The following is a 42,233-nucleotide window of genomic DNA, read 5'->3' as shown; positions in this document are numbered from 1 at the left end:
CCGTATGGACTGGGGGGTTTTGCTTTTGGGGTTTTAGTTTCTGGCGCTTTGCATTATCCGCGTCATACCGGCCAAGCCATCGCGTTCAGTCCAGCGATGGCCGGACAATCCGTACCGCAAGCTTGATCAGGAAGACCGCCGCCGTCACCAGCGCGCCGGCCACGATGCCGGCCACGCCATTGACGAGCAGGGGACCGAGCATGTCAAGACTGCCTTCCGTGCTCAGCAGGGCGCCGGCGCGCTCCGTCACGTGGTGCGCGCCAGGAAAGCCATGTACCAGGATTCCCCCGCCGACCAGGAACATGGCAACCGTGCCGGCCACCGAAAGCGCCCGCATCAGCCAGGGCGCCATGCGCAGAATGGCCCGGCCGGCGGCGCGCGCCGTTGCCGATGGCCGTTGGTGAAGATAAAGCCCGGCATCGTCGAGCCTGACGATGCCGGCCACCAGGCCATAGACGCCCACCGTCATGACCAATGCGACGATCGACAATACGGCAACCTGCGTGCCGAACGTCGCCTCGGAAACCGTGCCGAGCGAGATGACGATGATCTCCGCCGACAAGATGAAATCCGTGCGCACCGCGCCGCGGACCTTCGTTGTTTCGAGCGTGGCCAGATCCGTTGTCGGCGGCTCGCTCCGGATGACAGTCGCCTCCGGTGCCTTCCGCTGATGCAGCAGGCTGTGCGCAATCTTCTCGAATCCCTCATGGCAGAGAAAGGCGCCACCCGCCATCAACAAAGGCGTGATCGCCCACGGAATCGCGGCGCTGATCGCCAGCGCGGACGGCACCAGGATTGCCTTGTTGCGCAGCGATCCCTTTGCCACCGCCCACACCACCGGCAGCTCCCGGTCGGCCTTCATGCCCGTGACTTGCTGCGCGTTGAGAGCGAGATCGTCGCCGAGCACGCCGGCGGTATTCTTGGCGGCGAGCTTGCTCATGGACGCGATGTCGTCAAGGATCGAGGTGATGTCGTCGATCAGCAGCAAGAGGCTCGAGCCAGCCATATCCAGGTCTCCTGGTGTGTAGTGGGTATCGGGACAAACAGCGTCGCCCCGCAATTTCCGCGCGCATGGGGAGTGCGGTGTCAGGATAATGCCTTCCCCATGTGGATGGCATGTCCGCCATGAATCGAGAGGCAGTGGCCGGGGCGTCTTGCATGTCCACTCGATGGCGGTCAGGTCCCGAAGTCCGCAAGACATCGGAACCACGCATCGGCCAAAAAAGAAAACCCCGCCGGACACGAATGCCCGGCGGGGACAGGAAGCCGCACCGTACCCAGCGGAGGATGACGATGCGAGATTGAAGGCTATCAGGATGCGGAGACATGGACTGTCAACAACTGTCACCGCGGCTGCGGCCGCCGTTCCGCCAAAAAAAGCCGCTGGGCCGGGGGAGCGGCGCAGCGGCATCGGGAAGTGTCGAATATGAGCACCAAGGGGATGGTGCCGCGGCCAGCATAAGAAGCAACGTACCGTTTGACTGTCAACAATTGCAAAATAGCCGGCCTCGCATGCGCGACAAGCGGGTCGACTGGCGACGTTGGTTTGAGGAGGGGAGTCCGGGCAATGGCAAATTGGAGCATCGGTGCGATGCTTGCCAGCGGCAGAAAACAAAAACGGCGCCAGAGGCGCCGTTGGGTATATCCGCTTTTATCGGATATCTTGTATCGCGAACGGCTGGTTAATGCTCAAGCCGTCGATACCGAAGAGAATTCTGGGGTGGCTGATGGGACTCGAACCCACGACGACAGGAATCACAATCCTGGACTCTACCAACTGAGCTACAGCCACCGTCGTTGTCTTTCAGCTGAGTGCTGATCGACGAAAAACAAGATTATACAAACTTCATTGGCACATGGCTAGTACTTCGCCTCAAAAAATTTCATGAGGCTGGCGCATGCGGCGAATGGCAACCGTCTCCACGCTGCGCCACCACGCGGAACGCGCCATTACACGGACAGCTTGGGAAGGTCTTCCAGTTCGAGCATGCGGCAGATGGCGGCCATGCTGCCGACCATCGTGCGCCGCTGCGCACCCTGGTAGATGCGCACGCCTTTGGACTGGCGGAACGGAACGGGCTTGACGGGGCGGCGGGTGGAGAAGCGATTGGCTGGGAGCATGGCTACACCTGGTGATTTGCAACAACAGTTGTCGGCATCCGCAGCGCGGATGGCGTTGGCATATCGGGTGCAGCTCGAGGCGGGCGAACCCGCTCCAGCCGCACTTGAGGCTTGGGGCTTTTAGAACGCGCCGGTACGGATCAGGCCGACGGCGATGCCTTCCAGGGAGAATTCTTCCCGGTCCGGCTGGACGATGATGTTGCTGAAGTCGGGGTTCTCCGCGATCAGTTCGATCGTGTCGCCGCGGCGGTTGAGGCGTTTGACGGTGACGTCCTCGCCGAGCCGGGCCACGACGATCTTCCCGTTGGCGGCTTCGCTGGCGCGCTTGACCGCGAGCAGGTCGCCGTCGAGGATGCCGGCGTCGCGCATGCTCAGGCCGCGCACGCGCAGCAGGTAGTCGGGCTGGACTTCGAAGACGGAGGCATCGACCTGGTACTGGCGGTCGATGTGTTCGGCGGCCAGGATCGGGCTGCCGGCGGCGACGCGGCCGACCAGCGGCAGCGTCAGTTGCATGACACCCGCCATCGGCAGCGAGAACTGGTCGGGCAACTCGGAGTCGCTGCGCGATACCTTGAGGCGGATGCCGCGCGACGCGCCGGGGGTGAGTTCGATCACGCCCTTGCGGGCCAGCGCGCGCAGATGCTCTTCCGCGGCATTGGGCGAGGAGAAGCCGAACTTGGCGGCGATCTCGGCACGCGTGGGCGGAAAGCCGGTGTGCTGGAGAGTGCTGCGAATCAGGTCGAAAATCTGCTGCTGCCGCGGTGTCAGGGTCGCCATAGTCGCCGTTGTTCGCTGTTGTTTTCGCTGTTATTGGAAAGCACTGTACGTTTAAACAGTATGCTGTGATTTTATACAGTATCGAGTGAAGTGCAAGCGGAATTTTTAGGACGCGGCGCATCGACGAATAGTTTGCAACACGCCTGCCTGCGGGCGCGCCTTGCGGGTGTCGGGATGCGCAGGGTTACAATCCGCGGCACGCGGTGCCTGTTCCGGGTGCGCGTTTTTTCCGACTCCAGGCTTCCTACACGTCCCCCGCCATGTCCTCACTGCGTCGCGTCGTTGTGCTTGCCACCGGCGGCACCATTGCCGGTTCTTCGTCCAATCCCGCCAGCAGCGCGAAGTACCAGGCCGCCACGGTGCCGGTGTCGGCGCTGCTCGGAGCCGTGCCCGCGCTTGGCGAGGTAGCGCGCATCGAGGCGGAGCAGGTGGCGCAGGTGGACAGCAAGGACATGTCGTTCGCGCTCTGGTCCAGGCTGGTCGAGCGGATCCGCTTCTGGTCGGCGCAGCCCGACGTCGCCGGCATCGTGGTGACGCACGGCACCGATACGCTGGAGGAAACGGCGATGGTGCTGCACCTGGCCTGCGAGGCCACGCTGCCGGTGGTGCTGACCGCGGCCATGCGGCCGTCGACTTCGCTGTCCGCGGACGGCCCGCTGAATCTGCTCGACGCGGTGCGCGTGGCCAGCCATCCGGCGTCGGTGGGGAAGGGTGTGCTGCTGGTCGTCAACCAGGAGATCCACGCCGCGCGCGACGCCGTGAAGGCGCACACGGCGGCGGTGAACGCCTTCGCTTCGCCGGCGGGCGGCCCGGTCGGTTATGTGCAGGACGATTTCGTCTGTTTCACCCGCGCCCCGCTGCGGCTGCCGGCCGCGGCCATGCCGGTGCCGGCGGCGTGGCCGCAGGTGGAGATCCTGGCCAGCTACGCGCAGCCGGGCCGGGTGATGGTCGATGCGCTGGTCGCGGCCGGGGTGAGCGGCCTCGTGGTGGCCGCCGCGGGCAACGGCTCGATCCACCAGTCGCTGGCGGAGGCGCTGGCCGAGGCCGCCGCGGCGGGCGTGGCGGTCGTGCGCAGCTCGCGCACCGGGGCCGGGCATGTGGCGATGCCGGCGCAGCCGCGGCCGACCGCCGGCGTCTTCGTGTCGGCCGGCGACCTGAATCCCTACAAGGCGCGCGTGCTGCTGCTGCTCGCGCTGGCGGCCAGGCCGGCGCTGGCGGCGGATCCGGCGGCGTTGCAGGCGCTCTTTGCCGATAACTGAAGCAGCTTGCCCTATGCGTGGAAAGCGCGCTATACTTTAAGGCTATCCAACCTTGCCACACCGGACATGGCGCCCGGGTGGCTTATCCAAAAGGAGCGTCAATGCGTCATTACGAAATCGTATTTATCGTCCATCCGGACCAGAGCGAACAGGTTCCGGCCATGATCGAGCGTTACAAGACGCTGGTCACCTCGCAGGAAGGCCAGATCCACCGCGTGGAAGACTGGGGCCGCCGTCAGATGGCCTACATGATCCAGAAGCTGGCCAAGGCTCACTACGTTTGCCTGAACATCGAATGCGGCAAGGAAACCCTGGCTGAACTCGAACACGCGTTCAAGTTCAACGACGCGGTGCTGCGCCACCTCATCGTTCAGACCAAGAAGGCCGAAACCGCACCGTCCCCGATGATGAAGGAAGTGCAGCGCGAAGAAGCCCGCAAGGCCGCGCAACAGACCACCGAAGGCCAGGCCGCCTAAGTGCGGGCTCTTGCGGTTGCCGCGGGCGCTGAATATCGCTGGCGCGGCGGCGCGGGCGGGCACGGGTACCGGGAACGGAGGCAGCGTTGAACCAGTTGAGGCTCTGCGCAACCCTCGCCGAACGCGATGCCCTGCGCTATACCCCGGCCGGCGTCCCCGTCGTCAACTGCATCCTGCAGTACGCGGGCGAGACGGTCGAGGCGCAGACGCCCAGGCAGGTGGAATTTGCCATCGCCGCGATGGGGATCGGACAGATCGGACAACGGCTCGAGCGCACGCCGCTCGGCGCGATGCTCGACTGCGAAGGATTCCTGGCCCGCAAGCACCGCAACAGCAAGGCTCTCGTCTTTCACATCACTGGATGTAAAGCATTCGAAAAGGATTGAATCATGGCATTCGTCAAACGTGACAACAAGAACAAGAAGCGCTTCCAACAGCAGAACCCGCTGTTCAAGCGCAAGCGCTTCTGCCGCTTCACCGTGGCCGGCGTGGAACAGATCGACTACAAGGATCTGGACACCCTGAAGGATTTCATCGGCGACAACGGCAAGATCACGCCGGCCCGCCTGACCGGCACCAAGGCGCACTATCAGCGTCAGCTCGATACGGCCATCAAGCGCGCGCGTTTCCTCGCGCTGATGCCCTACACCGACCTGCACAAGAACTGATCGGCCCTAGGTCCGTCAAGGAGAAAACACGATGCAAATCATTCTGCTGGAAAAAGTCATCAACCTGGGCAACCTGGGTGACATCGTTCGCGTGAAGGACGGCTACGCCCGTAACTTCCTGATCCCGAACAAGAAGGCCCGCCGCGCGACCCAGACCGCCATCAGCGAGTTCGAAGTCAAGCGCGCCGAGCTGGAAAAGGCCGCCGCCGAGAAGCTGGCTGCCGCGCAGGGCGAGGGCGAGAAGCTCAACGGCCTGACCGTGCAGATCACCCAGAAGTCGGGTGTGGACGGCCGCCTGTTCGGCTCGGTCACCAACGCCGACATCGCCGCCGCCCTGGAAGGCCAAGGCTTCAAGATCGAGAAGGCGCAAGTGCGCCTGCCGAACGGCCCGCTGAAGATCGTTGGCGATCATCCGGTCAGCGTTTCGCTGCACACGGACGTGGTGGTCGACGTGACGGTCTCCGTCCTGGGCGAACACGTCTAAGGCCGGAACCGGCCGCCGCCGCGGGGCCCGCGAGGGATCTCCGCAGCGGCAGCGGCCGCAGGCAGGAACAAAAAGGCAGGAGCCAGGCGCTCCTGCCTTTTTGTTTTGGCCCGGGGTTCCGGCTTCGGCCCGGCCGGGGTGGTTGTCCTGCCGTCACATCGCGGCACGCGCCGCGATTTCTCCTCCGGCTCGCCTGTGCGCGCCGTTATAATCCCTCCCCATGAACGCGCCTGTCAGCGACCCCCAACTAGATAATCTCAAGGTACCTCCGCACTCCATCGAGGCCGAGCAATCGGTGCTGGGTGGCCTGCTGCTGGACAACGCCGCCTGGGACCGCATCGCCGACTTCCTTTCCGAGTCGGACTTCTACCGCTTCGACCACCGGATGATCTTCCAGAGCATCGCCCGGCTGATCTCGGCGACCAAGCCCGCGGACGTCATCACCGTCTACGAGATGCTGCAGGTGGCCGGCAAGGCGGAGGAGGTGGGCGGGCTGGCCTACCTGAACTCGCTCGCGCAGAACACGCCCAGCGCGGCCAACATCCGCCGCTACGCGGAAATCGTGCGCGAGCGTTCGGTGCTGCGCAAGCTGGTCACGGTGGCCGACGACATCGCCTCGGCGGCCTTCGCGCCCAAGGGGCGCGAGGTGCGCGAGCTGCTCGACGAAGCCGAGTCCAAGGTCTTCGCCATCGCCGAGGAAGGCTCGCGCGGGCAGAAGGGCTTCCAGGAAATCCAGCCGCTGCTCACGCAGGTGGTGGAGCGCATCGACGAGCTGTACCACCGCGACAGCAACACCGACGTGACCGGCGTGCCGACCGGCTTCATCGACCTGGACCGCATGACCAGCGGCATGCAGGCCGGCGACCTGATCATCGTGGCCGGCCGCCCGTCGATGGGCAAGACCGCGTTCTCGCTCAACATCGGCGAGCACGTGGCGGTGGAGCAGGGCCTGCCGGTGGCGGTGTTCTCGATGGAAATGGCGGGCACCCAGCTGGCCATGCGTATGCTGGGCTCGGTCGGCCGGCTGGACCAGCACCGCCTGCGTACCGGCCGCCTGCTCGACGAGGACTGGCCGCGCCTCACGCATGCCATCCAGCGCATGAACGACGCGCAGCTGTTCATCGACGAGACCCCGGCGCTCAACCCGATGGAGCTGCGCGCGCGCTCGCGCCGCCTGGCGCGCCAGTGCGGGCAGCTTGGCCTGATCATCATCGACTACCTGCAACTGATGTCGGGGTCGGGCAGCGGCGAGAACCGCGCCACCGAAATCTCGGAAATCTCCCGTTCGCTCAAGGGGCTGGCCAAGGAACTCAACTGCCCGGTGATCGCGCTGTCGCAGTTGAACCGGAGCCTGGAGCAGCGCCCCAACAAGCGCCCGGTGATGTCCGACCTGCGCGAATCGGGCGCCATCGAGCAGGATGCCGACGTGATCCTGTTCATCTACCGCGACGAGGTCTACAACCCCGACTCGCAGGACAAGGGCACCTCCGAGATCATCATCGGCAAGCAGCGTAACGGTCCCATCGGCACCGTGCGCCTGACATTCCTGGGCCAGTTCACCAAATTCGACAACTTCAGCGGCGGCCCGGCCTTCTTCGACAACGACACCTGAAGCCAGTCCTGGCGCGGCCTGGGCGGTGGCAAAGCGGCCCCGCCGTGGCCGATCGCCCACGCCGGACGTGAAAGAGATTCGGCTGCGACCCGCATACCTGTAAAATATTTCGTTTTGATGACAGCCGCCGCCAGGCGGCTGTCTGCAATGTATGCCTGGCCGATTGAGCCAGTCGCCCAGGCAATAACCCGGGGGCGCTCGCGCGCCCCGACAAGGAACAACCCATGTTCGGCCGATTCATGCCCACGGAGGGCAAGTTCTTCGAATACTTCAACCAGCATGCCGATTGCGCGGTGACCGCCGCCCGCGAGCTGGAAGTGCTGGTCAACGACCTGCCCAATGCCGAGGCGCACGCGCGCCGCGTGCAGGCCACCGAAAAGAAGGCCGACCGCATCACGCACGACACCATCGACCTGCTGCACAAGACCTTCATCACGCCGCTGGACCGCGACGAGATCCACAAGCTCATCACCACGATGGACGACATCCTCGACCTGATGGAGGACGTGGCGGAGACCATCTCGCTGTACGACGTGACCAGCCTGACCGACGAGGCCCGCAAGCTGGCCTCGATCTGCGTGCAATGCTGCGACCAGGTCAAGATCGCGGTCGGCCTGCTCGAGGACATGAGCAACGCCAGCGCCATTCTCAAGACGGCGCAGCAGATCGACCACCTCGAGTCCGAGGCCGACCGCGTGATGCGCTCGGCGATGTCGAAGCTGTTCCGCGACGAGACCGACGTGAAACGGCTGATCAAGCTCAAGGCCATCTACGAGCAGCTCGAGACCATCACCGACAAGTGCGAGGACGTTGCCAACATCATCGAAGGCATCGTCCTGGAAAACGCCTGAGGCACGAATCGGCATGCACACAATACAAATGAGCCTGTGGGTCATCGGCCTGCTGGTGGCGCTCGCCTTGCTGTTCGACTTCATGAACGGCTTCCACGACGCCGCCAATTCGATCGCCACGGTGGTGTCGACGGGCGTGCTCAAGCCGCACCACGCGGTGGCGATGGCGGCCATGTGCAACGTGGTGGCCATCTTCATCTTCCACCTCAAGGTGGCGGCCACGGTGGGCACCGGCACCGTCGACGTCAACATCGTCGACCACCACGTGATCTTCGGCGCGCTGGTCGGCGCCATCGCCTGGAACCTGATCACCTGGTACTACGGCATTCCCTCGTCGTCCTCGCACGCGCTGATCGGCGGGCTGGTGGGCGCCGCGGTGGCCAAGGGCGGCACCGGCGCGCTGGTCGGCGGCGGGCTGGCCAAGACCGTGGCCTTCATCGTGATCTCGCCGCTGCTGGGTTTCGTGCTCGGCTCGCTGATGATGGTGATCGTGGGCTGGACCTTCTTCCGCACGCCGCCGTCGCGCGTGGACCGCTGGTTCCGCCGCCTGCAACTAGTGTCGGCCTCGCTCTACAGCCTGGGCCACGGCGGCAACGACGCGCAGAAGACCATCGGCATCATCTGGATGCTGCTGATCGCCAGCGGCCACGTGGCGCAGGGCGGCGCCGAGCCGCCGGTGTGGGTCATCGTCTGCTGCTACGTGGCGATCGGCATGGGCACCATGTTCGGCGGCTGGCGCATCGTGCGGACGATGGGCCAGAAGATCACCAAGCTCAAGCCGGTCGGCGGCTTCTGCGCGGAGACCGGCGGCGCCATCACGCTGTTCATCGCCTCGGCGCTGGGCGTGCCGGTGTCCACCACCCATACCATCACCGGCGCCATCGTCGGCGTGGGCTCGGCGCAGAAGATGTCGGCGGTGCGCTGGGGCGTGGCCGGCAACATCGTGTGGGCATGGGTGCTGACCATTCCCGCGTCGGCCTTCATGGCGGCGATTGCATGGTGGATCGGTTTGCACGTGCTTTGAGCCGGCGCCCGCGGCGCCGGTGAGGCCGATGTCGGCCATGAAAAAAACCAGGCGCGAAGCCTGGTTTTTTTCATGGCGCGCGCGGGAAGCGCGCCGGCGCCGCGCTAGCGGTTGGCGAAGGCGGCGATCGGGTCGTCGTCCTGCGCCGGCGGCGGGGCGGCGGGGATCGCCGGCGCCGCGGGCTGCTGTGGCTGGGCCGGCGGCGGCACGGCGGCGGAGGCCACGCGCCGCGCGCCGTTGTAGCGCGACACCCAGTATGACTTGCCCATGTCCTCCAGGCGCACCGTGCCGCCGGTGGAGGGCGCGTGCACGAAGCGGTTCTGGCCCACGTAGATGCCCACGTGCGAGTTGGCGCGGCCGGTGGTGTTGAAGAACACCAAGTCGCCCGAGGCCACCTGGCTGCGCTCGAGCGGCACGCCGCGCTCGCCCATCGCCTCGGTGGTGCGCGGCAGGTTGACGTTGGCGGCGCGCAGCACCACGTAGCGCACCAGCCCGCTGCAGTCGAAGCCGGAATCGGGGGTGTTGCCGCCGTAACGGTAGGGCGTGCCGACCAGGGACATGGCCTGGATGGAGACTTCTTCCAGCCCCACGCTCGGATCCACCATCGGCGTGCCGGGCAGGCGCGAGAGGCCGCCTTGGCGCGGCGGCGGCGCGGAGGCGCAGGCGGCGAGCAGCAGGGCGGCCGCGCACAGCGAGGGCAGGCGGGCCCGGCAGGCAGCGCGCGCCAGCGGTGACGATGGCGCGCGTGGTGACGGCTTGGCGGTCTGGCGCGTTGGCATTCTCGTTCTGGTCCGGTCCCGGGCCAGGCGCCAGCCGCCAACCGCGAGCGGGGCCGCCGCGAAGGCAGCCTTCCGGCGGGCGCCTTCCGGCGCAACTACCGACGCAACTACCAGCGCAGCTGCGCGTTGTAGGTGCCCGTGCTCACAGTGACCGACCTGGCCTGACCCTTATAAGTCGCTTCGATATTGTAGCTGCCTTGCGGGGCCTTGATGAGGCACTTCGGCCCGCTGGCGGTAAAGCTGGCGACTTCGTGGCCTTCGCGCATCACGCGCACGGCCACGTCGGCCAGATATTCGCCGCGCTCGCCCTGCGTGAACAGCACGCCCATGCTGAAGTTCTTCTGCTGGGCGGCCAGTGCCAGCTGCTCGTCGGCGGCAATGCCGCCGCAGACGTAGCTGATCGGGCCCATCGTGCGGATCACCATTTCGTCCGCGGCGAGGGCGGGGCCGCACAGCAGGCAGGCGGCCGCCACGGCAAGGCCGCCGGCCGCGCGGCGCCGCGGCGCATGGTGCCGGGCGCATGCTTGGCGAGAATGCTGGGTATCCATTCGATGCCTCCATCGATCCAGAGCCGAAACGAAAAAGCGCCCGCCAGGCGCCGGCACACAGGTGCCGGACTGGCGGGCGCTGCGCTTGCCTTGATGCTAGGCCAGGCCGGCGCGCAATGATGCCGGTCGCGGTCCTACAAAGGCGGCGCTGCGGCCGGCGCCGCGCGGCGGCTACAGGACATCCGCCGCATGGTCCGCCAGGCGCGAGCGCTCGCCGCGCGCCAGCGTGATGTGGCCGCTGTGGCTCCATCCCTTGAAGCGGTCGACCACGTAGGTCAGGCCGGACGAGCCTTCGGTCAAGTAGGGCGTGTCGATCTGCGCGATGTTGCCCAGGCAGATGATCTTGGTGCCGGGGCCCGCGCGCGTCACCAGCGTCTTCATCTGCTTCGGCGTCAGGTTCTGCGCCTCGTCGATGATGACGAACTTGTTGACGAAGGTGCGCCCGCGCATGAAGTTCATGCTCTTGACCTTGATGCGCGAGCGGATCAGCTCCTGGGTGGCGGCGCGGCCCCATTCGCCGGCGCTGTCGTCGCTCTTCTGCAGCACTTCCAGGTTGTCGTCGAACGCGCCCATCCAGGGCTGCATCTTTTCTTCCTCGGTGCCGGGCAGGAAGCCGATGTCCTCGCCCACCGGCACGGTGGCGCGGGTGACGATGATCTCGTTGTAGAGCTTCTGATCGAGCACCTGCTCCAGGCCCGCGGCCAGCGCCAGCAGCGTCTTGCCGGTGCCGGCCTGGCCCAGCAGCGTGACGAAGTCGATCTCCGGGTGCATCAGCAGGTTGAGCGCGAAGTTCTGCTCGCGGTTGCGCGCGGTCACGCTCCACACATTGTTCTTGTGGTGCGTGAAGTCCTTGAGCGTCTGCAGCAGCGCGGTCTTGCCGTTGATCTCCTTGACCTGGGCGTACAGCGGCAGGCTGCCGTCGCTGGGCTCCAGGTAGACGAACTGGTTGACCAGGAACGACGGCACCAGCGGGCCGGTCAGGCGGTAGAACATGGCGCCGGACTTGGGGTCCTGCCAGCTTTCCACGCCCTTGCCGTGCTTGGCCCAGAAATCGTTGGGCAGGACCATCACGCCCGAATAGAGCAGGTCCTTGTCCTCGAGGACCTGGTCGTTGAAGTAGTCCTCGGCGGGCAGGCCCAGCGCGCGCGCCTTGATGCGCATGTTGATGTCTTTCGACACCAGCACCACCTGGCGGTCCGGGAACTGCTGCTGCAGGGCGCTGACCACGCCCAGGATCTGGTTGTCGGCCTTGCCCTGGGGCAGGCCGTCGGGCAGCTTGATCTCGTTGAGCTTGGTCTGCAGGAACAGCTTGCCCTGGGCGTCGCGGTTGCCCAGCTTGGCCAGCGGCATGCCTTCGTCGAGCGAGCCGTCGGTGCCGCCCACCAGCGCGTCCAGCGTGCGGCTGACGGTGCGCGCGTTGCGCGCGACTTCGCTCATGCCCTTCTTGTGGTTGTCCAGCTCCTCGAGCGTCATCATCGGCAGATAGACGTCGTGCTCCTCGAAGCGGAACAGCGAGGACGGATCGTGCATCAGCACGTTGGTGTCCAGCACGAACAGCTTGGCGGGCCCGGTGTGCTTGGGCGCGCGTCGGCCGGTGGCGCCAGCGGCGGTCTTGGCGGGGACCTTGGGCACCGAGGACAGGGTCGGCACGGAGGTCAGCGGCGCCGGCGCGTCCTTGCCGCGCGCGCGCGTGGTGCCGCCCGCGCGGGCCACCACGGCCGGCGCGTCTTCGGTCGTGCCGTTTCCGGTTTCCAGCAAGGCCACGCGCTCCAGCGCCGGCACAGGTTTCTTGCCCTGTGTCGCGGATCTGGCCTTGGGCAGCTTGGTCACCGGGGCGAATTCGCTCGGGTCAAGCAATTGAGCAGGCTTGGCGGGCATGGTCGGCAGCGGCATGCTTGGCTTTCCTTTCAGGGGGAGAAGACGGCTGGAAAACCGCGCAGGACACGGGGGCGGCCGCGCTGGGCCGCGAAGGTGCCGATCGTGTCCTGTGCGTACAAACAAAAAAGCCGCCAGACCTGTGCAGCAGGTTTGACGGCTTTCTTGCGGACCGGAGACACGGCAGGTCCGCTACCGGCCCGGGGCTCGAGGCACCTGGGACGGGACGATGAAACAGCGTGGCATCCGGATTCTGAACTCATTACGGGTCAATGTATCCGAACGATTTCTGTTTTGCAATCGTCGATATGGCACCGGCGCGCGGGTGTTGCTGCGGCGATTCAGCGGCCGCCCCGCGGGCCGGCGCGCTCAGAGGCTGCGCACGATCTGCAGGACCTCGTCGACGTGGTTGGGCACCTTGATGCCGCGCATGGCGTGGCGCAGGATGCCCTTGCGGTCGATGACGAAGGTGCTGCGCTCGATGCCGCGCACTTCCTTGCCATACATTTTCTTCATCTTGATGACATCGAACAGGGTGCAGACGGCCTCGTCGCCGTCGGAGATGAGCTCGAACGGCAATTCCAGCTTGGCCTTGAAGTTCTCGTGCGACTTCATGCTGTCGCGCGAGATGCCGAACACCACCGCGTCGGCGCCGAGGAAGCCGTCGTACTGGTCGCGGAAGTTCATGGCTTCCGTGGTGCAGCCCGGCGTGTTGTCCTTGGGATAGAAATACAGCACTACCGTCTTGCCACGCTGCTCGGAGAGGCGGAAAGCACCGCCGGTGGCGGGCGCGCTGAAGTCGGGTACGGCCTGGTCGAGACTGATTGTCATTCTTGTGGCTCCTGGGAGAGGCAGGAAGGGAGGCGGCGGCATGCGTGCTGCCACCTTGGTGGCGGCAGATGGGGGCGGCCCGGCAAACTTCAAGCGTGGCGCGCGCTTAACTTGCCGCGCCGTGCCCGCGGGCGCCCCGGACGGCCGCGGCGCAACCGCGGCCAGGCTCAGGCCGGGTCTTCCAGCAGCAGCACCGCCGCCACCTTGCGGCCTTCGGCCATCAGGATGTTGTAGGTGCGGCAGGCGGCCTGCAGGTCCATCGCGTCCACGCCCACGTGCCGGCGCGCCAGCGAGTCGGTCAGGCGCGGGTGCGGGAAGCGCAGGCGGTTGCCGGTGCCGAGCAGCACCACCTCGGGCGCGTGCGGCAGCAGGCCCTCGAAATGGGCCGGCTCCAGGTCTTCGAAGCGCCGCACCGGCCACGGCCGGATCTCGCCCTCGGGCATGACCAGCACGGACTCGGTGTAGCGCACCATGTTGATTTCGATATAGCCGGGCCCGTAGGCGGTCACCGTATTGAGGGCATTGGGCTGGTCAGCGTGGAGTTTCAATGGGGAACCTTTGGCGGCGCGGCCCCGCGGCGGGTGCCCGGCGAGCGGGCGGCCGCCCGGGGCGGGTTTGGGGGCGGGTTGAAAGCGGAACGGCGACAGAACGGCAAGCGCCCGGCGGCGCACGCTGCAATGCAAGAATCCCTGCCGAAGTCTGTCATAATCCGATAAATTATAGCTTTTGCCTCCCTGCCTGCCACGTTTCGCGTCGCACCGCAGCGGACAGGCGCCCGCGGACCACTCCTTCCCACCCGGATTCCCTAGCCAGCCGCCGCTTGCCCGGCGGCCCTTGCCTCCTGCCGACATCGCCGTGAAACCGATCCAGAAATCCAACAAGCTCAACAATGTTTGCTACGACATCCGCGGCCCGGTGCTGGAGAAGGCCAAGCAGATGGAAGAAGAAGGCCACAAGATCATCAAGCTGAACATCGGCAACCTCGCCGTGTTCGGTTTCGACGCCCCGGAAGAGATCCAGCAGGACATGATGCGCAACCTGCCCAACTCGGCGGGCTACTCGGACTCCAAGGGCATCTTCGCCGCGCGCAAGGCGATCATGCACTACACCCAGCAGAAGAACATCGAAGGCGTGGGGCTGGACGACATCTACGTGGGCAACGGCGCCTCGGAACTGATCGTGATGTCGATGAACGCGCTGCTCAACGGCGGTGACGAAGTGCTGGTGCCGGCGCCGGACTACCCGCTGTGGACCGCCGCGGTGAGCCTGTCGGGCGGCACCCCGGTGCACTACGTGTGCGACGAGGCCAACGAGTGGATGCCCGACCTCGACGACATCCGCGCCAAGATCACGCCCAATACCAAGGCCATCGTCGTCATCAACCCCAACAACCCGACCGGCGCGCTGTATTCGGACGAGCTGCTCGAGGCCATCGTGGCGATCGCGCGCGAGCACGGCCTGATCATCTTCGCCGACGAGATCTACGACAAGGTGCTGTACGACGGCCACACCCACACCTCGATCGCCGCGCTGTCGACCGACGTGCTGACCGTGACCTTCAACGGCCTGTCCAAGAACTACCGCTCGTGCGGCTACCGCGCCGGCTGGATGGTGGTGTCGGGGGACAAGCGCCCGGCGCTGGACTACATCGAGGGCCTCAACATGCTGTCCTCGATGCGCCTGTGCGCCAACGTGCCGGGCCAGTGGGCCATCCAGACCGCGCTGGGCGGCTACCAGAGCATCAACGACCTGGTGGGCGAGGGCGGCCGCCTGCGCCGCCAGCGCGACCTCGCGCACGAACTGATCACGCAGATCCCGGGCGTGACCTGCGTCAAGCCCAAGGCCGCGCTGTACCTGTTCCCCAAACTCGACCTGTCGATGTACCCGATCCAGGACGACCAGGAATTCATCTACGAGCTGCTGCAGGAATCCAAGGTGCTGCTGGTGCAGGGCACCGGCTTCAACTGGGGCAAGCCGGACCATTTCCGGATCGTGTTCCTGCCGCACGAGGAAGACCTGCGCGAGGCCATCGGCCGCGTGGGCCGCTTCCTCGATGCCTACCGCAGGCGCCACCAGGGCCTCGCGGCCTGAGCCGGCGCCGCGGCGCAATCCATTTTTCAGCAACCCAGAGTCAGATTGTCCATGAACCCCATCAAAGTAGGCCTGCTTGGCATCGGTACCGTCGGTAGCGGCACGTTCAACGTGCTGCAACGCAACCAGGAAGAGATCCGCCGCCGCGCCGGCCGCGGCATCGAGATTGCCGTGGTCGCCGACCTCAACACCGAACGCGCCCGCGAGCTGACCGGTGGGCAGGTCGAGGTGGTGGCCGACGCCAACGAGGTCGTCACCCGCGCCGGGATCGACATCGTCGTCGAGCTGATCGGCGGCTACGGCATCGCGCGCGAGCTGGTGCTCAAGGCCATCGAGAACGGCAAGCACGTCGTCACCGCCAACAAGGCGCTGCTGGCCGTGCACGGCAACGAGATCTTCGAGGCCGCGCGCCGCAAGGGCGTGATCGTGGCCTTCGAAGCCGCGGTGGCCGGCGGCATCCCCATCATCAAGGCGCTGCGCGAAGGCCTGACCGCCAACCGCATCGAGTGGATCGCCGGCATCATCAACGGCACCACCAACTTCATCCTGTCGGAGATGCGCGACAAGGGCCTGGACTTCGACACCGTGCTCAAGGAAGCGCAGGCGCTCGGTTATGCCGAGGCCGACCCGACCTTCGACATCGAAGGCATCGACGCGGCCCACAAGGTCACGCTGATGAGCTCGATCGCGTTCGGCATGCCGGTGCAGTTCGACAAGGCTTACGTGGAAGGCATCACCAGGCTGTCGGCCGTGGACATCCGCTACGCCGAGGAGCTCGGCTACCGCATCAAGCTGCTGGGCCTGACGCGCCGCCGCGAGAACGGCATCGAGCTGCGCGTGCACCCGACCCTGGTGCCCACCAAGCGCCTGATCGCCAACGTGGAAGGCGCCATGAACGCAGTGCTGGTGCAGGGCGACGCCGTGGGCGCCACGCTGTACTACGGCAAGGGCGCCGGCGCCGAGCCGACCGCCTCGGCGGTGATCGCCGACCTCGTCGACGTGACCCGCCTGCACACCGCCGACCCCGAGCACCGCGTGCCGCACCTGGCCTTCCAGCCGGACGAGCTGTCCAGCGTGCCGGTGCTGCCGATCGAGGAAGTCACCAGCTCGTACTACCTGCGCATGCGCGTGGCCGACGAGACCGGCGTGCTGGCCGACATCACCCGCATCCTCGCCGACGCCGGCATCTCCATCGATGCCATGCTGCAGAAGGAATCGCGCGAAGGCGAGCCGCAGACCGACATCATCATGCTGTCGCACCTCACGCGCGAGAAGCAGGTCAACGCCGCCATCGTCAAGATCGAGGCGCTGCCGACCGTGCTGTCCGCGGTCACGCGCCTGCGCATGGAAGAACTGAACTGAGCGAGCGATGAAATACCTGTCGACGCGCGGCCACGAGGCGCCGCAAACCTTCTCCGAGATCCTGCTGGGCGGCCTGGCGCCGGACGGCGGACTGTACCTGCCGCAGGCATACCCGCAAGTCACCGCCGACGAGCTGGAGGCCTGGCGCAAGCTGTCCTACGCCGATCTCGCCTTCGAAGTGCTGTCCCGCTTCTGCGACGACATCCCGGCCGCGGACCTGCGCGCGCTCACGCGCAAGACCTATACCGCCGAGGTGTACTGCAACGCCCGCCCCGGCGACAACACCGCCGACATCACCCCGCTGCGCACGCTGGGCGAGGAGGGCGGGGCGCCGCTGCAACTGCTGGGCCTGTCCAACGGCCCCACGCTGGCGTTCAAGGACATGGCCATGCAGCTGCTCGGCAACCTGTTCGAGTACGCGCTGGCGCGCGCCGGGCAGGAGCTGAACATCCTCGGCGCCACCTCGGGCGACACCGGCAGTGCCGCCGAATACGCGATGCGCGGCAAGCGCGGCATCCGCGTGTTCATGCTCAGCCCGCACCGCAAGATGAGCGCGTTCCAGACCGCGCAGATGTTCAGCCTGCAGGACCCGAACATCTTCAACCTGGCGGTCGAAGGCGTGTTCGACGACTGCCAGGACATCGTCAAGGCGGTGTCGAACGACCTCGGCTACAAGGCCCGCCAGAAGATCGGCACGGTCAACTCGATCAACTGGGCGCGCGTGGTGGCCCAGGTGGTGTACTACTTCAAGGGCTGGCTGCTGGCGACCAGCGGCCCGGGCCAGAAGGTCTCGTTCTGCGTGCCGTCGGGCAATTTCGGCAACGTCTGCGCCGGCCACATCGCGCGCATGATGGGCCTGCCGATCGACAAGCTGGTGGTGGCCACCAACGAGAACGACGTGCTCGACGAATTCTTCCGCACCGGCACCTACCGCGTGCGCAAGTCGGCCGAGACGTACCACACCTCCAGCCCGAGCATGGACATCTCCAAGGCCTCGAACTTCGAGCGCTTCGTGTTCGACCTGCTCGGCCGCGATGCCGCCAAGCTGGCGCGGATGTTCCGCGACGTCGACACCGCGGGCGGCTTCGACCTCGCCGGCACGGCGGAATTCGAGCGCATCCGCGCGTTCGGCTTCGTCTCCGGGCGCAGCACGCACGAGGACCGCCTCGCCACCATCCGCGACCTGTCCTCGCGCTACGGCATCACCATCGACACGCACACCGCCGACGGCGTCAAGGTCGCGCGCGAGCACCTCGCCCCCGGCGTGCCGATGGTGGTGCTGGAAACCGCGCTGCCGGCCAAGTTCGCCGACACCATCCGCGAGGCGCTCGGCCACGAGCCGGAGCGGCCGGCCAGCTTCGACGGCATCGAGAAGCTGCCGCAGCGTTTCGAGGTCATGCCCGCCGACGCCGGCCGGATCAAGGCCTTCATCGCCGGCCACACCGGCCTGTAGGCCGCGCCCGCCTTCCTGGCACTGGCGGCACCGGCGGCATCCGCGGCCGGCCGTTGGCCGGGTTGGCGCCAACTCGCTACAATCGGACTTGCCGAGCTGAACCGCACGGCCCGCGCATCGCCCCCGCAGGTACCGGGGACGGTACGTGGGCCGTTTCCCTTGGGCGACCGCGGGTTTGCGTCTCAGCCTGCCGTCCCCACCTACCTGCTTTCGTCATGACCCAAGCCGCCGCGCCCGCCCGTTCCCCCATGCTGACCACGGCCCAGGCGCTCGAAGCCCTGCTGGCCGGCGCCACGCCGCTGGCCGAGAGCGAGCGCATCGCCACGCTCGATGCCAACGGCCGCGTGCTGGCCGCGCCCGTGGCCAGCACGCTGGACGTGCCGCCCGCGGACAATACCGCGATGGACGGCTACGCCGTGCGCCATGCCGACGTGCCCGCGCCCGGCGCGCGCCTGCGCGTGGCGCAGCGCATTCCCGCCGGCCACGTGGGCACGGCGCTGGCCGCCGGCACCGCGGCGCGCATCTTCACCGGCGGCCTGATCCCGCCCGGCGCCGATGCGGTGGTCATGCAGGAGCAATGCGTGGCCGAAGGCGACGAGGTGGTGGTCAACCACGCGCCGCAGGCCGGCGAGTGGATCCGCCGCGCGGGCGAGGACATCCGCGCCGGCAGCGTGATCCTGCCCGCCGGCACGCGCCTGACGCCGCAGGCGCTCGGGCTGGCCGCCTCGGTGGGGCAGGCCGCGCTCGACGTGGTGCGCCGCGTCAAGGTGGCGGTGTTCTTCACCGGCGACGAGCTCGCCATGCCGGGCGAGCCGCTCAAGCCGGGCGCCATCTACAACTCCAACCGCTTCACGCTGCGCGGCCTGCTCGACCGGCTCGGCTGCGAGGTCAGCGACTTCGGCATCGTGCCGGACTCGCTGGCCGCCACGCGCGACACGCTGCGCCGCGCCGCCGCCGGGCATGACCTGATCATCACCTCGGGCGGCGTCTCGGTCGGCGAGGAAGACCATATCAAGCCGGCGGTCCAGGCCGAAGGGCGCCTGAACCTGTGGCAGATCGCGATGAAGCCGGGCAAGCCGCTGGCCTTCGGCGAGGTCGCGCGCGGCGGGCAGGCGCCGGCCTATTTCCTCGGCCTGCCGGGCAACCCGGTGTCCAGCTTCGTGACCTTCCTGCTGTTCGTGCGGCCCTTCATCCTGCGCTTGCAGGGCGTGCAGGACGTGATGCCGCGCCGCCTGCTGCTGCGCGCCGATTTCGACCTGCCCAAGGGCGACCGCCGCAACGAATTCCTGCGCGTGCGCACCAACCAGGCCGGCGGGCTCGAGCTGTTTCCCAACCAGAGCTCGGGCGTGCTGACTTCCACCGTGTGGGGCGACGGCCTGGTCGACAACCCGCCGGGCCAGGCGATCGCGCGCGGCGACATCGTGCAGTACATCGCCTTCGACGGGCTGCTGGGCTGAGGAGAGTGACTGCGATGAACATCGAACTGCGTTTTTTTGCCAGCGTGCGCGAGCAACTGGGCCTGGGGCAGGAGCGCGTCGCGGTGCCGGCCACGGTGGCCACCGTGGGCGAGCTGCGCCAGTGGCTGGGCGCGCGCGGCGGCGCCTGGGCCGAAGTGCTGGCCGAAGGCCGCGCCCTGCGCATGGCGGTGGACCACGAGGTGGCGGGCGCCGGCAGCGCGCTGGCCGAAGGCTGCGAGGTGGCCTTCTTCCCGCCGGTCACGGGAGGCTGAGATGAGCGTCAGGGTGCAGCGCGAGGATTTCGACCTGGGCGCCGAGGTGGCCGCGCTGCGCGCGGACCAGCCGGGCGTGGGCGCGGTGGCCAGCTTCATCGGCACGGTGCGCGACGTCAGCGACGGCAGCGCCGTCAGCGCGATGGAGCTGGAGCACTACCCGGGCATGACCGAGAAGGCGCTGGCCCGCATCGAGGCGGTGGCGCGGGAGCGCTGGGCGCTGCTCGGCGTGACCATCGTGCACCGGGTCGGGCCGCTGCTGCCGCTGGACCAGATCGTGCTGGTGGCGGTGGCCTCGGCCCATCGCGGCAACGCGTTCGCCGCCTGCGAATTCATCATGGACTATCTCAAGTCCGAGGCGCCGTTCTGGAAGAAAGAGCAGACCCCGGCAGGCGCGCGCTGGGTCGACGCGCGCGTCGCCGACGAGGCCGCGCTGCAGCGCTGGGGCGTGCGCTCGCTCAACGCCAGCGGCGACGCCCCCGCGGCGCCCCCGCAGGACGCGGAAGCCGCGCGCTGATGGGCCCGCTCGGGTTTGTCGCGGTGGGCGTGGGCGCCGCGATGGGCGCGTGGCTGCGCTGGCTGTTCTCGGTGCTGTGGAACGCCGCCAACCCGGCGCTGCCCTACGGCACGCTGGCCGCCAACCTGGTGGGCGGCTACCTGGTCGGCCTCGCCGTCGGCTATTTCGACTCGCACGTGGAACTGCCGTCCGAATGGCGCCTGCTGGCGGTGACCGGCTTTCTCGGCGGGCTCACCACCTTCTCCACCTTCTCCAGCGAAGTCGTGGCCAACCTGATGGCCGGCGACTACGGCTGGGCCGCGGCGCACCTGCTGCTGCACCTGGGCGGCTCGCTGGCGCTGACCGTGCTCGGCCTGTGGACCTACCGGCTGCTGGCCTGAGCGCCGCGCCCGGCGCCGGTCTACGGGATGCGATCTATTGACATGCCGAGCACCGGGTTTATACGATGAAACATGATAGCTGATTCATGTTTCACGATCCCGGAGCCGCGATGCCGCTGACCGATCCCGGCGCGAGCCAGCCCAAGACCGCGCGCGGCCAAAAGACCCGCGCGGCGCTGCTGCGCGCCGCCGAGAAGGTGTTCGGCGAGAAGGGCTACCACGTGGCGTCGATCTCCGAGATCACCCAGGAGGCCCAGGTGGCGATGGGCACCTTCTATCTCTACTTCAAGGACAAGGAAGACATCTTCCGCGCGCTGATGCAGCGTATGCTGGAACTGGTGCGCGCCCACCTGCGCAAGCACGCCGGCCCGGCGCACACGCGGATCGAGGCCGAGCGGCTCGGCCTCAGGGCCTTCCTCTCGTTCGTCTCGCGCCACAAGAACCTGTATCGCATCGTGCTCGATTCGTATTCGGTGGACGAGGCCATCTACAGCAGCTACTTCCAGGCCTTCGCCGACGTCTACCGCCGCCGCCTGGACGAGGCTGAAGAACAGGGCCAGATCTCGCCCGGCGACGCCGAGGTGCGGGCCTGGTGCCTGATCGGCATCAGCAATTTCCTCGGCATGCGCTACGCGCTGTGGGAGCGCCCGGCGTCGATGGCCAAGGTGGTCGACACCGCGTTCGACATGATCTCGCACGGACTGGAGGCGCGCCGAACGCAGCGCGACGGCAAGCCGGCGCCGGGCACGCACTGAACGGCCGCACTGAACGGCCGCGCGGAAGGGCGCGGCAAGCAGGAAACGACGGCAGGGCCAGCAACGGAAGGAGCCAGCAACGGAAGCACAGGCAGCAACGGCGGGCAATATCGATCGGCAGCCCGATCCGCACCGGCAACAAGAAGAAGGCATCCCACGAGGAGACGAGCATGCAACGCAAGCACCTTGCGGCCAGTCCGGCGCGCCATGCCGGCGGCGCCGCGCACGCCGTGCATCTGTTCCCGATCGGACCGGCAGGCAACGGGGGGTACGGCATGTCGCGCGAATCCGCGGCGAGTCTCGGTGGCGTGGCCCGGCTGGCGCTGGCGGGCCTGGCCTGCCTGGCGCTGGCCGCCTGCGGCGGTGGCGGCAACGGCAATGGCAACAACGGCGGCAACGCCAGTCCCAACGTCAAGCCGTCCAATATCGGCACGGTGACGATCAAGTCCTACGACGGCAACACCGACGACCTGCTCACCGCCGGCCTCGGCAAGGACGGGCTGGCGTCGGCCACCGCGCCGCTGCCGCTGAACCCGGCCGCGCCCACCGCGGCCGAGCTGCGCCGCTACGCCATCTATACCAACTACCGCGCGCTGGTCGACACCACCGCCGGCGGCGGCTACGGCACGCTGTTCGGCCCCAACGTGGACGCCCAGGGCAACGTCACCGGCGGGCAGGGCAAGGTGGCCGGGCGCGAGTACCTGGCCTTCTCCGACGACGGCAGCGGCCGCCAGAACGTGACCATGCTGGTGCAGATCCCGGACAGCTTCGACGTGACGCGGCCGTGCCTGATCACCGCGACCTCGTCGGGCTCGCGCGGCGTCTACGGCGGCATCTCCACCGGCGAGTGGGCGCTCAAGCGCGGCTGCGCCGTGGCCTACACCGACAAGGGCACCGGCGCCGCGCCGCACGACCTCGATGCCGACACCGTGCCGCTGATCGACGGCACGCGCGCCGCGCGCGGCGCGGCTGGCGCCAACGCGCAGTTCGCCGCGCCGTTTCCGGGCACCAGCCTGCCGGCCTTCAACGCGCTCGCGCCGCACCGCCTGGCCTTCAAGCACGCGCACTCGCAGCGCAACCCCGAGAAGGACTGGGGCAGCTTCACGCTGCAGGCCGCGCAGTTCGCGCTGTGGGCGCTCAACGACCGCTTCGGCACGGTGGCGCCGGACGGCACGCGCCAGCGCACCTTCAGCCCGCAGACGGTGGTGGTGATCGCCTCCAGCGTCTCCAACGGCGGCGGCGCGGCCATCGCCGCGGCCGAGCAGGACACCGAGGGCCTGATCGACGGCGTGGCCGTGGGCGAGCCCAACCTCAATCTTCCGGCGGGCACCGGCGTGACGGTCACGCGCGGCGGCACGCCGGTGGCGGCGTCCGGGCGCACGCTGTACGACTACATCACCACCGCGAACCTGCTGCAACTGTGCACCTCGCAGGCGGCGGCGCTGGTCAACGCGCCGGCCGTCAATCTCTACGCGCAGCCCGCCGTGGCGCTGGCGCAGCCGGCGCTCAACCGCTGCCAGTCGCTGGCGGACGCCGGCATCATCACCGGCGCCGACACCGCGGCGCAGGCCGCCAACGCGCTGCAGGCGCTGCACGACGCGGGCTGGGAGCCGGAGTCGGACGAGATCCATCCGTCGCTGGCGCTGTTCGAGGTGGCCAGCGCGGTCTCGGTGACATTCGCCAACGCGCTCGCGCGCGCCGCCGTGGCCGACCGCCTGTGCGGCTACAGCTTCGCCGCCACCGGCGCCGCGGTGCTCGCGCCGGCGGCCATCGCGCCGGACGTGCTCAACGTGCTGTACGCCACCGGCAACGGCGTGCCGCCGGCGGCCGGCGTGCAACTGATCAACGACAACAATCCGGGCGGCCCGCTGCGCGATGTCTATTCGAAGTCGCCGGGCAACAATGTGGCGGATGCCAATCTCGACGGCGCGCGCTGCCTGCGCGCGCTGCTGGGCGGCACCGGCGGCGCGTCGCCGGCGCTGCAGGCCGGCCAGGCGCAGACGCTGCGCTCGGGCAACCTGCACGGCAAGCCGGCCATCATCGTGCATGGCCGCAGCGACGCGCTGCTGCCGGTCAACCACACGTCGCGCCCGTATCTCGGCTACAACCGCCTGCAGGAGGGCAGCGCCAGCAGGCTGTCGTATATCGAAGTGACCAACGGGCAGCATTTCGACAGCTTCATCGGCGCGGTGGCCGGTTATGACAACCGTTTCATCCCGCTGCACGTCTACCTGAACCGCGCGCTCGACGCGGTCTACGCCAACCTGACCGCCGGCACCGCGCTGCCGCCTTCGCAGGTCGTGCGCACCGTCGCGCGCGGCGGCACGCTGTCGCTGGCGCCGGCGCTCCTGTCCACCAATCTGCCGCCGTTCGCCGCCGTGCCGGCCAGCGCGGACCGCATCGCGGTCAACGGCAGCACCGTAGAGGTACCCAACTGATGAAGGCATCCCGCCCGCGCGTCCTGACGCAGGAAGACTTCGACCGCTTCGCCTCGCTCTCGCGCGACGATAACCCGATCCACTGCGACCCGGCCTTCGCCCGTACCACGCCCTTCGGCGCCACGGTGGCGCACGGCATGCTGCTGTTCTCGCTGCTGTGCGCGCAGATGCGGCGCAGCAACCCGCTGCCGGTGCTGCCGATCGGGCAGACGCTGATGTTCCCGCGGCCGGCCTTCGTCGGCGACGGCGTGGCGGCCGTGCTGGTCCTCAACGACACGCCGGGCCGCGGCCGCATCGCGCTGGACACCGCGATCCGCTGCGTGCGGCGCGGCGGCGCGCGCATGCCGGCGGGCGACGAGCAGGTGACGGCGCAGGGCGACGCGGTCCTGCTGGTCGACGCCAGCGCCGGCGCGCTGGCCGAAGCGCGCCTGCGCGAGCCGGACGACGCCCTGCCGGCCGCGCCCGGCGGCGAGCGCGTGCTCTATCACCTGAGCGTGGGCCAGGAGGCATCGGCGGTGCGCAGCTTCAGCGCCGGCGACATCGACGAGTACGTCGCGCTGACCGACGACGGCAATCCGTTCTACACCGATCCGGTGTTCGCCCGCAGCCGGGGCTTCGACGGCGCGATGGTGCCGCTGCCGCTGCTGGCCGGGATGTTCTCCGACCTGCTCGGCACGCGCCTGCCCGGGCGCGGCGCCGGCTGGATGCAGCAGTCGCTGCGGCTGCGCTCGCCGGCGCGGCTGGGCGAGCTGCTGACCGCCTCGGTGCGCATCGTGCGCCTGCGCGGCGACAAGGACCTGGTCAACCTGGCCACCGTGGTGACCGGCGACGACGGCCGCGCGGTGCTGTCCGGCGAGGCGCTGGTGCTGGTGCGCAACCTGGAAAACAAGCGGGCCCTGGCGGCGGCCTGAGCGCGCCCGCCGGCGGGTATCGCCGCCGCCACTTCGGGCGGCCTCCAAATACCGGCCGCGCGGCCTTGAAATGTCGTCGCAAAGCCTTATCTTTCGAAAAGACCAACCAGTGTCCGGAACGCACAGGGAAGGGCCAGGCGGAGGTACGCCGGGCCGCGCCTCCCGTCTCAGGACACTCATCCAGGACAGAGAGAGAGGGATCCTTAATGCGACTAGACAAACTGACTACCCGATTCCAGGAAGCGCTTGCCGACGCCCAGAGCCTGGCCATCGGCAACGACAACCAATACATCGACCCGCTGCACGTGCTGCGCGCGCTGCTGTCGCAGAACGACGGCGCCGCGCGCGGGCTGCTGGCGCGCGCCGGCGTCAACGTGGGCGGCCTGACCGGCGCGCTCGACGCGGCCATCAAGCGCCTGCCGCAGATCCAGGGCAACAGCGAGGTCCAGGTCGGGCGCGAGCTGAACGCGCTGTTCAACGCCACCGAGAAGGAAGCGATCAAGCGCGGCGACCAGTTCATCGCCAGCGAGCTGTTCCTGCTCGCCGTGGCCGACGACAAGGGCGAGGCCGGCCGCATCGCGCGCGAGCACGGGCTGGGGCGCAAGTCGCTGGAGTCCGCCATCGAAGCCGTGCGCGGCGGCGATGCGGTCAACAGCGCCGACGCCGAGACCCAGCGCGAAGCGCTCAAGAAGTACACCGTGGACCTCACCGAGCGCGCCCGCATCGGCAAGCTCGACCCGGTCATCGGCCGCGACGACGAGATCCGCCGCGCCATCCAGATCCTGCAGCGCCGCACCAAGAACAATCCCGTGCTGATCGGCGAGCCGGGCGTGGGCAAGACCGCCATCGTGGAAGGCCTGGCCCAGCGCATCGTCAACGGCGAGGTGCCCGAGACCCTGAAGAACAAGCGCGTGCTGGTGCTCGACATGGCCGGCCTGCTGGCCGGCGCCAAGTACCGCGGCGAGTTCGAGGAACGCCTCAAGGCCGTGCTGTCGGACATCGCCAAGGACGAGGGCCAGACCATCGTCTTCATCGACGAGATCCACACGATGGTGGGCGCGGGCAAGGCCGAGGGCGCCATCGACGCCGGCAACATGCTCAAGCCCGCGCTGGCGCGCGGCGAGCTGCACTGCATCGGCGCCACCACGCTGGACGAATACCGCAAGTACATCGAGAAGGACGCCGCGCTCGAGCGCCGCTTCCAGAAGGTGCTGGTGGACGAGCCGAGCGTGGAGGCCACCATCGCCATCCTGCGCGGCCTGCAGGAGAAGTACGAGCTGCACCACGGCGTGGAGATCACCGACCCGGCCATCGTCGCCGCGGCGGAGCTGTCGCACCGCTACATCACCGACCGCTTCCTGCCCGACAAGGCCATCGACCTGATCGACGAGGCCGGCGCGCGCATCAAGATGGAGATCGACTCCAAGCCCGAGGTGATGGACAAGCTCGAGCGCCGCACCATCCAGCTCAAGATCGAGCGCGAAGCCGTCAAGCGCGAGACCGACGAGGCCTCGAAGAAGCGGCTCGAGCTGATCGAGCAGGAGATCGAGCGCCTGGAGAAGGAGTACGCCGACCTCGAGGAAATCTGGAAGGCCGAGAAGGGCGCCGCCCAGGGCGCGGCCGCGCTCAAGGAGGAGATCGACAAGATCCGCCTGGAGATCACGCGCCTGCAGCGCGAAGGCAAGCTCGACAAGGTGGCCGAGTTGCAGTACGGCAAGCTGCCCGAGCTCGAAGGCAAGCTCAAGGCCGCCACCGCGGCCGAGGCCAGCGAGCAGAAGCACCAGAACAAGCTGCTGCGCACGCAGGTCGGCGCCGAGGAAATCGCCGAGGTGGTCAGCCGCGCGACCGGCATCCCGGTCTCGCGCATGATGCAGGGCGAGCGCGAGAAGCTGATCCAGATGGAAGACTACCTGCACCGCCGCGTGGTGGGGCAGGACGAGGCCGTGCGCCTGGTGTCGGATGCCATCCGCCGCTCGCGCGCCGGGCTGGCCGACGAGAACAAGCCCTATGGCTCGTTCCTGTTCCTCGGCCCCACCGGCGTGGGCAAGACCGAGCTGTGCAAGGCGCTGGCCGAGTTCCTGTTCGATTCGCAGGACCACCTGATCCGCATCGACATGAGCGAGTTCATGGAGAAGCACAGCGTGAGCCGGCTGATCGGCGCGCCGCCCGGATACGTGGGCTACGAGGAAGGCGGCTACCTGACCGAGGCGGTGCGCCGCAAGCCGTACAGCGTGGTGCTGCTCGATGAAGTCGAGAAGGCCCACCCGGACGTCTTCAACGTGCTGCTGCAGGTGCTCGACGACGGCCGCCTGACCGATGGCCAGGGCCGCACGGTGGACTTCAAGAACACCGTGATCGTGATGACCTCGAACCTCGGTTCGCAGATCATCCAGGCCATGTCCGGCGAGCCGCACGAAGCGGTGAAGGGTGCCGTGTGGCAGGAAGTGAAGACGCATTTCCGCCCCGAGTTCCTCAACCGGATCGACGAGGTGGTGGTGTTCCACGCGCTCGACCAGCAACATATCGAGTCGATCGCCCGCATCCAGCTCCAGCGGCTGCAGGCACGGCTGGCACGCATGGACATGACGCTCGAAGTCAGCGAAACGGCGATCGCCAAGATCGCCAGCGCGGGCTACGACCCGGTGTTCGGCGCGCGTCCGCTCAAGCGCGCGATCCAGCAGCAGATCGAGAACCCGGTGGCGCGCGCCATCCTCGAAGGCAAGTTCGCCGCCAAGGACGTGGTGCCGGTGGACTACCGCGACGGCGAGTTCGTACTGGGCGAGGCCAGGGCGGCGGCGTAAGCCGGACGCCGGAAATGAAAACCGCCCCTTCGGGGGCGGTTTTTTTTGTAATAAGAACTAACGATTTTGCCGGCCGCGCGGGGGCGCGCGCGGCTCAGCGGTGGTAGCCGTGCGGATGATGGTACGCATACCAGTCGCGGCGGCCCCACCAGCGGCGGCCGTCCCAGTAGCGGTCGCCATGCCAGCCGATCACCACGGCGGGCGCCATCACCACGGGCGGCGGGCCGTACACCGGGGGCGCGGCGTAGACGGGCGCCGGCGGCGCGTAGACCGGGGCGGGCGGGGCGACGTAGACCGGCGCCGGCGCCACCACCACCGGCACGCCGATGTTCACGCCGACATCCACGCGCGCCAGCGCGGGTTGCGAAACGGCCCAGGCCAGTGCCCCGATGCCCAGGGCGCAGCAGAATCCTTGCTTCATGTTCTTGTCCTCGTCATGCCATCACCATGACGCTACTCTAGCGCTGCCGCGGGCGGACAGGCAGATACAACTGTAACGGTATTTCACCAGAGCGGGCCCGGTGCCACGGGCGCGAACCCGTGGCGCCGGCCGCCTGGCCTCAGAACGAGGACCAGTCGCCGCCCGCCGCGGTGGCGGGGGCGGCGGCCACCGCCGTGGCGGCGGCGCGGGGCGCGCGCGTGGCAGCCGCGCGCGCCGGCACCGCCGCCGGCCGCGTTGCGGCGGGAAGGACCCGACGCGCGGGAAGCGTGGGGCGGGCGGGCACGCCGGTGGCGGCCTGGGCGCCGAGCCGGAACACGGCCACCGTGTCCTTGAGCTTGCCGGCCTGTTCCTCGAGCGACTGCGCGGCCGCGGCCGCTTCCTCGACCAGCGAGGCGTTTTGCTGGGTGACTTCGTCCATCTGGCTCACCGCCCGCGCGACCTGGTCGATGCCGCTGGTCTGTTCGACCGAGGCGGCCGAGATCTCGCCCATGATGTCGGACACGCGCTGGATGTCGCGGATGATCTCGGTCATGGTGGCGCCGGCCTGGTCGACCAGCGTGGTGCCAGTGGTGACGCGCGCCGAGGACTTGTCGATCAGGTCCTTGATCTCCTTGGCCGCGCTCGACGAACGCTGCGCCAGCGTGCGCACTTCGCCGGCCACCACGGCGAAGCCGCGGCCCTGCTCGCCGGCGCGCGCCGCTTCCACGGCGGCGTTGAGCGCCAGGATGTTGGTCTGGAAGGCAATGCCTTCGATGATGCTGATGATGTCGGCGATGCGCGCCGAGCTTTCGTTGATCTCGCTCATGGTCGAGACCACGTTGCGGATCACCTCGCCGCCGTGGTTGGCGGTTCCCGACGCGGTGGCGGCCAGCGAGGCGGCCTGGCGCGCGTTGTCGGCGTTCTGCTTCACGGTGCCGGTGAGTTCTTCCATGCTGGCGGCGGTCTGCTCCAGCGAGGCGGCCTGCTGCTCCGTGCGCGACGACAGGTCGACGTTGCCGGCGGCGATCTGCTTGGTGGCCGCGGCGATGGTCTCGCTGCCGGTGCGCACGGCCAGCACGGTCTGCGCCAGCCCGTCCTGCATGCGCGCGATGCCCGCCAGCAACAGGCCCATTTCGTCCTGGGAGTGCACGTGGACGGTGCGGCTCAGGTCGCCGGCGGTGATGTACTCGAAGTGCTCCAGCGCGGCCTCGAGCGGCCGCGCGATGGCGCGGCGCAGCGCCAGCCAGCTGTAGACGGCAAGCGCGAGGCCGCCGAGCAGCGCGACCACGGTGATGGTGCGGAAGCGCGAGAAGGAAGCCTCGGCATCCTCGTAGCTGGTGCGGGCGCGCTCGGTCTGCAGCTTGCTGAGCGCCTCGGCGCTGGACTGCAGCGCGGCGTAGAACGGCGTGTGCGCGACGCCGGTGGCGATGATCTTCTCATGGTCCCCCGACCTGATCGCGTCGGTGAAGGTATCGAGCGCGCCGTACAGCGCCTTGCGCTTCGCGCTCACTTCCTGGGCCAGGCGGTCTTCCTCCGCGTCGCGCGGCAGCGCCAGGTAGCGCTGCCAGGCGGCATCGGCGTTGCTGAGGAATTTCACGTTGCGCGCCAGCAGCTCGGCGGCGTGGGGCGAGGCCGGGTCCAGGGCGGCGCTGAACAGCGAGGTCCGCACGCGGCCCAGCCAGCTATCGGCCTCGGCGATGGCGATGGCGCTCGGCAGCTGGTTGGCGTAGGTCGCGTGGTTGGCCTCGTTGCTGCGCGTCATGCCGAGCAGGCCGAGCGCCCCGACCACGACCACGAGGAGGGAAAGCACGAACATCGCGATGGCGAGCCGGGCCTTGATGGTGAGCTTCGATAGCATTGCTTGATCCATGTATTGAGGAAAATCTCAATACGTATTTACGGCAGGGGCGATGCCGGCTGAAGCTGTGCCGCCGCGTGCGCGCAGCGGCGGCACGCGCCCGCGCGCGCCGGCGCTCGCGAACCGGGTCCGCGCGCTGTGCGTATTCCTGAGGCGGCGGCTGGCGGCGCAGGCGGTGGAACCCAGCAGAATCAAGGGATTGGGGCGCGCGCGGCGGCGCCCGCGCGGGAGCGGCGCGGGCATGCGTCGTTGCCGTTGTCCGCCAGGCCGGACAATGATTCCGCCGCCCGGGACAATAATCTGGTCCGGGCAGGTGCGTCCGGCGCCTCGCCAGGCGCGGCCGTTCGGGCCTATGCTCACGGCTTGTCAGGCACGAACAGCGAAGGAGCACAAATGACGTGGTCAGCCCAGCAGTATGTGAAATTCGAGAACGAACGCACCCGCCCGGTGCGCGACCTGCTGGCCGCCGTGCCGGGGCGCGCGCCGCGCCTTGCCGTGGACATCGGCTGCGGCCCCGGCAATTCGACCGAGGTGCTGGCGGCCAGCTTCCCGGGCGCCAGCGTCACCGGCCTCGACAGCTCGGCCGACATGATCGCCGCCGCGCGCAAGCGCCTGCCCGCGCTGCAGTTCGAAGTGGCCAGCATCGAGCACTGGCAGGCCCCCGGCCCCTACGACCTCATCCTCGCCAACGCGGTGCTGCAATGGCTGCCCGACCACGAGCGCCTGCTGCCGGCGCTGGCGGCCAAGCTGGCGCCCGGCGGCAGCCTCGCCATCCAGGTACCGGACACGCTCGACACGCCCGCGCACCGCCTGATGCGCGACGTCGCCGCCGACGGCCCGTGGGCGGCCCGGCTCGCCGCCGCCGCGCAGGCGCGCACCACGCTGGCCCGCCCGGACTGGTATTACGCGCTGCTGCGCGCGCACTGCGGCACCGTCGACGTCTGGCAGACCACCTACTACCATGCGCTGGCGGGCGGCCCGGCGGCCATCGTGGAATGGTTCAAGGGCACCGGCCTGCGTCCGTTCCTCGACCCGCTCGACGAAGCCCAGCGCGGCGCCTATCTCGAGCGCTACACGGCGGAAGTGGCGCGCGCCTACCCGCTCCTGGCCGACGGCTCCGTGCTGCTGCCGTTCCCGCGCTTCTTCATCGTGGCGACGCGCTGAGGCGGGCCGGGCCGGCGCGGGAAAGGGTGCCGAACCGGGGCGCCGGGCTGCGCTGGCGCCGGCATCGAAGTAACATTGCGGACATGGCGCCAGCCCGCACCCGGAGACGACCTTCCCCATGAACACGAAAACAGTCAAGATTCCCGGCCCCGATCACCCGATCACGATCGCCGCCAATCCCGGGCGCGTCGTCGTCAGGGCCGGCGGCGCGGTGGTGGCCGATACCCGCGCGGCGCTGACGCTGTGCGAGGCGTCCTACCCGGCGGTGCAGTACGTGCCGCGCGCGGACGTGGACATGGCGCGCCTGGAGCGCACCGACCATGCCACCTATTGCCCGTACAAAGGCGATTGCGCCTACTACAGTATTCCCGCGGGCGGCGCGCGCGCCGCCCGCGCGGTGTGGACCTACGAGCATCCCTACGCGGCCGTGGCGCAGATCGCCGGCTATCTCGCGTTCGACCCGGCCAGGGTCGACAGCATCGAAGTCACCGCCGGCTGAGCGCCGGCCGATCAATCTGCGCAGGACCCGCTGCAAGTGCTTGAATGCATGAATGCGCGTGGCGACAGCCACGCACCGACGAACTGATGACAACATGGATGACCATTTTCGGCACGGGGCAGGTGCGCTGCCCGTCTTGTTCCGGCTGCTTGCCAGGCTGCCGCTGCCACTGCTGCAGGCCACCGGGCGCCTGCTCGGCAAGCTGGCCTACGCGGCGCCGGGCCGCTACCGCGAGCGCCTGCGCGCCAACGCCGCCATCGCCGGCTATGCGGACCCCGCCTTCGCGCGCCACGCCGCCGGCGAAGCCGGCGCCATGATCATGGAACTGCCGCGGGTCTGGTTCCGCACCCAGCAGAGCGTGGGCCAGGTGGTCACCGACGACTGGCAGGTGGTGCAGGACGCCGTCGACGACGGCCGCGGCATCCTGTTCCTGACGCCGCACCTGGGCTGCTTCGAGATCACCGCGCGCTACACCGCCCAGCGCTTGCCGCTGACCGTGATGTTCCGCCCGCCGCGCAAGGACATCATGGCGCCGCTGCTGGATGCCGCGCGCGGCATGTCGGGCCTGCAGGTGGTGCCGGCCACCTCGCAGGGCGTGCGCGCCTTCGTGCGGGCGCTGCGCCAGGGCAACGCGGTCGGGCTGCTGCCGGACCAGGCGCCGAGCTTCGGCGATGGCGTGTGGGTGCCGTTCTTCGGCCGCCTGGCCTACACCATGACGCTGCCGGGCAAGCTCGCCATGCAGACCGGCGTGCCGATCATCCTGGCCGCGGGCGAGCGGCTGCCGCAAGGGCGCGGCTGGCGCATGCACTACGTGCGCCTGCCTGAACTGCCGGCCGCGGCGCCGGCGCAGGCGGCGCTGCTCAACGCCGAGATGGAACGGCTGATCCGGCGCTTTCCGCAGCAATACCTGTGGAGCTACAACCGCTACAAGGTGCCACCGGGCGCACCGCCCGCGCCGGCAGAGGCGGAGCCGGGCGTGCCGGAGGCGCTGTAGGCACTGTAGGCGCCGGGGGAGCCGGAAGTGCCACGGCAAGCACCGCAGGCGGCACAACCGCCGCGCCGACGGAAATTTCCGCTCCCGACATGCGTTTGACGTGGGTCAATGGCCGCCGCGAGCCGTCCCGCTAAGATGGTTTCCGTCATGGAGATGCGGGGGCGCTCTTCATGACTTGTCTACCCGTTTCCAAGTACGGAAACTTAGCCCGCGCCACGCAAGTGGGGCGGGCTTTTTTCTTTGGCGGCGCGCGGCGTAAGATGCGGGACGATATCCGGCCGTGCGGGGAGGGCATGCATGACATCTAGCGGAAATGTGGCGCCCGCGCCGTTCGCGCCGGACCGGCTCTCGGTCGGCCTGACGCTGCCGCTGTTGGGCGCGGGCCGCATCGTCGCGGATTTCGGGGAGCAGTTGAGCCTGGCCGCGCACGCGGACGCGCTCGGCTTTCGCGCGCTGTGGGTGCGCGACGTGCCGCTGAACAGCGCCGCCTATCCCGATCCGGTCGGGCATCTCGATCCCTGGGTCTTCCTCGGCGCGCTGGCCGCGCGGACCGGGCGCATCGCGCTGGTCAGCGGCGCCATCGTACTCACGCTGCGCCACCCGCTGCATGTGGCCAAGGCGGCGGTATCGGTGGCGGCGCTGTCGCAGGGCCGCTTCATCCTCGGCCTGGGTTCCGGGGACCGGCCGGCCGAATATGCCGCCTTCGGGCAGGACACGGCGGCGCGGCGCGATCTGTATCTGCGCCACTGGCAGACCGTCGCGGCGGCGGTGGCCAGGCCCTCCCGCGTGGTGCCGGACCTCGTTGCCGAAGGCGAGGCGGGCGGCGCCGAAGCCTTCTTCCTGCTGCCGGAACTCGCGCAGCCGATTCCGCTGCTCGCGGTCGGCTCCGGCGGGCAGAGCGTCGACTGGATCGCGCGCCATGCCATCGGCTGGATGACGTATCACCGCGAGCCGGCGGTGCAGCGCGAGCGCTACCGCATGTGGCGCGCGGCGGTCGAGCGCGCCGCGCCGGGGCAGTTCCGCGCGTTCGGCGTGGCCATGCAGCTCGACCTCGCCGACGATCCCGGCGCGCCACCCACGGCCATCCCGCTCGGCTACCGCACCGGTCGGCGCGGGCTGGCCGCCGTGCTCGCCGGGATGCGCGACAGCGGCACGCACCACGTCACGCTCAACCTGGGTTCGTCGCAGCGCGCGCCGCGCGAGGTGATGGAGGAAATCGCGGCGGAGGTCCTGCCGGCATTCCACGCCGGCTGAGGGCGAACGGGCGGCGGGGCGGTCGCGAGGCGTCATGGGCGCCATCGGCGGGCACCCCGTATGACGCGCCGGGCATGTCCATATTTCCGCGAAATCTTATGCGGAAAACGTGCAAGGATCGGCGAAACCATTCGTTCCTTTCAGATAGGCCGGTCGGTAGTCTTCTTCCCTGACACAAGCCTTCCCACGAAGGAAGGCCATGAAACGCGGCGCAAAGGCGCCATTTCACGACAGATGACGGGAGCAAGACACATGATTCGCAAGCTGGCCATCGGATTCGCGGCACTGGCCGTGATCGGTTCCACCCAGGTCGCCTGGGCCAACACCACGCTGCTCAATGTTTCGTACGACCCCACGCGCGAGCTGTACGTGGATGTCAACGCCGCTTTCGCCAAGGCCTGGAAGGCCAAGGGCGGCGACGCCGTGACCATCCGCCAGTCGCACGGTGGCTCGGGCAAGCAGGCGCGCTCGGTGATCGACGGGCTGGATGCGGACGTGGTCACGCTGGCGCTGGGCTACGACATCGACGCCATCGCCGAGAAGGGCCTGCTCAAGGCCGACTGGCAAAAGCGCCTGCCGCACAATGCCTCGCCCTATACCTCGACCATCGTGTTCCTGGTGCGCAAGGGCAATCCCAAGGGCATCAAGGACTGGAACGACCTGATCAAGCCGGGCGTGCAGGTGATCACCCCCAACCCGAAGACCTCGGGCGGCGCGCGCTGGAACTACCTGGCCGCGTGGGGCTACGCGCTGCGCCAGCCGGGCGGCAATGAGCAGAAGGCCAAGGAGTTCGTCGGCGCGCTGCTGAAGAACGTGCCGGTGCTCGACTCCGGCGCGCGCGGCGCGACCACCACCTTCGTCGAGCGCGGCCTCGGCGACGTGCTGATCGCGTGGGAAAACGAAGCGATCCTGGCCATCAAGGAACTGGGTCCGGACAAGTTCGACATCGTCGCGCCGTCCATCTCGATCCTGGCCGAGCCGCCGGTGGCGGTGGTCGACAAGGTGGTGGACAAGAAGGGCACGCGCAAGGTGGCCGAGGCCTACCTGCAGTTCCTGTACACCGACGAAGGCCAGGAAATCGCGGCCAAGAACTACTACCGCCCGATCTCCGAGAAGATCGCCGCCAAGTACGCGGCCAACTTCCCGAAGGTCAAGCTGTTCACCATCGACGAAGAGTTCGGCGGCTGGCAGAAGGCGCAGAAGGCGCACTTCGCCGACGGCGGCTCGTTCGACCAGATCTACCAGCCCGGCAAGAAATAAGCGGCGGCGTGAGCGCGGCGCCCACCGAAGAACCCGCCGCGCCCGCTGCGCCAACCAGCCAACAAGGAAAGCCCGATGTCCATCCTGACCCTGTCCGGCAGCCCCTCCGCACCGTCGCGCTCCGGACACCTGCTGACGCATCTGCGCGGCGTGCTCGAAGCCGCCGGCGAGCGTACCAGCCACCTGGCGCTGCGGGAACTGCCGCCCGCCGCGCTGCTGGCGGCCAGGGTGGACGACCCCGAGATCGCCGCCGCCGCCCGCGCGGTGGCCGAGGCCCAGGTGGTGATCCTGGCCACGCCGGTCTACAAGGCGGCCTACAGCGGCCTGCTCAAGACCTTCCTCGACCTGCTGCCCCAGACCGGCCTGCGCGACAAGGTGGTGCTGCCGATCGCCACCGGCGGCAGCCTGGCCCACACGCTGGCCATCGACTACGCCTTGCGCCCGGTGCTGTCCGCGCTCGGCGCGCGCCACATCCTGCCCGGCATCTTCGCCGTGGACCAGCAGATCGCCTATTCCGAGACGCAAGGCCTGAGCCTCGATCCCGCGCTGGATGCGCGCCTGGCCGAAGGCGTGCTGCGCCTGCGCGAGGCGCTGGCCCATGCCCGCATCGCGGTGCCGCTGGACCTGCTGCCCGGCACGGCCGCCAGCGCGGATACGTCCACCGCGCCCGCCGCATTCGCGCGCGCGGCGGCGCGCCCGGCCGCGGCCGGGCGATGTTCCGCCTGAGTTGACGCGGGCGGCGCCTGCCGCCCGCCCGCTTGCCTCGCGCCTTGATTGCCATGCCGCCTGCGGGCCGGCAGGCGGGCATGCGCGCGCCGCATCGCCTTGCTTCGCTTCGCACAGGATCATCTTCGTACAGGACCATTCCACATGACTTCGCCCATCTCCACGCCCGCCGGCCACCACAGCGCGCCCGCCGCCGGCGCCAGCCTCAAGCGCCGCCTGCTGCTGGCCGCGCTGGTGGCCGCCACCGGCCTGGCCTATGCGCTGCTGCCCGGCCGCGCGCAGGCGCAGGACACCAGCAACAAGGTGCTGCGCATCGGCTACCAGAAGTACGGCACGCTGACGCTGCTCAAGGCGCGCGGCACGCTGGAAAAGCGCCTCGCGCCGCTGGGCATCGCGGTCAGGTGGACGGAGTTCCCGGCCGGCCCGCAACTGCTCGAAGGCCTGAACGTGGGCGCCATCGATTTCGGCACCGTGGGCGAAGCCCCGCCGATCTTCGCGCAGGCCGCCGGCGCGCAACTGGCCTACATCGGCAACGAGCCGCCCGCGCCGGCGGCCGAAGCCATCGTGGTGCCCAAGGGTTCGGCGCTCAAGTCGGTGGCGGACCTGCGCGGCAAGCGCGTGGCGCTGAACAAGGGCTCGAACGTGCATTACCTGCTGGTGCGCCTGCTGGAAAAGGCCGGCGTGCCCTACAGCGAGATCCAGCCGGTCTACCTGGCCCCGGCCGACGCGCGCGCGGCCTTCGAGCGCGGCGCGGTGGACGCCTGGGCGATCTGGGACCCGTTCCTGGCCGCCGCCGAGAAGCAGCTCGACGCGCGCGTGCTGGCCGACGGCCGCGGCGCCAACGGCAAGAACGTGGTCAGCAACCACCAGTTCTACCTGGCCTCGCGCCCTTACGCGCAGGCCCGGCCCGACGTGGTCAACCTGATCCTGGACGAGCTCGCCACGCTGGGCACCTGGGCCGAGAAGAACCCCAAGGAAGCCGTGACCGTGCTGGTCCCGCAACTGGGCCTCGACCCGGCCGTGGTGACGCTGGCGGTGTCGCGCTTTTCCTACGGCGCCAAGGCCGTGACGCCGGCCGTGCTGGGCGAGCAGCAGCGCATCGCCGACGTGTTCTACACGCTCAAGCTGATTCCCAAGCCGGTCAAGGTGGCCGACGCCGCCTGGCAGGCGCAGCGCTGAGCGGCGCGCCGGCCGCGCACGATTCCACGAGGCTGTCGCCCAGAACGGCCCTGATCCCATAGCCCCCGACAAGCTCAACAGGTGAAGACATGCAGGTTTTCTGGTTCATCCCCACGCACGGCGACAGCCGCTATCTCGGCACCTCGGATGGGGCGCGCGAAGTCAATTTCGATTACCTGAAGCAGATCGCCACCGCCGCCGACAACCTCGGCTACGAAGGCGTGCTGATTCCCACCGGCCGCTCCTGCGAAGATCCGTGGGTGGCCGCCTCGATGCTGGCCGCGGTCACGCGCCGGCTGCGCTTCCTGGTGGCGGTGCGCCCGGGTCTGATGGCGCCCACGCTGGCCGCGCGCATGGCGGCCACGTTCGACCGCCTGTCCGGCGGGCGGCTGCTGGTCAACCTCGTGACCGGCGGCGACGTGTCGGAGCTCGAAGGTGATGGCCTGTTCCTCGACCATGCCGAGCGCTATGAAGCCTCGGCCGAGTTCATCCGCGTGTGGCGCGACGTGCTGGCCGCCAGCCACGAAGGCGCCGCGGTGGACTTCGACGGCAAGCATCTCAAGGTCAAGGGCGCCAAGGTCCTGTACCCGCCGCTGCAGCGGCCGCATCCGCCGGTGTATTTCGGCGGCTCGTCGGAAGCCGCGCACGAGCTGGCCGCCGAGCAGGTCGAAACCTACCTGACCTGGGGCGAGCCGCTGCAGGACGTGGCGAAGAAGCTGGCCGACGTGCGCGCGCGCGCCGCGCGCCACGGGCGCACCGTGCGCTTCGGCATCCGCCTGCACGTGATCGTGCGCGAGACCGACGCCGAGGCCTGGGCCGCGGCCGACCAGCTGATCAGCCACCTCGACGACGAGACCGTGGCGCGCGCGCAGGCGGTGTTCGCCAAGATGGATTCCGAGGGCCAGCGCCGCATGGCCGCGCTGCACGCCGGCGGCGGCAAGCGCTCGCGCGCGGAGCTGGAGATCAGCCCCAACCTGTGGGCCGGCGTCGGCCTGGTGCGCGGCGGCGCCGGCACCGCGCTGGTGGGCGACGCGCGGACCGTGGCCGCGCGCATGCAGGAATACGCCGAGCTGGGCATCGACACCTTCGTGCTGTCCGGCTACCCGCACCTCGAGGAAGCCTACCGCTTCGCCGAGCTGGTGTTCCCGCTGCTGCCGCGCTCGGTGCAGGACAAGCTGCCGGGCAAGGTGCTGTCCGGCCCGTTCGGCGAAGTGATGGCGACCGGCATCGTGCCGCGCGCGTCGCAGAGCTGAGGAGACACGCCATGAGCGCCCCCTCGACACTCCCGCCGCGCCGCATCGCGTGGCTGCATCAGGCCGCGGCCGCCGCCGCGCCGTGGGCGGTCCCGGTGCTGCTGGTGCTGGGCTGGCAGCTGGCCGCGCAGGCCGGCTGGCTGTCCAGCCGCATCCTGCCGGCGCCGCTCGACGTGGTGAAAGCCGCGTGGGGCCTGGCCGTGACCGGCGAACTGTGGCGCCACGTATGGGTCAGCAGCTGGCGCGCGGCGGCCGGCTTCGCCATCGGCGGCGGCTTCGGGCTCGTGCTGGGGCTGCTGACCGGCACCTTCCGCCCGGCCGCGACGCTGCTCGACAGCACGCTGCAGATGATCCGCAACATTCCCACGCTGGCGCTGATCCCGCTGGTGATCCTGTGGTTCGGCATCGACGAGACCGCCAAGCTGTTCCTGGTCTCGCTGGGCGTGTTTTTCCCGATCTACCTCAACACCTACCACGGCATCCGCGCGGTGGACCCGGGCCTGATCGAGATGGCGCGCAGCTACGGCCTGTCCGGCTGGCGGCTGTACCGCGAGGTGATCCTGCCGGGCGCCTTGCCCAGCATCCTGGTGGGCGTGCGTTTCTCGCTCGGCCTGATGTGGGTGATCCTGATCGTGGCGGAAACCATCTCGGCGCAATCGGGCATCGGCTACATGACCATGAACGCGCGCGAGTTCCTGCAGACCGACGTGGTGCTGGTGGGCATCCTGCTCTACGCGCTGCTGGGCAAGCTGGCCGACCTGCTGTCGCGCGGGCTGGAGCGGTTCTGGCTGCGCTGGCATCCCGGCTACCAGGCGCATTGAGCGCGCGCCAAGGAGAACACGACATGCAGAGCAATCCGATCGAACACGCGGCACTGGCCGAGGTTCCCGCCAGCGAGGTCGTCCCCGGCCTGGCGCTGCGCGTGCAGCAGGTGGTCAAGCAGTACGGCGGGCGCGAGGTGCTGCACGGCATCGACCTGCAGGCCGCGCCCGGCGAGTTCCTCGCCATCGTGGGCCGCAGCGGCTGCGGCAAGAGCACCTTGCTGCGGCTGGTGGCGGGCCTGGAAGACAGCGACGGCGGCACCGTGGCGCTCGACGACGCGCCGGGCCGCGCGCAGCGCGAGGCAGTGCGGGTGATGTTCCAGGACGCGCGCCTGCTGCCCTGGAAGAAGGTGCTGGACAACGTGGCGCTGGGTTTGCCGCGTGCGCGCCGCGCCGACGCGGCCCGCGTGCTGGCGCAGGTCGGCCTGGCCGAGCGCGCCGACGAATGGCCGGCGCGCCTGTCGGGCGGCCAGCGCCAGCGCGTGGCGCTGGCGCGCGCGCTGGTCCACCATCCGCGCCTGCTGCTGCTCGACGAGCCGCTGGGCGCGCTCGACGCGCTCACGCGCATCGAGATGCAGGGCCTGATCGAAGGACTGTGGCAGCGCCTGGGCTTCACCGCGCTGCTGGTCACGCACGATGTCTCGGAAGCGGTGGCGCTGGCCGACCGCGTGGTGCTGATCGAGGACGGGCGCATCGCGCTGGACCAGCGCGTGGCGCTGCCGCGGCCGCGCCAGCGCGGCTCGGCGGCTTTCGCGCAGCTCGAGGACGCGGTGCTGCGCCGGGTCATGCAGCGCGCCGGCGAGGAGCCGGCGCCGCGTGAGGACGGCCAGGCCGACTGGCTGGCCGGGCGGACCGTGGATTCGGTGCGCTGGGCGATCTAGCGCCCGGCGGGAGGCAGGGCAGGGACAACAGAGACAGCAGGGACAACAGCGGCAGCAGCGGCAGCAGGAACGGCAGAAGCGGCAGAAGCGGCAGGCGGCACAGGTGGCACGGCGCACATCCCGCGTCCGTGCCGGGCGCGCCGCGGGCGCCACTCAGCGCCATCTTTTACGCATTCTTCATTTTCACTCGTACAACGGAGCTTCTATCATGAGCATTCAAGCCATCAACGTTCGCAACCAGTTCCGCGGCAAGGTCGCCGCCATCATCGAAGGCCCGGTGGTCTCGGAAGTCGACGTCGAGACGCCGGCCGGCATCGTCACCTCGGTCATCACCACCCGCTCGGTCAAGGATCTCGGCCTCACCATCGGCAGCGAAGTGGTTGCCCTGGTCAAGGCCACCGAGGTTTCGCTGGCCAAGCTCTGAGGCCCCGCCTCGGGCAGCAGGCGCAAAAGGAATTCGTCATGGCAAGCGCGGATGAAGCAGGCGTGGGGCTGGCAGCCCTCACGCATTACCTGGACGGACTGCCGCGGCAACCCGGCAGCGACCGCCAGCTATGGCGGGACGAGCACGGCCAGGTGCAGGGCCAGTTCTACAATTGTTCGCTGACCAGCGCCTTCGAGCCGCTCATCACCCTGTCGAGCCGCGACGTGGTGGCGCACGAAGGCACGCTGCGCACCTATGCCGGCGACGGCGTGGGGCTGGCGGCGTGGAAGCTGTTCGCGATGGCGGCCGACGACGCCTCGCTGGTGTCGCTCGACCGGCTCTCGCGGCTGGTGCACGCGATCAACTATTTCGCCGCGGACGGCGACCGCAAGCTGGTGCTCAACGTGCACAACCGGCTGCTGGCCGCGGTCGCGGACGACCACGGCGCGGCGTTCCGGCGCGCGCTGCAGTCGCTCGGCCTGCCGCTCGACCGCTTCGTGATCCAGGTGCCGGCCAGCGCCAACGACGACCTGCCGCTGCTGCTCCACGTGGTCGGCAACTACCGGCGCAACGGCTTCGCCGTGAGCCTGCAGGCGTCCGACCCGGCCGAGGCCGGCGCGCTGATGGCGCACGCGTTGCCCAATTGGCTCAAGCTCGACATGCGCCGCAACTGGACCGACCGCCAGCTCGCCGGGCTGCAGGCCAGCGCCGACAGCGCCGGCGTGACCCTGATCGGGCGCCGGCTGCAGAACGCCGAGCATGCCGAGCGGCTGCAGGCGGCGGGCATCGTGCTAGGGCAGGGCGTGTTTACCGGAGAGGCGGTAAGCGCACGCCGGCTGCGCGAGACGCGGCCGGACACGGAGGCGCCCGGCGCCGGCGATGCCGGCGGGCAGGCGCGCTCCGGGCCGGGCGGCGCGCCGCTGGAGTACAGCAAGGAGCCGATATGACGCAAAGCAAGGGGATGGCCGCCGCGCCGGCGGCCGAGGTGCGGCTGAAAGTGCCGAAGGGCCTGCAGATCCTCACCGTGCCCGGCCTGCACGGCAGCGGCCCGGGCCACTGGCAGAGCCGCTGGGAGCAGCGCTTTCCCGACTGGCAGCGCGTGGAGCAGCACGACTGGTCGCGCCCGAGCCTGCCGCTGTGGGCCGAGCGCGTCTCGGAGAGCATCATGCGCGCCCAGCGCGTGGCGTCGCGCGGGGCCATCCTGGTGGCGCACAGTTTCGGCTGCCTGGCCACGCTGCGCCAGGCCGCGCTCGACGCCGAGGGCATCGCCGGCGCCTTGCTGGTGGCGCCGGCCGATCCGGACAAGTTCGGCGTGGCCGGCCTGCTGCCGGCGCACCGGCTGCCGTTCCCGACCATCCTCGTGGCCAGCCGCAACGATCCCTGGATGCAGCAGCGCACCGCGTTCAGCTGGGGCACGCTGTGGGGCAGCGAGCTGCACGACGCGGGCACGCTGGGTCACATCAATGCCGATTCCGGCCTGGGCCAGTGGCCGGCGGGGCTGGCCCTGCTCGATACCCTGATCCAGCGCATCGAGGCGCAAGGCAGCGCCGGCCTGGCTGGAGACCGCGCCGGGCCGTGGGATGCCGAGGTGGAAGTGTCCTCGACCATCCCTTATATCTAAAACGTCTAAGAAAATACGCAAATATTCGTTCTGTTTATAAGGACGTATCTGCAGAATTTGTCTCGTAGGCCGGTGCGTTATGCGCCGGCGTCATAAAGAAGCCGCCAGCGGTTTCCCGTTCCGCCCCCCTGCAAGC

42 protein-coding genes and 1 tRNA gene are annotated in these 42,233 nt (G+C 69.0%); 32 read left to right on the top strand and 11 right to left on the bottom strand.

What is annotated here, in order from left to right; all coding sequences use genetic code 11:
* Positions 1-85: 85 nt before the first annotated feature.
* The 4 genes from KF708C_RS18690 to lexA form a co-directional block, all read right to left on the bottom strand.
* Positions 86-1,006 (bottom strand): DUF808 domain-containing protein, encoded by a 921-nt coding sequence (locus KF708C_RS18690; RefSeq protein ID WP_059412898.1) that lies wholly within the window; start codon positions 1,004-1,006, stop codon positions 86-88.
* Between the two features lie 710 nt (positions 1,007-1,716).
* Positions 1,717-1,792: transfer RNA gene (locus tag KF708C_RS18685), tRNA-His, on the bottom strand.
* Positions 1,793-1,950: 158 nt separating this feature from the next.
* Positions 1,951-2,121 (bottom strand): hypothetical protein, encoded by a 171-nt coding sequence (locus tag KF708C_RS36460; protein WP_020205698.1) that lies wholly within the window; start codon positions 2,119-2,121, stop codon positions 1,951-1,953.
* 120 nt (positions 2,122-2,241) lie between these two features.
* The gene (lexA, locus tag KF708C_RS18680; protein ID WP_029044180.1) at positions 2,242-2,898 is read right to left on the bottom strand and encodes a transcriptional repressor LexA; all 657 of its coding nucleotides are present in this window, start codon (positions 2,896-2,898) and stop codon (positions 2,242-2,244) included.
* Positions 2,899-3,158: 260 nt separating this feature from the next.
* Here lexA and KF708C_RS18675 point away from each other — a divergent pair, with 260 nt between their 5' ends.
* The 8 genes from KF708C_RS18675 (at position 3,159) to KF708C_RS18640 (ending at position 9,272) form a co-directional block, all read left to right on the top strand.
* On the top strand, positions 3,159-4,157 hold the full coding sequence (locus KF708C_RS18675) for an asparaginase (protein ID WP_059412897.1): 999 nt from the start codon (positions 3,159-3,161) through the stop codon (positions 4,155-4,157).
* 101 nt (positions 4,158-4,258) lie between these two features.
* Positions 4,259-4,633, top strand: a complete 375-nt coding sequence (gene rpsF / locus KF708C_RS18670) for a 30S ribosomal protein S6 (RefSeq protein WP_020205696.1) — start codon at positions 4,259-4,261, stop codon at positions 4,631-4,633.
* Between the two features lie 86 nt (positions 4,634-4,719).
* The gene (priB, locus tag KF708C_RS18665) at positions 4,720-5,019 is read left to right on the top strand and encodes a primosomal replication protein N (protein ID WP_017228959.1); all 300 of its coding nucleotides are present in this window, start codon (positions 4,720-4,722) and stop codon (positions 5,017-5,019) included.
* 3 nt (positions 5,020-5,022) lie between these two features.
* On the top strand, positions 5,023-5,301 hold the full coding sequence (gene rpsR, locus KF708C_RS18660) for a 30S ribosomal protein S18 (RefSeq protein WP_006163606.1): 279 nt from the start codon (positions 5,023-5,025) through the stop codon (positions 5,299-5,301).
* A 31-nt stretch (positions 5,302-5,332) separates the two neighbouring features.
* Positions 5,333-5,785 (top strand): 50S ribosomal protein L9, encoded by a 453-nt coding sequence (gene rplI / locus KF708C_RS18655; protein WP_020205695.1) that lies wholly within the window; start codon positions 5,333-5,335, stop codon positions 5,783-5,785.
* A gap of 220 nt (positions 5,786-6,005) precedes the next feature.
* On the top strand, positions 6,006-7,397 hold the full coding sequence (locus tag KF708C_RS18650; protein ID WP_020205694.1) for a replicative DNA helicase: 1,392 nt from the start codon (positions 6,006-6,008) through the stop codon (positions 7,395-7,397).
* A 224-nt stretch (positions 7,398-7,621) separates the two neighbouring features.
* On the top strand, positions 7,622-8,248 hold the full coding sequence (locus tag KF708C_RS18645) for a DUF47 domain-containing protein (protein ID WP_020205693.1): 627 nt from the start codon (positions 7,622-7,624) through the stop codon (positions 8,246-8,248).
* Positions 8,249-8,261: 13 nt separating this feature from the next.
* Positions 8,262-9,272 (top strand): inorganic phosphate transporter, encoded by a 1,011-nt coding sequence (locus KF708C_RS18640; protein WP_029044178.1) that lies wholly within the window; start codon positions 8,262-8,264, stop codon positions 9,270-9,272.
* Positions 9,273-9,376: 104 nt separating this feature from the next.
* Here the strand turns inward: KF708C_RS18640 and KF708C_RS18635 are convergent, their stop codons facing one another.
* The 5 genes from KF708C_RS18635 to KF708C_RS18615 form a co-directional block, all read right to left on the bottom strand.
* Positions 9,377-10,051 (bottom strand): C40 family peptidase, encoded by a 675-nt coding sequence (locus tag KF708C_RS18635; RefSeq protein ID WP_059412896.1) that lies wholly within the window; start codon positions 10,049-10,051, stop codon positions 9,377-9,379.
* Between the two features lie 107 nt (positions 10,052-10,158).
* Positions 10,159-10,599 carry a hypothetical protein gene (locus KF708C_RS18630; RefSeq protein ID WP_020205689.1) on the bottom strand — a complete coding sequence of 147 codons (441 nt, stop codon included), beginning with the start codon at positions 10,597-10,599 and terminating at the stop codon, positions 10,159-10,161.
* A gap of 171 nt (positions 10,600-10,770) precedes the next feature.
* Positions 10,771-12,492, bottom strand: a complete 1,722-nt coding sequence (locus KF708C_RS18625; protein ID WP_020205688.1) for a PhoH family protein — start codon at positions 12,490-12,492, stop codon at positions 10,771-10,773.
* 351 nt (positions 12,493-12,843) lie between these two features.
* Positions 12,844-13,305, bottom strand: a complete 462-nt coding sequence (locus KF708C_RS18620) for a peroxiredoxin (RefSeq protein WP_020205687.1) — start codon at positions 13,303-13,305, stop codon at positions 12,844-12,846.
* Between the two features lie 167 nt (positions 13,306-13,472).
* Complete coding sequence (locus tag KF708C_RS18615) at positions 13,473-13,853, bottom strand: Mth938-like domain-containing protein (RefSeq protein ID WP_029044176.1); 381 nt, start codon at positions 13,851-13,853, stop codon at positions 13,473-13,475.
* A 307-nt stretch (positions 13,854-14,160) separates the two neighbouring features.
* On the opposite strand from KF708C_RS18615, the gene KF708C_RS18610 reads away from it, so the two are divergent.
* The 11 genes from KF708C_RS18610 (at position 14,161) to clpB (ending at position 27,742) form a co-directional block, all read left to right on the top strand.
* Positions 14,161-15,396: a pyridoxal phosphate-dependent aminotransferase gene (locus KF708C_RS18610; protein WP_029044175.1), complete on the top strand. Its 1,236-nt coding sequence runs from the start codon at positions 14,161-14,163 to the stop codon at positions 15,394-15,396.
* Positions 15,397-15,447: 51 nt separating this feature from the next.
* The gene (locus KF708C_RS18605; protein WP_059412895.1) at positions 15,448-16,758 is read left to right on the top strand and encodes a homoserine dehydrogenase; all 1,311 of its coding nucleotides are present in this window, start codon (positions 15,448-15,450) and stop codon (positions 16,756-16,758) included.
* 7 nt (positions 16,759-16,765) lie between these two features.
* Entirely contained in the window at positions 16,766-18,211 is a 1,446-nt protein-coding gene (thrC, locus tag KF708C_RS18600) for a threonine synthase (RefSeq protein WP_059412894.1), read from the top strand.
* Between the two features lie 215 nt (positions 18,212-18,426).
* Positions 18,427-19,668, top strand: coding sequence for a molybdopterin molybdotransferase MoeA (locus KF708C_RS18595; protein WP_059412893.1), 1,242 nt, complete (start codon positions 18,427-18,429; stop codon positions 19,666-19,668).
* Between the two features lie 14 nt (positions 19,669-19,682).
* Positions 19,683-19,940, top strand: a complete 258-nt coding sequence (gene moaD, locus KF708C_RS18590; protein WP_020205681.1) for a molybdopterin converting factor subunit 1 — start codon at positions 19,683-19,685, stop codon at positions 19,938-19,940.
* A gap of 1 nt (position 19,941) precedes the next feature.
* Positions 19,942-20,457, top strand: a complete 516-nt coding sequence (moaE, locus tag KF708C_RS18585) for a molybdopterin synthase catalytic subunit MoaE (protein WP_059412892.1) — start codon at positions 19,942-19,944, stop codon at positions 20,455-20,457.
* Complete coding sequence (gene crcB, locus KF708C_RS18580) at positions 20,457-20,837, top strand: fluoride efflux transporter CrcB (RefSeq protein WP_020205679.1); 381 nt, start codon at positions 20,457-20,459, stop codon at positions 20,835-20,837. The genes moaE and crcB overlap by 1 nt, the downstream gene beginning before the upstream one ends.
* Before the next feature lie 110 nt (positions 20,838-20,947).
* Entirely contained in the window at positions 20,948-21,592 is a 645-nt protein-coding gene (locus KF708C_RS18575) for a TetR/AcrR family transcriptional regulator (RefSeq protein WP_059412903.1), read from the top strand.
* A 170-nt stretch (positions 21,593-21,762) separates the two neighbouring features.
* Complete coding sequence (locus tag KF708C_RS18570; protein ID WP_370552847.1) at positions 21,763-24,030, top strand: 3-hydroxybutyrate oligomer hydrolase family protein; 2,268 nt, start codon at positions 21,763-21,765, stop codon at positions 24,028-24,030.
* Entirely contained in the window at positions 24,030-24,941 is a 912-nt protein-coding gene (locus tag KF708C_RS18565) for a MaoC/PaaZ C-terminal domain-containing protein (protein WP_059412891.1), read from the top strand. Before KF708C_RS18570 ends, KF708C_RS18565 begins: the two co-directional genes overlap by 1 nt.
* A gap of 206 nt (positions 24,942-25,147) precedes the next feature.
* Positions 25,148-27,742 (top strand): ATP-dependent chaperone ClpB, encoded by a 2,595-nt coding sequence (clpB, locus tag KF708C_RS18560; protein ID WP_020205675.1) that lies wholly within the window; start codon positions 25,148-25,150, stop codon positions 27,740-27,742.
* Positions 27,743-27,836: 94 nt separating this feature from the next.
* Here the strand turns inward: clpB and KF708C_RS18555 are convergent, their stop codons facing one another.
* Both KF708C_RS18555 and KF708C_RS18550 read right to left on the bottom strand, forming a co-directional pair.
* A complete protein-coding gene (locus KF708C_RS18555; RefSeq protein ID WP_059412890.1) occupies positions 27,837-28,163 on the bottom strand; it encodes a hypothetical protein in 327 nt (108 codons plus the stop codon).
* A gap of 139 nt (positions 28,164-28,302) precedes the next feature.
* Positions 28,303-30,021 carry a methyl-accepting chemotaxis protein gene (locus KF708C_RS18550; RefSeq protein ID WP_059412889.1) on the bottom strand — a complete coding sequence of 573 codons (1,719 nt, stop codon included), beginning with the start codon at positions 30,019-30,021 and terminating at the stop codon, positions 28,303-28,305.
* Positions 30,022-30,414: 393 nt separating this feature from the next.
* Here KF708C_RS18550 and tam point away from each other — a divergent pair, with 393 nt between their 5' ends.
* The 13 genes from tam to KF708C_RS18485 all read left to right on the top strand — a co-directional run bounded on the left by tam (position 30,415) and on the right by KF708C_RS18485 (position 42,097).
* Complete coding sequence (tam, locus tag KF708C_RS18545; protein WP_020202683.1) at positions 30,415-31,185, top strand: trans-aconitate 2-methyltransferase; 771 nt, start codon at positions 30,415-30,417, stop codon at positions 31,183-31,185.
* 118 nt (positions 31,186-31,303) lie between these two features.
* Positions 31,304-31,684, top strand: coding sequence for a DUF427 domain-containing protein (locus tag KF708C_RS18540; RefSeq protein ID WP_020202684.1), 381 nt, complete (start codon positions 31,304-31,306; stop codon positions 31,682-31,684).
* Between the two features lie 94 nt (positions 31,685-31,778).
* Positions 31,779-32,678 carry a lysophospholipid acyltransferase family protein gene (locus tag KF708C_RS18535; RefSeq protein WP_059412888.1) on the top strand — a complete coding sequence of 300 codons (900 nt, stop codon included), beginning with the start codon at positions 31,779-31,781 and terminating at the stop codon, positions 32,676-32,678.
* A 297-nt stretch (positions 32,679-32,975) separates the two neighbouring features.
* The gene (locus KF708C_RS18530; RefSeq protein ID WP_029043537.1) at positions 32,976-33,932 is read left to right on the top strand and encodes a TIGR03571 family LLM class oxidoreductase; all 957 of its coding nucleotides are present in this window, start codon (positions 32,976-32,978) and stop codon (positions 33,930-33,932) included.
* A 252-nt stretch (positions 33,933-34,184) separates the two neighbouring features.
* Positions 34,185-35,192: a sulfate ABC transporter substrate-binding protein gene (locus KF708C_RS18525; protein WP_020202688.1), complete on the top strand. Its 1,008-nt coding sequence runs from the start codon at positions 34,185-34,187 to the stop codon at positions 35,190-35,192.
* Positions 35,193-35,267: 75 nt separating this feature from the next.
* A complete protein-coding gene (gene ssuE / locus KF708C_RS18520; RefSeq protein ID WP_059412887.1) occupies positions 35,268-35,918 on the top strand; it encodes an NADPH-dependent FMN reductase in 651 nt (216 codons plus the stop codon).
* A 144-nt stretch (positions 35,919-36,062) separates the two neighbouring features.
* Entirely contained in the window at positions 36,063-37,097 is a 1,035-nt protein-coding gene (locus KF708C_RS18515; RefSeq protein ID WP_059412886.1) for a sulfonate ABC transporter substrate-binding protein, read from the top strand.
* Positions 37,098-37,186: 89 nt separating this feature from the next.
* On the top strand, positions 37,187-38,350 hold the full coding sequence (ssuD, locus tag KF708C_RS18510; protein ID WP_059412885.1) for an FMNH2-dependent alkanesulfonate monooxygenase: 1,164 nt from the start codon (positions 37,187-37,189) through the stop codon (positions 38,348-38,350).
* 11 nt (positions 38,351-38,361) lie between these two features.
* Positions 38,362-39,171, top strand: coding sequence for an aliphatic sulfonate ABC transporter permease SsuC (ssuC, locus tag KF708C_RS18505; protein WP_020202692.1), 810 nt, complete (start codon positions 38,362-38,364; stop codon positions 39,169-39,171).
* Positions 39,172-39,194: 23 nt separating this feature from the next.
* Positions 39,195-40,052 (top strand): ATP-binding cassette domain-containing protein, encoded by an 858-nt coding sequence (locus KF708C_RS18500; protein ID WP_059412884.1) that lies wholly within the window; start codon positions 39,195-39,197, stop codon positions 40,050-40,052.
* Positions 40,053-40,260: 208 nt separating this feature from the next.
* Complete coding sequence (locus KF708C_RS18495; RefSeq protein ID WP_006161487.1) at positions 40,261-40,476, top strand: TOBE domain-containing protein; 216 nt, start codon at positions 40,261-40,263, stop codon at positions 40,474-40,476.
* 38 nt (positions 40,477-40,514) lie between these two features.
* Positions 40,515-41,423 (top strand): EAL domain-containing protein, encoded by a 909-nt coding sequence (locus KF708C_RS18490; protein WP_059412883.1) that lies wholly within the window; start codon positions 40,515-40,517, stop codon positions 41,421-41,423.
* Positions 41,420-42,097: an RBBP9/YdeN family alpha/beta hydrolase gene (locus KF708C_RS18485; protein WP_059412882.1), complete on the top strand. Its 678-nt coding sequence runs from the start codon at positions 41,420-41,422 to the stop codon at positions 42,095-42,097. Before KF708C_RS18490 ends, KF708C_RS18485 begins: the two co-directional genes overlap by 4 nt.
* Positions 42,098-42,233 lie beyond the last annotated feature (136 nt).

It is taken from the genome of Cupriavidus basilensis, assembly GCF_000876015.1.
Lineage (GTDB): Bacteria > Pseudomonadota > Gammaproteobacteria > Burkholderiales > Burkholderiaceae > Cupriavidus > Cupriavidus basilensis_B.
This window is presented reverse-complemented; position numbering and strand designations above follow the sequence as displayed.

Coding starts and splice junctions, on each gene's coding strand:
- KF708C_RS18625 (WP_020205688.1), bottom strand. CDS start 12,492: ATGCCGCTGCCGACCATGCCCGCCAAGCCTGCTCAATTGCTTGACCCG.
- KF708C_RS18650 (WP_020205694.1), top strand. CDS start 6,006: ATGAACGCGCCTGTCAGCGACCCCCAACTAGATAATCTCAAGGTACCT.
- KF708C_RS18620 (WP_020205687.1), bottom strand. CDS start 13,305: ATGACAATCAGTCTCGACCAGGCCGTACCCGACTTCAGCGCGCCCGCC.
- KF708C_RS18630 (WP_020205689.1), bottom strand. CDS start 10,599: ATGGATACCCAGCATTCTCGCCAAGCATGCGCCCGGCACCATGCGCCG.
- KF708C_RS18570 (WP_370552847.1), top strand. CDS start 21,763: ATGCAACGCAAGCACCTTGCGGCCAGTCCGGCGCGCCATGCCGGCGGC.
- KF708C_RS18530 (WP_029043537.1), top strand. CDS start 32,976: ATGACATCTAGCGGAAATGTGGCGCCCGCGCCGTTCGCGCCGGACCGG.
- rplI (WP_020205695.1), top strand. CDS start 5,333: ATGCAAATCATTCTGCTGGAAAAAGTCATCAACCTGGGCAACCTGGGT.
- KF708C_RS18690 (WP_059412898.1), bottom strand. CDS start 1,006: ATGGCTGGCTCGAGCCTCTTGCTGCTGATCGACGACATCACCTCGATC.
- KF708C_RS18555 (WP_059412890.1), bottom strand. CDS start 28,163: ATGAAGCAAGGATTCTGCTGCGCCCTGGGCATCGGGGCACTGGCCTGG.
- KF708C_RS18540 (WP_020202684.1), top strand. CDS start 31,304: ATGAACACGAAAACAGTCAAGATTCCCGGCCCCGATCACCCGATCACG.
- rpsR (WP_006163606.1), top strand. CDS start 5,023: ATGGCATTCGTCAAACGTGACAACAAGAACAAGAAGCGCTTCCAACAG.
- KF708C_RS18595 (WP_059412893.1), top strand. CDS start 18,427: ATGACCCAAGCCGCCGCGCCCGCCCGTTCCCCCATGCTGACCACGGCC.
- KF708C_RS18495 (WP_006161487.1), top strand. CDS start 40,261: ATGAGCATTCAAGCCATCAACGTTCGCAACCAGTTCCGCGGCAAGGTC.
- tam (WP_020202683.1), top strand. CDS start 30,415: ATGACGTGGTCAGCCCAGCAGTATGTGAAATTCGAGAACGAACGCACC.
- ssuD (WP_059412885.1), top strand. CDS start 37,187: ATGCAGGTTTTCTGGTTCATCCCCACGCACGGCGACAGCCGCTATCTC.
- ssuC (WP_020202692.1), top strand. CDS start 38,362: ATGAGCGCCCCCTCGACACTCCCGCCGCGCCGCATCGCGTGGCTGCAT.
- KF708C_RS18525 (WP_020202688.1), top strand. CDS start 34,185: ATGATTCGCAAGCTGGCCATCGGATTCGCGGCACTGGCCGTGATCGGT.
- KF708C_RS18645 (WP_020205693.1), top strand. CDS start 7,622: ATGTTCGGCCGATTCATGCCCACGGAGGGCAAGTTCTTCGAATACTTC.
- KF708C_RS18675 (WP_059412897.1), top strand. CDS start 3,159: ATGTCCTCACTGCGTCGCGTCGTTGTGCTTGCCACCGGCGGCACCATT.
- KF708C_RS36460 (WP_020205698.1), bottom strand. CDS start 2,121: ATGCTCCCAGCCAATCGCTTCTCCACCCGCCGCCCCGTCAAGCCCGTT.
- moaE (WP_059412892.1), top strand. CDS start 19,942: ATGAGCGTCAGGGTGCAGCGCGAGGATTTCGACCTGGGCGCCGAGGTG.
- KF708C_RS18485 (WP_059412882.1), top strand. CDS start 41,420: ATGACGCAAAGCAAGGGGATGGCCGCCGCGCCGGCGGCCGAGGTGCGG.
- ssuE (WP_059412887.1), top strand. CDS start 35,268: ATGTCCATCCTGACCCTGTCCGGCAGCCCCTCCGCACCGTCGCGCTCC.
- KF708C_RS18565 (WP_059412891.1), top strand. CDS start 24,030: ATGAAGGCATCCCGCCCGCGCGTCCTGACGCAGGAAGACTTCGACCGC.
- rpsF (WP_020205696.1), top strand. CDS start 4,259: ATGCGTCATTACGAAATCGTATTTATCGTCCATCCGGACCAGAGCGAA.
- KF708C_RS18500 (WP_059412884.1), top strand. CDS start 39,195: ATGCAGAGCAATCCGATCGAACACGCGGCACTGGCCGAGGTTCCCGCC.
- KF708C_RS18490 (WP_059412883.1), top strand. CDS start 40,515: ATGGCAAGCGCGGATGAAGCAGGCGTGGGGCTGGCAGCCCTCACGCAT.
- crcB (WP_020205679.1), top strand. CDS start 20,457: ATGGGCCCGCTCGGGTTTGTCGCGGTGGGCGTGGGCGCCGCGATGGGC.
- KF708C_RS18575 (WP_059412903.1), top strand. CDS start 20,948: ATGCCGCTGACCGATCCCGGCGCGAGCCAGCCCAAGACCGCGCGCGGC.
- KF708C_RS18635 (WP_059412896.1), bottom strand. CDS start 10,051: ATGCCAACGCGCCAGACCGCCAAGCCGTCACCACGCGCGCCATCGTCA.
- KF708C_RS18535 (WP_059412888.1), top strand. CDS start 31,779: ATGGATGACCATTTTCGGCACGGGGCAGGTGCGCTGCCCGTCTTGTTC.
- KF708C_RS18515 (WP_059412886.1), top strand. CDS start 36,063: ATGACTTCGCCCATCTCCACGCCCGCCGGCCACCACAGCGCGCCCGCC.
- KF708C_RS18640 (WP_029044178.1), top strand. CDS start 8,262: ATGCACACAATACAAATGAGCCTGTGGGTCATCGGCCTGCTGGTGGCG.
- clpB (WP_020205675.1), top strand. CDS start 25,148: ATGCGACTAGACAAACTGACTACCCGATTCCAGGAAGCGCTTGCCGAC.
- thrC (WP_059412894.1), top strand. CDS start 16,766: ATGAAATACCTGTCGACGCGCGGCCACGAGGCGCCGCAAACCTTCTCC.
- KF708C_RS18605 (WP_059412895.1), top strand. CDS start 15,448: ATGAACCCCATCAAAGTAGGCCTGCTTGGCATCGGTACCGTCGGTAGC.
- moaD (WP_020205681.1), top strand. CDS start 19,683: ATGAACATCGAACTGCGTTTTTTTGCCAGCGTGCGCGAGCAACTGGGC.
- KF708C_RS18550 (WP_059412889.1), bottom strand. CDS start 30,021: ATGCTATCGAAGCTCACCATCAAGGCCCGGCTCGCCATCGCGATGTTC.
- lexA (WP_029044180.1), bottom strand. CDS start 2,898: ATGGCGACCCTGACACCGCGGCAGCAGCAGATTTTCGACCTGATTCGC.